Below are 44,388 nucleotides of genomic sequence, written 5' to 3' on the forward strand. Positions count from 1 at the left end.
TATGGGACTTTTTGTCTGCATTCAAAAAGCTCTATAATCTCTATGGTGGTTTTACCCACTACAGAAATTATAGAGCCCTTTTTTGCTATCCGAGGGTCAAGAAAGGGGTAAGGTTGATAAACTCATAAAACGTCAGGTATCTAACACTTTTCAATAAGTCTTCTGAATAAAAAATCCCCTCAACCCTAATGTGATTGAGGGGATTTAGGCTTAGAATAATCCTTTAATCTTGTCTAAAGCACCACTAATCATTTCATTCCCAGAAACAAGAGCTTTTGCTTGGTCGAAGTACTCGCCTAAATTATCTTTATTGTCCTCGACAAATGTTTTGGCAGCTTCGAAATCTTTTTTCTCGATCATTTCTTTCACTTGGTTAAATAATTCCAATGGATTCATGTCTGTTCTCCTCTAAAAGTTTTCTTATAAATCCTATTTAATCATGCTTGTAGAAAACTAGCAAGAAATATGTCTGAGGGGATTATCTAAGGAATTAGCATTTCATCTAAGTGTTGGTAAACTAAAAAAGCAGTCCTAATTGGACTGCCTTAAGGGCCTATTCTTGTACAGTGGATGAGCTTTGTTCGGAAGAACTAGAACTTGAACCAGAATTTTCGGGTTCAGTTGGGTGAAGTTCTTTGTAAGACGGTGTCTTGAATAGGTCAGCTGTTGAGTGATTGCCTTTTTGTTTGTAAAGGCTAGTTGATTTATCTTTCAGCTTTTTATTTCTCTCTTTTAATTGTTCCATTTGTTTGGTATAAGAGATGGTGCTTGGGTCAGTGTGTTTCAAGCCATTTGGTGTGTAGAAACGAAGGAGATCACCGGTCTGGACAGCATCACTCATAGAAAGCTGAGTTGCCACTGCCTTACGAATGGCTTCGTTGTTTTTCCTTGTCGTCTCATCAGGATTGGTGATTTCCTCACCTGTTTGAGTGTTATAAAGTCTACCAGAATAGCTAGTGTATAGAGGAGTCACATACTGTCCAGATGTTCTAAATGCGACGGTTTGCTTATTATCAGGTGATAAAAGGTCTTGCCCCATCTGAATGTATGAGCTAGTGTCGACACCGAGAATATGAAGAAGTGTTGGCAGGGCATCCACTTCGCCACCAAAGGTGTTAGAGATGCCACCACCGGTATATCCAGGAATATGGATCATATAAGGGACACGTTGAAGCATGGCTTTGTCATAGTTAGACCATGTTTCAGAATTTTTTCCAAGAAGATCAGCCAGATTACTGCTTCGTGTATCAGAGATACCGTAATGGTCACCGTACATCACAATAATGGAGTTATCATAAAGACCAGTAGCCTTGAGGTAATCGAAGAAGTCCTTGATAGCTGAGTCAAGGTAGTTAGCTGTTGCAAAATATCCGTTAACGGTTTCATCTTTTGTTTCAGCAAGTGGGAAACCTTGTTCCTTTTCATCGCCTGACAACGAAGTGTATGGGTAATGGTTAGATACGGTTAGGTATTTAACGTAGAAAGGTTGTTGCATTTGTTCCAAGTATTTGATAGAACCTGGGAACATATACTTATCATTTAGGCCATATTGGAAGGAGTTTTCCTCGGTTTTCTCAGTGAAGGCTGAGGAATCAAAGAAATAGTTATAACCCCACTGTTTGTAGGTGTTATTTCGATTCCAGAAGGATCCAGTGTTTCCGTGGAATACAGCGGATGTATAGCCACCTGTTTGAGCAAGAATAGACGGAGCAGCATAGGCTGTGTTTGTACCACCATAGTTGACCATGTATGACCCTGTACTAAGTCCAAAAAGAGACGTTTCCATCAAGGTCTCGGCATCAGAGGTTTTCCCTGACTTGACTTGGTGGAAGAAGTTTGAAAAGGCAAGGGTCTCGTTTGAATGGTAAATGGAATTGAGGAATGGGGTTACTTCATAAGACTTACCGTCGACTTGAAGTTTGTAATCAATCAGGAACTGTTGGAAGCTTTCCAAGTGAATGACGATGACATTTTTCCCCTTGGCAATTCCGAAATACTTAGGATCTGGTGCAGCGTAGTGTTCTTTGACATAGGCTTGAACCTTTTTCATATCCTCCGCTGTTGCAGAAGAACGAGCTTGCGAAGCCTGATAAGTCAAGTTACCAGAATAAGCAGTAAAGAAGGGAATCCCCATAGCACGAACAATATAGTTGTTTGAGAAACCACGTGTTAGCAACTCACCTCGGTTAACTTCTGCTAAGAAAAGGTTAACCGATAGAAGGAGTGTCGCCAGTGCTGTAACAGCAAAACTAGCTCGTTTATTAAAGGGTTTACTGTCTGTTTGGAGTTTCTTTCTAAAGCCAGCATAAATGAAGAAAGGAATATCAATTAAGTAAAAGATATAACTTGGTTCAAAAAGGTTCTTGGCTGAGTCTCCAAGTCCTGCTGCTGAGCTGGAGCTCGCTAGTATGGTATTTACCGTGATGAAGTCCGTAAACTCTCCAAAGTAGACCACATTGGCAATGAGCAGAAGGTTAAGGATGACATAAATAGCAATCGTGATGCTATAAAAGAATCGTCGTTTCTTGAAGTAAAGCCCCAATCCTAGAAGCATTAACCCTAGCGGAATGGGATTAATCAGCGAAAGCATAACCTGATACTTGCTTTCCAACTCAAGATTAATATTGACGTAATAAGCGAATATGGTTTTTAGCCAGTAGAAAAAGAGCAACAAGAGGACGAATCCAAGTCTTGATGACACTCCTTTCCAAAAGGCGTCAATTAATTTTTTCAAAGCAATACTTCCTTTGATTCTATATTATCCTAATCATTATACCAAATAACAAAATGACTCTCAAAAATTTACTGCCATCTGGTGTGATATTCCTTGACATATAATTGCTAAAATCTAGTCATGAAACAGAAATATGAGGATTTTTTTGGTATAATAGTAACATGAGTATATTGACGGTAAGTCCCATTGCGGAGAAAAAAATCAAACAAGGAAAGCAATTGCTTTTAGCTGAAGATTTTCCAAATGTAAGTGAAAACAATCAGTTGATTTATCTTTATAACCAGTCTAAGACTTTTTTAGGAACGGGCTATTTGTCTAGCCAAAATAAAGGTATAGGTTGGTTTCTCTCTAATAAAAAGCAAAAATTGACTCTGGCTTATTTTCAGAGGCTTTTTGAACAGGCTAAGCTTAAACGCCAGACTTACTATGACAATGAGTTGACGACAGCTTTTCGTCTCTTTAATCAAGATGGAGATGACTTTGGTGGCCTCACCATTGATTTATATGGAGATTATGCCCTCTTTTCATGGTACAATGCCTTTGTTTATTCCTTGAAGGATGTTATTGTAGAGGCTTTTCAAACGGTCTTTCCTGAGGTTTTGGGAGGCTATGAAAAAATCCGTTTTAAGGGTCTTGATTTTGAATCGGACCATCTTTTTGGAAAAGAGGCGACTGATACTTTTACCATTTTGGAAAATGGAGTAACTTATGAAGTTTTCCTCAACGATGGGTTGATGACAGGGATTTTTCTTGATCAGCATGAAGTTCGTGATGGTTTAGTTAATGGTTTGGCTCTTGGCAAATCTGTCTTAAATATGTTTTCTTATACGGCAGCTTTTTCAGTTGCTGCTGCTATGGGAGGTGCAATTGAGACCACTTCAGTCGATTTGGCTAAGCGGTCACGTGAATTGTCCACAGCACATTTTAAGGCTAATGGTTTTAGTATGGATAATCATCGCCTCGTCGTAATGGATGTTTTTGATTATTTCAAATATGCCAAGAAAAAAGGCTTGACCTACGATCTTATCGTTATTGATCCACCAAGTTTTGCTCGTAACAAGAAACGCACCTTCTCAGCGAGTAAGGATTATCATAAGTTGATTGCGCAGAGTCTTGATATCCTGACAGAGCGTGGAACAATCATCGCAAGTACTAATGCAGCTAATATGACTGTGCAACAGTTTAAAAAGCAACTGCGTAAGGGTCTGGGTGATGTTTCAGCGGATTTTGTTAACCTGCAACAATTGCCAGCGGATTTCACCGTCAATCCTAATGATCCAGCATCAAACTATTTGAAAGTATATACAATAAGGGTAAATAAATGAAAATTGTAGTTCCAATTATGCCTACTAGCTTAGAGGAGGCACAAGCGCTTGAATTGTCTCGTTTTGCTGGGGCAGATATTATTGAATGGCGTGCAGATTTTTTGGATAAGGATAGTATTTTAACGGTTGCACCGGCTATTTTCGAGAAATTTGCCGGTTTTGAGATTATCTTTACCATTCGTACAACACGTGAGGGCGGAAAGATCGAGTTGACCGATGCAGAGTATGTGGCGCTTATCAATGATGTGTCTGCTATCTATTCACCAGACTATATTGATTTTGAGTACTTTACTCACAAGGAAGTCTTTGATCAGATGCTCGGGTATTCAAATTTGGTGTTGTCTTATCATAATTTCAACGAGACCCCAGAAAATCTTATGGAGCTCCTGTCTGAAATGACGAATTTGACGCCACGAGTCGTTAAGGTGGCTGTTATGCCACAACATGAGCAAGATGTTCTTGACCTTCTAAATTTCACACGTGGTTTTAAGGCTTACAATCCTAATCAGGAGTTTGCTACCATGTCAATGGGTAAACTTGGTCGTTTGTCTCGCTTGGCAGGTGATTTGGTAGGCTCATCATGGACCTTTGCTAGTCTTGATAATGCCAGTGCACCGGGCCAAGTTAGTTTGGCAGATATGCGAAAGGTTAGGGAGGTTTTGAATGCAGATTGATGGATATACACGCTTAGCTGCTGTCGTTGCCAATCCAATCAAACATTCCATTTCTCCTTTTATTCATAATTTAGCTTTTGAAAAGACACAAGTGAATGGTGTCTATCTTGCTTGGGAAATTCCAGAGTCAGATCTGGCTGAGACTGTTGAAAATATTAGACGTTATGATATGTTCGGTATCAATCTGTCTATGCCTTATAAGCAGAAGGTCATTCCTTTTTTGGATGAGCTTAGTCCTGCAGCACAATTGATTGGTGCGGTTAATACGGTTGTTAATCGTGATGGCCATTTGATTGGTCATAATACAGATGGTTTTGGTTTTTTTGCCAGCCTCAAGAATTTCAGTCCTAAAGGTGCTCATCTAATGATTTTGGGTGCTGGGGGTGCCGCTAAGGCTATTGTGACGCAAGCTGTTCTTGACGGTGCCAAAAAGGTCAGTATCTATGTTCGTCCCCAGTCATTGGATAAGGCAAAAAACAGTTTTAAGACCTTGATGGACCAAACGGATGGTCACTTGGAATTTCATGCTTTAAGTGATGTTGACTATTTCCAAGAAGAACTAGGCCAGGCCGATTTATTGGTGAATGCGACAAGTGTAGGTATGGATGGAAAATCCTTGCCAATCGCCAAAGATACTATATTTCCTAAGGGGCTTTTGATTGCGGATATTATTTATCAGCCTTTTGAAACGCCTTTCTTCGCCTTGGCTAGACAACAGGGGCTAGAAGCCGTAAATGGTTTGGGAATGTTACTGCATCAAGCAGCAGGTGCCTTTAAACTATGGACGGGTAAGGACATGCCGACAGACGCTATTTGGCAGGAATTAGAAAAGATATACAATAGCTAGGAGGGGACAACGATGAAACTAGAGGTAAATTTAACACATAACCCTTATGACATTATCATTGAAAAGGGAGCTCTTAAGATGGTAGGTCAATGGGTTAAGTCACTTTGGGAACCACAAAAGATTGCGCTTATTACAGATAACCATGTGGGTGGTTTATACGCTGAAAGAGTTAAGCTTAGCTTGGAGCATGAGGGCTTTGAGGTTGTCGTTTTTGATTTCCTAGAAGGTGAAGCAAGTAAAAATCTTAGGACTGCTAACAAGGCTTATGAATTTTTGATTAAGAATGGCATGACACGTAGTGATGGGATTGTCGCTCTTGGTGGTGGCGTTGTTGGCGACCTAGCAGGCTTTGTCGCTTCAACTTACATGCGTGGGATTCACTTTGTTCAGGTCCCAACTAGTCTAACTGCCCAGGTGGATTCATCTATTGGTGGTAAGACAGGTGTGAACACGCCTTTCGCTAAGAATATTGTGGGAACCTTTGCTCAACCTGATGGGGTCTTGATTGATCCTAATGTCCTTGATACACTTGGTAAACGTGAATTGATTGAAGGTATGGGTGAGGTTGTCAAATACGGTTTGATTGACGATTCTGAACTTTGGAACCTCCTTGAGAGCATTGATGGTTCAGTTCACAGTATTTTAGAAAACTCAGAAACTATCATTTACCGTTCATGTAATGTGAAGCGTAAAATTGTCGTTGAAGACGAGTTCGAAGGTGGGGTTCGTATGTACCTCAACTTTGGTCATACGATTGGGCACGCTGTTGAACAAACCGCTGGTTACGGTAAGGTCATGCACGGTGAAGCGGTGGCTATCGGAATGGTTCAGATTTCACGTGTGGCTGAGGAAAAAGGACTAATGCCTCAGGGTATCACTCGTCAAATTGCCGAGATGTGCGCCAAATTTGGTTTGCCAGTAGATTATGAGCCATGGCGTGTTGAGGAGCTCTATACTGCTCTCACACATGATAAAAAGGCTCGTGGTAATAGCATTAAGACTGTTATCGTTCCAGAAATCGGTAAGGCAGCTATCAATCAGATTCCTTTGGTTGAAATGAAAGAATACTTGGAGAAATAAATGAGATATTTAACAGCAGGTGAGTCTCACGGACCACGTCTAACAGCAATTATCGAAGGTGTTCCAGCTGGTCTTCCCTTGACGGCTGAAGATATCAATGGTGATTTGAAACGCCGCCAAGGTGGTTATGGTCGTGGTGGCCGTATGAAAATTGAGTCTGATAAGGTTGAAATCACTTCTGGTGTTCGTCATGGGAAAACTACAGGGGCTCCAATTACCCTCCATGTCATCAATAAGGACCATCAAAAATGGTTGGATATCATGGCAGTGGAAGACATTGAGGACCGTTTGAAAACCAAACGTAAAATCACTCACCCACGTCCTGGGCATGCTGACTTGGTTGGTGGTATGAAATACCGTTTCGATGATTTACGTAATTCTTTGGAGCGTTCTAGTGCGCGTGAAACGACTATGCGTGTGGCGGTTGGTGCTGTCGCTAAACGTATCTTGGCTGAGCTTGATATTGAAATTGCCAACCATGTGGTGGTCTTTGGTGGTAAGGAAATTGATGTGCCTGAGAATTTGACGGTCGCTCAAATCAAGGAGTTGGCTCAACAGTCAGAAATTTCAGTTGTTAACCAAGAGCGTGAGCAAGAAATTAAAGATTACATTGACCAAATCAAAAAAGAAGGTGATACCATTGGTGGTGTCGTTGAAACGGTCGTTGGGGGTGTCCCTGTGGGTCTTGGCTCTTATGTGCAATGGGATACAAAACTTGATGCCAAGATTGCCCAAGCAGTTGTTTCCATCAATGCCTTCAAGGGTGTCGAGTTTGGTCTTGGTTTCAAGGATGGCTACCTCAAGGGCTCTCAAGTCATGGATGAGATTCTCTGGAATGAAGAAGACGGCTATACGCGTCGCACCAACAACCTTGGTGGGTTTGAAGGTGGTATGACCAATGGCCAACCAATTGTAGTCCGTGGGGTTATGAAGCCAATTCCAACCCTCTACAAGCCATTGATGTCTGTGGATATCGAAACTCACGAGCCATATAAGGCAACTGTTGAACGTTCAGATCCTACGGCCTTACCGGCAGCGGGTGTCGTTATGGAATCGGTGGTTGCTACAGTCGTAGCCAATGAAATCTTGGAAAAATTCTCTTCTGATAATTTGGAAGAATTGAAAGAAGCGGTGGCACGTCACCGTGATTATGTGAAAAACTTTTAAGCAGCATCAATGAAAAGATGGGAGTAGTAATGAGTAAGAAAACGATTTATATCGCAGGCTTGGGTCTGATTGGAGGTTCTTTGGGTCTCGGAATTAAAAGAGATCATCCTGATTATGAGATTCTTGGATATAATCGCTCTGACTATTCTCGAAATATTGCGCTGGAGCGTGGGATTGTTGACCGAGCAACAAATGATTTCAAGGAGTTTGCTCCGTTGGCGGATGTGATTATCTTGGCTGTGCCTATCAAGCAAACAGTGTCCTACTTGAAAGAGTTAGCCAACTTGAACTTGAAAGATAATGTCATCATCACAGACGCCGGTTCAACCAAGCTTGATATTGTTGAGGCAGCTGAGCATTTCCTAGCAGGAAAAAATGTTCAATTTGTAGGTTCCCATCCTATGGCTGGTTCTCACAAATCAGGTGCCATTGCAGCCGATGTGACCCTTTTTGAGAATGCTTATTACATTTTCACACCGACACGTTTAACTAAAGAGACAACCATTCCTGAACTGAAGGACATTTTGTCTGGGCTGAAGTCACGTTATGTTGAGATTGATGCAGCTGAACACGATCGTGTAACCAGTCAAATCAGTCATTTTCCACATCTCTTAGCCTCAGGTCTCATGGAACAGGCGGCTGATTATGCTCAGGGTCACGAGATGACCAATCACTTTGCGGCAGGGGGCTTCCGAGATATGACTCGTATTGCTGAGAGTGAACCTGGTATGTGGGCTTCTATTCTCATGACTAATGGGCCTGCCGTTTTGGATCGTATTGAAGATTTCAAAAAGCGTTTGGACCATGTGGCTGATTTGATTAAGGCTGAGGATGAGAATGCTATATGGGAGTTCTTTGACAACGGTCGCAAGAAACGCAAAGAGATGGAAATCCACAAAAAGGGTGGCGTGGAAAGTGCCTTCGATATTTTTGTGGATGTGCCTGACCGTGAGGACGTTATCCTCAGCATTATGGAATTGTTGCGAGGAACGTCTTTGGTTAACCTACGTATCAATGAAGAAAATCGTGAAGATATTCACGGTATCCTTCAAATTACTTTTAAAAATGAAAAAGATCGCACGCATGCTAAGACTGTTATTGAAGCCAATACAGACTATCATGTGGTGATCGCCTAGGAGAATACAATGACAAATATTTATGATTTAGCAAATGAGTTGGAACGTGGCATTCGTGCCCTTCCTGAGTACAAAACTTTGGTAGAGAAAAAAGAAGCTATTGCAGCTGATGCTGAAGCTAGTGCGCTTTTCAAAGAGTTCACTGACTTCCAAGAGGATTTCTATGCCAAAATGCAAGCTGGCAAAATGCCAACGGCTGAAGAACAAGCATCTGTTCAAGAACTCGGACGAAAAGTGGAAGCTAACGCCCTTTTGAAAGAATACTTGGCTGCACAACAAGGTTTGTCAGTTTATTTGAATGATATTGAAGGTATCATCTTCAAACCTTTGCAAGAATTGAATAGTTAATAAGAGAAGCTTTGTCGATTGACAGGGCTCTTTCTGCATTAAAGGAGGTAAATTATGGCTCGTAAAATTGGAATTATTGGAATGGGAAATGTTGGTGCTGCAGTAGCTCATGGGGCAATCGCTCAAGGATTGGCCGATAGTTATGTCTTTATTGATATCAATGATAAAAAGGCTGAAGCAGATGCTCAGGATTTTAAGGATGCTATGGCCAATCTGCCTAGCTATGCTAAGATTGTGGTCAACGATTATGCAGCCCTTGAAGATGCTGATGTGATTATTTCATCGCTTGGTAATATTCAATTGCAGCATAATGCTGGTGAAGATCGTTTTGCTGAATTTCCATTTACCCGAGAAGCAGTCTATCACGTTTCTCAAGAACTCAAAAAGTTGGATTTTAAAGGTGTCCTTGTGGTTATTTCAAATCCTGTTGATGCCGTATCAGCTCTTTACCAAAAATTCACTGGTTGGCCAAAGGAACGTGTCATTGGAACAGGAACGTTGCTTGATACGTCCCGTATGAAGGCAGCAGTGGCAGATGATCTTAATGTTAATCCTAAATCAGTTTCAGGCTATAATCTTGGAGAACACGGTAATTCTCAGTTCACAGCCTGGAGTCAGGTTAAGGTGAAAGGCCAAGATATTACAGCTTTAACAAGCCAAGAAGAACGTCAAGCACTCTTTATGGCTTCCATGAAGGGTGGCCACAAGGTCTTTTATGGTAAGGGCTATACCTCTTATGGAATTGCCAGTGCAGCTCTTCGATTGGCGGCAATTGTCCTCTCAGATGGTTTAGAAGAAGTAGCAGTCTCTAGCTATCAGGAAGCTTACCAGACCTATCTTGGCTATCCTGTTATCCTAGGCCGTCAAGGGGTAGCAGCTCCTGTTCACTTGTCTTTGACAGCAGAGGAAAATCACCTTTTGGAAGAATCAGCTACTTTGATAAGGAATCGTGTTGAAGAGTCTTTTGCCTACCTAAATAATAAGTATTCTAATACAAACGAGTGAATATTTTGACAATTCAGTCTATGGCTAGGCCTTCAAATATGGTATAATGGAGTAACTATAAAAATTTTTAGGAGTAACCTATGAAACTAGAAACCAAGGCCCAAGGTCTTCATGGTAGCTTGCGCATCCCTGGTGACAAGTCAATCAGTCACCGTTCGATTATGTTCGGAAGTCTTGCCAAAGGTGTGACTACTGTTCGTGATATTTTACGAGGTGAAGACGTCCTCTCAACCATGCAGGTCTTTCGTGATTTGGGTGTGACTATTGAAGATGACGGTGATGTGGTACGCATTCACGGTGTTGGTTTTGACGGTCTCAAGGCTCCACAAAATAAATTGGATATGGGGAACTCTGGGACATCGATTCGTTTGATTTCAGGTGTGCTTGCCGGTCAAGATTTTGAGGTAGAGATGTTTGGAGATGATTCTCTTTCAAAACGTCCTATGGACCGTGTCACTATTCCTTTACGTCAGATGGGAGTAGAAGTATCAGGTCAAACGGATCGTGATCTGCCACCATTGAAAATGCACGGCAGCAAGTCCCTTAACCCCATTCATTACCAATTGCCAGTGGCCTCTGCTCAGGTTAAGTCTGCCCTTATTTTTGCAGCCCTTCAAGCTGATGGTGAATCTGTCATTATTGAAAAGGAAAAAACACGTAATCATACAGAAGATATGATTCAGCAGTTTGGTGGTCAGCTTCAGGTAGATGGTAAGGAGATCCGTATCTCTGGTGGCCAAAGCTTTACTGCTCAAGAAGTTGTGGTTCCAGGGGACATTTCTTCAGCGGCCTTTTGGTTGGTAGCTGGACTCGTGGTGCCTAACTCTAAGATTGTCTTGGAAAATGTCGGCATCAATGAAACTCGTACTGGTATTATCGATGTTATCAAAGATATGGGTGGTAAGATAACCCTTTCAGATATTGACCAGGTTGCTAAATCTGCGACCATTACTGTTGAAACTTCCGAACTTAAAGGAACTGAGATTGGCGGGGATATTATTCCACGTTTGATTGACGAACTTCCTATTATCACACTCTTGGCGACACAAGCCCAAGGCAAGACAGTGATTCGTGATGCTGAAGAACTCAAGGTCAAAGAAACAGACCGTATTCAGGTGGTAGCTGATGCCTTGAATGCTATGGGTGCTGATATTGTTCCAACTGAAGATGGGATGATTATTTCTGGTAAGACAGCTCTTCATGGGGCAGAGATCAATACATTTGGTGACCACCGTATCGGTATGATGACAGCCATTGCGGCTCTCTTGGTACAAGATGGTGAAGTTGATTTGCAACGTGCAGAAGCTATCAATACTAGCTACCCGAGCTTCTTTAGTGATTTGGAAGGATTGATTCATGGCTAAGGTTCTATTGGGCTTTATGGGGGTTGGAAAGAGTTCTGTCGCTCCTTACTTGGATGGCCGTTTTGTAGATATGGATCAGGTCATCGAAGAAAAAATCGGCATGTCCATTGCTGATTTTTTCGCCAAAGAAGGTGAGGCAGCCTTTCGTCAGATTGAGTCTGAGACTTTGGAAGAACTTCTCCAAGAGGGAGATGATGTCATCATCTCTACTGGAGGTGGTGTCGTTGTAACGGAGCATAATCGTCAGCTCTTGATGAAGAATCGGAAACATAACGTTTGGCTCCATGCTTCTTTCGATGTGGTTTATGATCGCATTGAAAAGGATACCAAAAATCAACGCCCCCTCTTTCTCAATCATTCAAAAGAGGATTTTAAGGCTATTTACGACGGTCGAATGGCACTCTATCAAGATTTAGCAGATTTGGTTGTCACAGTTGATAACCGAACGCCAGAAGAAGTAGCAAGGTTTATCAAATGTATGTAGGTTATTTGGGCCCAAGTGGGTCGTTTACACATAATGCAGCCTTAAAGGCTTTTCCTGAGGCAGAATTGGTTTCATTAGGCACCATTACTGAGGTTATCAAGTCTTATGAAGAGGGACGTGTGGATTACGCGGTCATTCCGGTGGAAAATTCCATTGAGGGCTCTGTTCATGAGAGTTTAGACTATCTTTTCCATCAGGCCGATATTCGTGCTGTGGCAGAGATTGTTCAGCCCATCAAGCAGCAGTTGATGGCGACTAAGCATCATGAGAAGATTGAGAAAATCTTTTCACACCCTCAGGCAATTGCTCAAGGGAAGAAGTACATTAAACAGCACTTTCCCAAGGCTAAGATTGAAACAACAGCCAGTACAGCCTTTGCCGCTCGCTTTGTCGCTGAAAATCCTGATCAACCTTATGCAGCCATCGCACCTAGTGCTGCTGCTGAGGAATATGGTCTTGAAATTTTAGCCAAGGATATCCAAGAAATTGAGAAGAATTATACCCGTTTTTGGGTGCTTGGAAACTCTGTTCCTGAGATTCCTCTTCATCAGATTGATTGTAAATTAACGCTGGCCTTGACCTTGCCTGACAATATGCCGGGTGCGCTTTATAAAGCCCTGTCTACCTTTGCTTGGCGAGGCATTGACTTGACTAAGATTGAAAGTCGTCCTTTGAAGACTGTGCTTGGCGAATATTTCTTTATCATTGATTGTGATTATACAAAGAAGAAGTTGGCTCAGTTTGCTCTTGAAGAGTTAACTGCAGTTGGAATTGGATATAAAATCTTGGGTGCTTACCAGGTATATGAAATTTAAAGGGAAATCTTATGACCAAATCTAACAATGGGCCGTTTACGCATCATGAACGGTTACGTTACAGCTATCTTTTAAAAAATCTTGCTTACCTCAATGGGCAGCAGGCTTCGGAATTCAATTATCTGCAAAGTAAGTTGGATGCTTATGAAGCGGAGCGTTCCTATGGAAGGTATCAGGAGCAAAGAGAGGATGACTATCAAGCCGCTTGGCGACAGCCTTATGACAATCGTCGGGAAAGCTATCGGGAGCCTGATTATGAGAATGTTCATCAGCTGACAGACGAAGGACTCCCCATTTATCGAGAGGAGGCCCCTCAAAGCAGACCTGAGCGAAAAAAAGTTCCTAAAAAAGGACGTCCTATCTCAAAAACTGCTTCTAAACCAAGCCCTCAACCAGCTAAGAAGAAGCGACCAAAGAAAAAGCGAAGACTCAAGAAAGTCGTTAAGCTAGTGCTTAGTTGCTTAAGTCTTGGTGTTGTCTTTTTGGTGCTGGCTATGGCCTATCAATTTTACAAGGGGACAGACCTATCTGCGGCCGGAAATAACGGTAAATCCTACCAGCCTGCCTTAGTTGAGACCTTTAACGGCAAGGATACTAGAGATGGGGTTAATATCCTTATCCTTGGTTCGGACCAACGTGTGAGTCAGGAATCTACAGATGCTAGAACGGACTCCATCATGGTCATCAATGTGGGCAATAAGGAAGGTAAAATCAAGATGGTCAGCTTTATGCGTGATACCTTGGTTAATATTAAAGGCGCTTCAGAATCAGAGTATTCTCAAGACTTGAAACTCAATTCAGCCTTCAATATTGGTGAGCAAAATAACCATCAAGGGGCAGAACTCATACGTGAGACGCTCAAGCGGAATTTTGACATAGATATTAAGTATTACGCTATGGTTGACTTTGAGACCTTTGCGACGGGGATTGATACCTTATTTCCGAATGGTGTGGAAATCAATGCCAAATTCTCCACTGTTGATGGTAAAAAAGTGTCCTCAGTCAAAGTTCCAGATGATTTGAGAATGGACAAGAATGGTCATGTGCCAAATCAAACCATCAAAATTGGTGAACAAAATATGGATGGGCGCACCCTTCTGAACTATGCCCGTTTTCGTAAGGATGATGAAGGGGATTATGGCCGTACCAAGCGTCAACAACAAGTCATTCAAGCTATGATGAAGCAAGTTAAAAATCCGCTTAGTCTTTTCAAGGGACCTGAGGCTTTAGGGAAGGTTTACTCTCTGACCTCAACCAATATGAGCATGACAGAAATGTTGGATTTGGGTCTTTCAAATGCCGGTAGTTTCAAAAATGGTATCAGTTCTCAAACCATTCCATCAGATGGTGATTGGGTAGATAACTATGACCTCTACGGCGGTCAAGGTATTGAAATTGATTTTGACAGTTACCAGGCTAAGTTAAAGAAATTAGGATTTAGATAAGAAAAAAACAAGCTTGTTCAGTGTGAACAGGCTTGTTTTTAGTGTGCGTCCGCTATAAGAGCATGATACAAAAGCTTCAGAAAATGATAGAGCAAATATACCATAATGGCAAGAACTGGTAAGAGCTCGGCTAGATAAATCAGATGGGTCATCGGATTCATGAGCTTAAGGCTAGTGGTAGCTGCCTTGAAAGCATTGGCGCTGTTAACCAAGGGGAAGCTAAAAGCTGCAAAGAGTGGGATAAAACCTTTTTTGACAAGCTTGGCAAAGAGTCCCAAGGCGAAGAAAAAGAAAACTTGGGAGAAGACAAGCAGGCCGACTAAGAGGATAGTTTCAGGTCTTTGACCACTCTTAATTGAGCTCGTAATGAGAAGGGCCAGAGGTGCTGCTAAAATGGCAAGTATAGGCTGATATAGTTTAGGAATGGCTATCTGTTTCATTCTCCATAAAATAAGTGGAAAGAGGACCAGAGTCGTCAGTCCCGTTAGCCCTAGTATAAGCCCCTTGATACTGTTCGGAATAGCATCTGGGACGGTTACAAGACTAATCGCAGGGCCTACATAAACCACGAACCAGCTTGGATAGACTTGATCTAAGGCTAGAGGGCGGAGAAAACGCAGACTGAAAAAGATGATATAGGCAATATATAGTCCAAGGAGCCCAATCCAAGCCACACTTAAGCCAAGTTGATCCAGCGGAAGACGACTGACAAAGAGAAAGGCAGCCATAAAGAAGCTAGGGAAGGCCGAAGCTATGACTGGATTGTGCAAATCTTCTTGAGTTTGTCTATAGCCGATGATTAGGCGTCCTAGCACTAGGAAAAAGCCAAAAACGGCTACAAGCCAAATACCCTGAGCAATCAGGGTAAGTTGACTTATTTGATTGGATAAACTAAAGAGGGCAAGTACCAGACTAGATAGGGCCAAGGGAATTTTATTGAGAAATACCTTCATTGGTCCACAGTCTTTCTAGCTAGCTGCAAGAATGTGACGAAGCTGTACCGCACTCGGAGATACAATTGGAAGGAAGACGCCTTCATTCCAACGACGGATAAAGCTTGACTCAGATTCTTTCAAATAGCCACGACCACCACTAGCCTGAAGTTCGAGGAGTAGGCTGCTGGCTACGACATCGACAATATCGATACGCAATTGGAAAAGTTCACGTGGTCTTTCGATAAAGTAGTTAGCATCATTAAGCCCTTTAAAGAGTTGGTCTTGAATAGCTAGAAGGTTGTCACGTGTAGCTTCAAATTCGCCACGGAGAACACTGCGGTTACTGTTTAGACTAGCTTCAACCTCGTCAAGAGAACGTTGGGCCAAACCAAAGGCGAGACCGAATTGGAAGCCAAGGAAGTTTGGACGTGTTTTGGCAATGTAGTCAGTACCATTTTTTGAAAGGACCCAATTAGGATCGAGTTTAACATGATCGAAAGTAAGAGAAGCAGTGTTAGCCCCTTGAAGGGAAACAAATTCCAAATCTTCAGAACGGCTCAGACCTTCAGCTTCAGATGGAATAGTAATAATCCAAGGTTGGCTACCGTCCTTAAAGTCAGCTGCAAAGAGAGCAGCGAATTTATCTGAACGAAGATTAGTCACCCAAGGTAAACGACCATCGAGGTAATAGTCATCACCTTCTTGACTGAGGGTCACATTCAATTCTTCAATATCAGACAAGAATTTGACAGCATTTGACAAGCCAGTTCCACCAGCACGCTCACCGGTATACAATTCTTTCAACCAGGTTTCACGAGGGTAAGCATTGTCACTAGCCAAGATATAGTCGATGAAGGTACGGTGCCCCCAAGAAATGAAAGAAGCTGTCAAAGAATGTTGTGCCAATTCATTAAGCACATCAACAACTTGAGTAGGTCCACCACCTAGGCCATCAAACTCAGCAGGTACGCCGATTTTAAAGACATCGTTTTCAGCGATTTTTTCAAGAAGCTGGTCCGCAATTGGTCCAGACTCTTGGTCGATATGGTCAGCGTTGGTGTCCAACCAAGTAATGAATTCTTTTGAAAAATGTGACATAGGCTTAGATCCTCCTCTAGTTTATCTTTATCAGTTTATCTTTGCATTAAGCGAATTCTTGAAGTTCAGGGTTAATCGGTGTTTGTGCGAGATTGTTAGCGTAGTTACACAAGCTAGCAAGGCTGACACCCAAGATAACGTCAAGGGCATTTTGTGCAGTGTAGCCAGCTTCCAAGAAGTCATTGTAGGCTTCGTCACCAACAGCACCTTTGGTATTAATCACGGCAATAGTGAATTTAGCAAGGGTATCAAGTTTTGGATCGTCTTCGATTGGTGTTCGGTTACGAAGGGCTTCCAAAAGTTGAGGCGTCATTTGGATTTGCTTGATTGAAAAGGCTGTGTGACCTGCCACACAGAAAGCACATCCGTTAGTAACAGCGGCTGTAATTTGAACAACCTCACGTTCAGTTGGTGTCAATGAATTGCGACGGTTGATTTCACCGACAGTACGGTAAGTTTCAAGCGCAGTTGGCGCATTAGCAAGGAGACCAATCAAGTTTGGAATGAATCCCCCATTAGCATCTTTGACTGTTTGAAGGACGTCTTTAACTTCTTCTGGTGCAGTTTCGATTGTATGAATGGTAATATCTGGCATGATTATTCTCCTTATATAGAAACGACAGCCAGCCCAGTGGCTGAGTCGTGTATTTTTTTGTCATGTATCTATGATAGCACTGTTTGACTTTTCTGAAAAATCTATATTATTTATAGCCAGCCATAAATTTAATTTATATGTGCTATAATGGAGGGTAGCAAGTGGCTTTTTAGGCAACTCTAAAGCCCTATAAGAGTAAAGAAAGTTGAATTATGTTAAATAAAAACGCTATTGTAGAAGTTGAAATTGTCGATTTGACACATGAAGGAGCAGGCGTTGCCAAGGTGGACGGCTTTGTCTTTTTCGTAGATAATGCCCTCCCAGGTGAAGTCATCAAGATGCGCGTGCTTAAGCTCAAGAAAAATATCGGCTTTGGTAAGGTTGAGGAGTATGTGACCCTTTCACCAAATCGTAATCAGGATATTGATGCGACCTACCTCCGTTCAGGGATTGCTGATTTTGGGCATATGAATTACGAGGAGCAGCTTAAGTTCAAGCGTAAACAAGTTGTGGACAACCTCTATAAGACAGCAGGTATCTCAGATGTAGAGGTCGCTGAAACATTGGGGATGGAGACGCCTTACGCCTACCGTAATAAGGCGCAAGTGCCCGTTCGCCGTGTTAAAGGTCAGCTTGAAACAGGTTTCTACCGCAAGAATTCTCACGACTTGATTCCAATTGAAGATTTCCTCATCCAAGACAAGGAAATTGATAAACTCATTGTCTTTGTCCGTGATCTTCTTCGCCGCTATGACCTCAAACCTTATGATGAGAAGGAGCAGACAGGGTTAATTCGTCATTTGGTGGTTCGTCGTGGCCACTATTCAGGTCAGATGATGCTGGTCTTTGTAACGACTAGACCAAAAATTTTCCGTATTGACCAAGTCATTGCTAAGATTACGGAAGCCTTCCCAAATGTTGTTTCTATCATCCAAAACATCAACGATAAGAACACTAACGCCATCTTTGGCAAGGAGTTCCGCACCCTTTATGGTCAAGACACCATCACAGACAGTATGTTGGGTAATGACTATGAGATTTCTGCCCAGTCTTTCTATCAGGTTAACACCGAAATGGCTGAGAAACTCTATCAAACAGCCATTGACTTCTCAGACCTAAACAGCGACAGCATTGTTATTGATGCCTATTCAGGAATCGGGACAATCGGTTTGTCGTTCGCCAAACAGGTCAAGGAAGTCTATGGCGTTGAAGTCATCGAAACAGCCGTCGAAGATGCTAAGAAAAATGCAGAACGCAACGGCATTACTAACGCCCACTATGTGGCGGACTCAGCCGAAAATGCCATGGCCAAGTGGAGCAAGGATGGCATCAAACCAGACGTTATCATTGTGGACCCACCACGCAAGGGCTTGACAGAAAGCTTTATTAAAGCCAGTGTTGCCATGCAACCTGAAAAGATTACCTACGTCTCATGTAACCCAGCAACAATGGCGCGTGATATCAAACGCTATCAAGAGTTGGGTTATGAATTGAAGAAAGTCCAGCCGGTTGATCTTTTTCCACAGACGCATCATGTTGAGGCGGTATCACTACTTGTACGAGCTGAGACTTCAGCGAAGTAGAAGTAGATGCTCCGCCCATGCGACAAGGTGAGATTGAAGGTCGAGAAGGTGCCCTGGGGCATAGCTGTCGTAGAGTAAGGAGTTTACGACGAAACGATACGGTAACAGCGAACCGCCGAGTGTGTAAGTCTATTGGTAAAACGCAGTTAAACATCTCGCTTTTATATTTCAAGGCGAGATGCTTCAAAGCTCCACTGGAGCTTTGAACTCCCGCAAACGCACCACGTGGAGTGTGTAGCTTTGCTCGTAAAAGCCTAGAACCTTTGAACGAAAGGGATAATGAAAAGCCTTGATTGCAAGGCTTTTTGCTTTATGGTGGGGAAGTATTAGAGTAAGTAATTTTTGGAGTGAGTGGAAGTGATAGTTAGGAATTCTCAAATTCTATTTCCATTTACACTGTGGGTACGTTTTTATTTCCATTGACAAGGAGTTTGAGGGAATAGAAACGTACCCACCTATATGAAAAAATCACGAAAGGTTTGATCTATGGAAATCAGTAGAAATTAGGTGATACAATAACACGTTATAAAAACCTTGAAATCAGTATGTTTCAAGGTTTTAAGTACTCTTACGGATAGCATTGGGAACATCTAACTTTCTTGAGGAGTAAAGTTTGTTTCTCAATATAGTAATCGTTAAATTGTGTCGAAGCGTTATATGATATGATAATTCCAAATAGTCCTTTGGGCTTTTTATGGCATTGTGATATTCTCTAAGAACACGAGATTGCTTCAATAATTTACAAAGTTATGGGGATTTCTCATAGCTTTTTTACTTTCTTCCTTGACAATTGAGCGAGTGTTCAACTATAATGATAATAGTTGAGTGGTTGTTCAACTGAATCATCGATTATTGAGGTATGAGATGTAATTTTTCTTCTCTATCACCAGTAATGCAAGCTTTATTAGCTGGCTTATTCAACTGGTTTTGTACCCTTATCGGTGCTAGTTTGGTCTTTTTTGTCAAAACCATTCATCAAAAATTCATGGATATGATGATGGGCTTGGCAGCGGGCATTATGACGGCAGCGGCAGTCTGGCCTTTGCTTGTCCCTTCTTTTGACTATAGCCAGTCAATAGCTACGAACAGATTTTACTGGTTGACGACGGCTGTTGGTTCTATTGTCGGGGGCTTATTTATCCGCTTTATTAATTATTTGGTTCCCGACCTACATTTGAATCATCAGATGAGTGATAAGGAAGGGATTTTGAATCCCAAAAGACCCTTATCAAAGACCATGCTGCTTTATCTGGCGGTAGTGTTTCATAATATACCAGAGGGCTTAGCAGTTGGTGTGGCATTTGCTAGTGTGGCAAATCTCGCAACTAGACTTTCCTTTACGTGAATGAGTGCCCTTGGATTGGCCTTGGGAATTGGCATCCAAAATATTCGAGAAGGCTCTGCCTTGTCCTTGCCACTACGGGTAGAAGGGCGAAGTAGGAAATCAGCTTTCTACTATGGCGCCATGTCAGCGATTGTTGAGTCGATTGCAGCTGTTTTAGGGGCCTATGCTGTTATGTCTATGACCCAGCTACTACCTTATGCTCTCTTATTTGCGGCGGGAGCCATGATTTATGTTGCAGTGGAAGAACTTGTGCCAGGTGCTCAAGAGCACAAGAATACCGATATTGCGACAAGTGGGGTTATGGCCGGATTTCTAATCATGATGTTACTTGATACAACTTTAGTATAGGAGGAATAGAAAATATGTCACAGTGTTTAACAGCTTGTAATCCAGATTTAATTCAAGGGGTCCATGAGACGGAGTTTGATACCGTTACATTGCTAAATATGTCCAATTTTTTTAAGGCGATTTCTGACCCAACTCGTTTGCGGATTTTACAAGCAGTACGGCAAAATCCAATTTGTGTCGGAGACTTAGCGATTGCGTTACAGATGACCAAGTCTGCTATTTCTCACCAACTACGCTATCTGCGGGACTGCCAATTGGTCAAGGGGGAGAAAAAAGGAAGGATGACCTATTATGAACTTGCGGACGATCATGTCGCAGCAGTCTTGTCTTTGACACTGAAACATTTGAAAGAGGAAAAACATGAAGAAAGAGTATGAACTTCGAGGAATTGACTGTGGCAATTGTGCTGCTAAGATTGAACGTGCTGTCAATCAATTGGAGCAGGTAGAATCTGCCACTGTCAATCTGATAGCTCAAAAGCTGATTTTGGAAACAAAAAGCGAAGATGGGATAGATAAGGAAATTATTGACTTGGTGGATGCTATTGAACCTGGAATCGAAGTTATCAGTGAGAAAAAGGAAGAGGCACTTCCAGAAAAACGAGATTGGGCGAAAGAGCTGCTACTTGCTGTTATGATTCTATTTGCCTTCGGCTTTTTCCTGCCAGAGGAGTATTTCTGGATTCGTCTGGTCTATTATCTGACCCTATATATCATTATCGGCCATAAGGTTCTTATCAAGATGGTTCAAAATATTCAACGTGGTAATCTTTTTGATGAAAACTTTTTGATGAGTATCGCGACCTTAGGAGCCTTTCTCTTGGGAGAATTTCCAGAGGCAGTAGCCGTCATGCTTTTTTATCAGATTGGGGAGTATTTCCAAGATAAGGCCACCTCTCAATCTCGTCAGTCCATTGCACGATTGATGGATATTCGGTCGGATAAGGCTTGGAGACTAGAGGGGGGAGAAACCGTTCAAGTAGACCCTGAAACAGTAAGGGTTGCGGACCATATTTTAGTTAAGCCTGGGGAGAAGGTGCCCCTAGATGGTCTGGTCAGAGAAGGTCGTTCTATTCTGGATACGTCAGCCTTGACAGGAGAATCACTGCCTAGGGAAATTGGCGTTGGTGAGGACATTACAAGTGGTGTGATCAATTTGACTAGTCCATTGGTAATTGAAGTGAGTAAGACTTTTTCGCAATCAACGGTCAACAAAATTTTGGAATTAGTTGAAAATGCAAGCAATAAAAAAGCGGAGACGGAACGGATGATCACACGTTTTTCGCGTGTGTATACACCAGTGGTTGTCGGAATCGCTTTTCTGCTTGCAAGCCTGCCTCCCTTGCTTGGTTTAGGGGAGTGGTCGACTTGGCTTTATCGGGCACTTACCTTTTTAGTCATTTCTTGCCCTTGTGCTCTTGCGGTTTCGGTACCAATGAGTTTCTTTGGCGGGCTAGGGGGAGCATCTAAATTAGGTGTCTTAGTGAAAGGTGGGAATTATTTAGAGGCTCTTGCCAAGTTGGATACGGTCGTATTTGATAAGACGGGGACAATTACAAAAGGTATCTTTGCGGTGGATACCGTTGTCAACGCAGAAGGTGTCGAGGATGATATTCTGTACCTCGCTGCCCATCTGGAAAGCTATTCCAATCATCCAATCGCAAACTCTATTCGAACAGCCTATGGACAGGAAGTGGACGAGAATAGGGTGAGTCAGATTACCGAGCTACCAGGGCAGGGCATGTCCGGTAGGGTAGATGGCAGACAGCTCTATCTTGGGAATGCTAGATTAATGGAAGTTCAAGGGATTGCTTATCCAGCTATTGGCAGCACAGGAACAGTTCTCTATTTGGCAGAGGACAGTCATTTTCTAGGCTATTTCCTTATCACAGACCAAGTGAAGGAGACGAGCATCGAGGCCTTGAAGGATTTACAGGCAGTCGGAATTAAAAAGACGGTTCTCCTTTCAGGCGATCGTCAGGCAGTGGTTGATGAATTTGCACAGCAATTTGCCTTTAATGATGCATTTGGAGATTGCTTGCCTCAGGATAAGGTGAGTACATTTGAGGAAATTCTGACTCAGTCTCAGCAGGCTGTTGCCTTTGTTGGAGATGGGGTGAATGATGCACCGGTTCTTGCTAGGGCAGATGTTGGTATTGCTATGGGAGGGCTAGGTTCGGACGCAGCCATTGAATCAGCAGATGTTGTACTGATGGATGATGACCTTGGAAAACTTCCTCAAGTCATTCGACTGGCAAAAAAGACAGTCAGAATAGCCCAACAAAACATGACCTTGGCTATTGTAGTTAAACTAATTTTCTTGGTTCTAAGTGGATTGGGAATTTCTAATATGTGGGAGGCCATCTTTGCAGATGTTGGTGTAACGCTACTAGCAGTATGGAATGCATTGAGGGTCTTGAGGATAGATACCTCCACTTTGTCAAAGTAAGTGAACTGATGTTAGTATGATTTTATGGACACGTTTTGGTAGAATAGTATCTAACCAAAGGAGATGTCCAAATGAGCCAAAAATATACCAAAGAGTTCAAGGAAACTAGTGTTCAATTACATGAAGCAGGACACGTGGAGTGTGTAGCTTTGCTTCTACGAGCTGATTAAACAAGGATTTAGCAAGTGAAAGTCCTAAAGTAAGGAGTCTAAACATGAAATTCCATGAATTTGGGGATAAGAATTTGCCTTCTATCTTACTGATACATGGTGGTGGCAGTTCTTGGTGGAATTATCTTCGTCAAGCACGAATCTTGTCAGAAGAATACCGTGTTATTCTACCCACTTTGAATGGCCACGGCGAGGAATATCAACTTGATTATGTTTCTACTGAAGATTCTGCTTTGGAGATTCTAGACTATATCAAAGCAAACTGTGGTGGGAAATTGTTAGCAATCGGTGGTGTTTCACTTGGTGGTCAAATTGCCATGGAGCTTTTGTCTTTAGACAGTGAAATTGCTGAGAAGGCCATCATAGACGGAAGCCTCTGTATTCCTCAACCAAGGTTAGCTAAAATCAGCATCTTTCTAGTGTCTCTATTTGGTAAATTGATGTTCAATAAATTCTCTTGTAAACTTCAGTTAAGCATGATGAACAAACTCTATCCTAAACTGGCTTATCCAGAGGAAATAAAAGCTTATTATTTGGAGGATCTGCCAAGGACGCCTGTCAAAACAATGGTGACCATTTACAAAGACTATATGGGGCGTTACAAACTGAAAGATAGGATTTCTGCTAGCAAAGCTCAGGTTTTGTATATCTATGGTGAAAAAGAATTAAACTGTGTGAAAGCATCGGCGAAATTATTTCAGCAGCTACATCCAAATACGATTTTGTATGAAGCAAAGGGCTATCATCATGGCTATTTATCAGCTTATCTGCCTCAAGATTGGGTTGATTTGGTTGAGCCTTTTTTAAAGAAGAAATAAGGAAAAATAAAGATGAATAGAATAGTAGACGATCAGATAACGCTTATTCCTTATTATAGAAATGATGACATCTCCCTTCTTTGGTATCAAGATAGTGAGGTTTGCAAACAAGTAGATAATACTGATCAGATTTACAATCTAACAAAACTTCATAAAATGTATGATTACCTAACTTCACATGGTTCTTGCTATTATATCCAATATGAAGGAGTGTTAGTTGGAGATGTGACACTCCTAGATAACTCGGAACTTTCTATAGTTATCAGCAAAGAGTATCAGAATTTACATATCGGAAGACGATGTGTTTCTGAAATGATACATCTGGCGAAAGAACAAAATAAGGTAAAGGTCTCTGCACAAATATATCCTTTTAATACTCAAAGTCAAAGAATGTTTTTGGCTTTGGGATTTCAGAAAGTAGATGAAGAGCGGTATGAATATAAGTTGATATAGAACAGTTGTATATTTCCATATATATTAAGAATGTAATCTGCTGTTTATAAAATAATGTTCATGAAAAAAGAGATAAAGGGTACCTACTGATCCATGGACAAGAGTTTTGTTCAGAAATCTAAAAATGAAGAGAACACCAACAGATGATTTTTTGTTGGTGTTCTCTTTATGTGATTTTACAATTATTCTTTTTTGTTTACAACAAGTTAAACAGACAGTTTGTAGGAGGAATTCAAACTCAAAATTTTGTACAAGTTAATGAAAGCTTTTCCCCATTATAATCTGTCCACGCCATTATCAGTTTTTTGAGTTATCTCATCACGAATAAAAGAAAGATTAAAGTTGTACATGAGTAAAACTCTAATGCTTAGCCCTAGCTACTTTCTAAATGAAAATAGAATAAGCTTTTACTAAATCATTTATTCATTTGCCACACACAAATAACACCCCACAAGTTATAACTTGTGGGGCATTTTCTTATATTAGTTCTTCACTTACAAAATAAGGTCTGTTTTTTCAACTTTGTAAAGGGCTATTCCCATGATTAGGGTCAAGACGAGAAGAATTAAAACAGCAGGGGTCCAAGAGTTAAAGAGTTGTTGGCTTGAACCAAACAAGACTGGACCAAGGGCTGCAAAGATATAGCCTCCGGTTTGGGCTAACCCAGATAGTTGGGCTGTTTTTTCAGGGGAGCTGGCCTTCATTGAAAAGACTACCATCATGTAAGGGAATAGGACACTAGCAGAACTTCCGATTAAGAGGTTAAGGACTAACCAATACACAAAGCTGTCTGTATTGAATAGAAGCATGGCAACTCCGATGAGTCCTGCTAGGACGGTAGCCACTAGCATCACATGGCGATTACGATCAGAAAGTTTAGTGATTAGGCTAGGAACGATCATAGAGAATGGAATACTCGTCAGTGTGAAAACGGAAGCTAGAATTCCGGTATTGGCCTCGCCGACACCGGCTTGAGTGGCCATGGTTGGAAGCCAAGTGATAGTGGTATAGAAGAAGAGTGATTGTAATCCACCGAAAATCATGATGGCCCAGATCTTGCCACTCTTATACCAGCTGCATGAATTTTCGCTGGTAGAAGTTTCTTGTTCTAAGTAATGATTGTAACGGACATTAGGAAGCCAAACTACAAGAGCCAGGGCACAGACTGCTGTCAATATCCAGACCAAGCCTTGCCATGAGGTTGCCTTAGTGATTGGAACGGCAACTGATGAAGCTATGGCTGTGGACAAGCCCATGGCTGTAATGTAGAGTGTGGTCAAGAATCCTAACTGATTTGGCTCATTAGCCTGAATTAGGCTTGGGAGAAGGACGTTGATAAAGGCAATCCCAGCTCCGACTAAAAGTGTTCCCACATAAAGGAGGGGAAGGTTGACAGTACGCAAGGCAGAACCAAGTGTCATGACAATCAGAACTGCGAGAAAGAGTCGCTCAATTCCAAAGCGTTTGGCCCAGCTAGCTGCAAAAGGTGAGAAGATCGCAAAGGTTAAGAGTGGCAGACTTGTCAAGAGACCGAGAAAACTGACTTCAACGCCTAGACCAGAAGCAATGTCTGATAAGACAGTGGACATGGTTGTGAACGGGGCCCGCAAAACGATCCCTAGAAGAAGGATTCCAGGGATTAGAAAATGTGACTGTTTCTGTTTCATAAAGCATCTCCGTGTTTAATGTTAATAAGGATATCTAAATTTATAAGAAATATGACACGAATGCGTCCCTTCCATCTTAGCATAAATGATGGGGATAATGAAAGCGATTACGTTGGGTTGTCAAGAAAGAATTTTTAGTTTTAAAATCCTATTCTACTGATTATCTGATAACATCATTTGATTTTTAAAAGACCGAACATGTAGTCCAGCCTCTTTTCAATGTCTTCCTAAATTTCATACCCCATGAGGAGTCCGCCTTCTTCGGCATAAAAACTGCAGAGTCCAGAAGTCGGAAGGACTTCGATGCTTGCTTGGGAAAATTTTTCACGAACCAATTCAGAGAATTGCTCGATAAATTTTTCATTGTTGCGGTGGGCAATCGTAATGTGGCCTCCAGCATAACCAGCCTTGAGGAGTTCATCAAAAGCAGCTTTGATGGCTTTCTTTTGACCTCTGGCTTTTTGAAGCAACTCAAGAGTACCTGTCTTACTAGCTTCACCGACCATACGGATATTGAGGAGTCCAACAACGGTGCCAACTAGTTTACTTAGACGACCATTCTTCACCAAATTATCAACTTTTGCTAAAACAAAGAGCAACTTAGTCTTGGCTTGATAAGCTGTGATGCCATCAACGACTTGGTCAAAATCAAGGCCTTCAGCGACTAAGTGATTGAGTTTACGAACGATAAGGTCGACCTCGCCACCAGCTGACAGGCTATCAATCACGTGAATCTTAGTATCAGGATGCTCTTCCAGATAAATTTTCTTAGCGATTTCAGCACTATTGTAGCTACCAGAAAGGGTTCCAGTGATTGTCACGACGACGATATTGTCCGCTCCTTCAAAGGATTTCATATAATCATCAGGACTCGGACAGGCAGACTTAGAATCAGTCGTAGTCGCATACATCTCCTCCATCATTTGATCAATATTGAGTTGAGCATCATCTCTGTAGATGGTTTCGCCCACTTGGATAGTCAAAGGAACTCTGACAAACTCCGTGTCTGATGCGAGATTGTCCAAAGAACGGTAGTCACAGCCTGAATCCGCAATAATTTTCCATTTCATAGGTTACACCTCATATCTGCATAATGTACATTGACAAGTTATTTGTCTTCTTTTACAATTTTATCATGAAGTGCATTGCTATCAAAGCAGATCTCATCAGGTGTGACAGATAGAAAGTGAATGTTATGGCAGAAAGAAAAATCTCAGAGAAATCCTTGGAAAATCTCAAACGATTTAACCAAGAAAACAAAGCAATTACACGAGAATCCATCGAAATTTCTCTCCTGCAATTGTTGGAGAAAAAAGACTTGAAAAAGATTACCATATCGGAACTGGTTGAGCGTGCGGGTGTATCTCGTGCTGCCTTTTATCGCAATTATGGTTCTAAGGAAGAGATTTTGAAATCTATTTTTGAGTCTAGCATTGCAAAGATTACTAAGTCCTTGGACGGCTATAATCTCAAGACGGATCTTTACCAAGTCTGGGTTTATCTCCTTAAGGAAGTCAAAAAAGAAGCCAAAGTCATCAGTCTTGCCATTGATTACAATTTTGAGCAGGTATTGACCAAGGCGGTTTATGATTTTTTAGAAAAACGAAATGGGAGCTCATCAAACGGTGCTGGCAGTTACCTCAATTCCTTCTGGAGCTCAGCTATTGTCTCAGTGATTTCCAAATGGGTCAAGGATGGCATGAAGACCCCAGCTGAAAAGATTGCCAAGCTCGGCCTGCCCCTTTTTCCACAAAAGAAGAAGTAGTAATCGCTGAGAGGTAGTTTTTAATAAACTCCCCCTCTCCATAACTAGCTCAAATGAATAGATAGAACTGTACACAGATTATTCAAAGGACAAGGAATATGATTGAAGAACGAATTCTTGCTGCTAAGCAGTATGTTAAAACCTTATTTGCTGATCGATCGGATGGTCATGATGTGGCGCATACCCTTCGCGTCTATACCAATGCTATGAGAATTGCACAAGCAGAAGGTCTATGTGATCTAGAGATAGTGGGCTTGTCAGCTCTTCTTCACGATGCTGATGATTATAAATTGTTTCATACAGAGAATAATGCGAATGCTCGCATGTTTCTAGAAGAGATTGGTGCTCCTAAAAAGCAACTCGACCAGATTTGTCGGGTTATCAATGCTGTTTCTTTCAGCAATAATCGCGGTAAACAACCAGAAACGTTAGAAGGCAAGATTGTCCAGGATGCAGACCGCCTGGATGCGATAGGAGCTGTAGGAATTGCGCGAACTTTTTCCTATGGTGGCCACAAAGGGAGACCCCTTACTGATACCGTCCAACATTTCCACGACAAGTTGCTCCTCTTAAAAGATGAAATGAACACGGAGACTGCCAAACAAATGGCAGAAAGTCGCCATCAATTTTTAATCACCTTTCTAAAAGAACTAGAGAAGGAATTGGACTGAGTGAAATATTGAAATTAACTTTTATAAAAGACTTATTTGAAAGGAAGATATGTTAAATCAACTAATAAAGAAACCTATTTTAAGTTGTTCAATTATATTTGTTATCTGCTCAGTAGCAAGGCTAATTGAATACTTCTATATTAGGACGGATGAAACCTTCTTATCTGAGATGGGCAATTCCCTTTTGGCTCGGTTCCTTTTGATTTTTATGCAATGGGAGGCACTTTGATTTTCTAGGCAATCTTTGGTAAGCTATTGCTATAGCAATAAAAAAATTGGGGGATGTATGTTAGATAATTTGTTAAAAAAGAATTCGATTTTGGGTGTCATTATTTATCCGTTAATCGGGTTAGTTGCTATTTGGCTTGGTTATAGTTACTCACAGAGCCTTTCGCAATTGGAAAAAACGGGCGGTCAGCTCAAGATTAATACTTTTGTTTACGTTATTTATCAATTAGGCGGGACTAAACTTGTCATGGGTGCCTTTATTCTTTTAGCCTTTTTCTTTTTCTATTTAGGCTATACTTATCTTAGAAAACTTGGAATTAGTCAGAAATAAGGATCAAGTTTATACACTAACTGCAGCGACTTGCTTGCAGTTTTTTTCTTTTCCACCAAGTCAACACGAATCCCTAATTTATGCTACAATGGAACTATTACGCTTCAAAAAGGAGATGCAATGAAAGCAGAAGAATGGTTAACCTATTTTATGAAGATTTATGGACGTCGCCCAAAGCTGACAGAGGTTGACGAGGCGATACAAAATGGTAGTCTCTTGGCCAATCGAGCAGAAGTTGAAGCCTTGTTGCCAGCATCTAAAAAGGGCTTTTGGGAAAGCTTAAGTCAATTTGTGGTGACTCATAAGGTCGCAGCGTCAGTCCTTGCAATTTCTTGTATGACGCTTCTAGGTGGTGGAGCCATCTTTGCCTGGCATTCTCACAACTCACAAACTCAAAAGACACCATCCCTCGCAGTAGCTTCATCTAACAGCCAGACGTCTTCTTCAGACAAGTCTAAACAATCAAGTTCTAAAGCTTCTGAGTCATCTTCAAGCTCTAGTTCTCAAAGTAAGAGTTCCTCATCGGAGGCTAAAACACCAGCTATGGATGTGGAGGCTATTCGAAAGGGAGATTTTTCGAGCATCGAAGGAGATTGGGTTTCTGACAGTGGTCATGTTGTGACGATTACAAAGTCTGGCCTCACAAAGTCTGAGGAGACGGGCAGCACTGATGGTAAGACTGTGATTAAGGATTTCAACGGTCAACCTATGTTCTATTTTGCGGACAATGGTCCAGGGCACGGAGTTAGTCCCTTTGTTCCAGTGCCAGCTAACCAAGCAGCACCGTCTCCGGACAATTCTGTCAAAGACACAGATCGTTTGGTTCAAATTCCAGAATTTTCAGGACCAGGAGTCGTTTACACATCTTATTACAGAGTTGGGAGTAAGAGTCAAACCAGCCAAACCCAAACGACTGCTCTTTGGAATAGTGACAAGGCCGCCAAGCTGGCTAGTTACATGGTAGAGTTTGGTCACAAGATGAATCAAGAAAGTTATAAAAGACTAACCCCTAACGGAAGTGACGATTTCTATGGTGCCATGTCTTTTGCCAAAAATAACCGCATCACTGTAGGTGAAAAGACCGAACAAAATGCCCCTATGACCAACCAACAAAAGGTAGACGTTGCTTTTTCAGACGATGGTACAGGAACAGCCGACTATCTCATCGTGGACAGTTACGGTTATTCAGGTTCTGCCATGATTCTTTATCATTTCACCATCCATAATGGTCAACCGGTGGTCCTAGTTTCTCTGCAAAATCAAGGCAATCCTGAAAACATGTATTACATGTATCCAACCAATAATAAGGACATTCAAGAAGCCTTCGCCAATATTGTGAATGGCAAGTAAAGGTTTGTCGGAAAGTCTCAAGCAAAAGTCTTTGTCTTCAATCTAAAGTCTTGGCGACAAGGCTTTTTTCTTGTGGAAAAGCATCTTGAGAAGGAGTAGTTCACAAAATCTGGTATAATGAAGCCAAGGAGGCGCCTATGAAACATCTAAAAAAACAGACGCTAATTCTTTTATCTATAGCTAGCCTATTCCTTGTCGGTTTAGCAGTTTTTGCACATCTCCACAAAAAGGAGGAAAAACCAATCTACTCCAACCTTAATAGCAAGGCCAGTCTTAATGAGGTACGTTCCATTCTCTCGAAACATTTGAACGAGGAGAGTGTGGATAACTTTATCAATCTCGTCACTGATTACAATGACACCGTGGGTTCTGTTGGTCTTTCTGGGAGTTTTGCGCCATTTACCAAAACAGACTATGATGTGGAAAAAATCAGTAGCCTGTGGGCAGCCAAGCATGGTGACTTTATCGGCACTAACTGTCGTATCAACACCTACACGCTACTGAAAGGCAAAATCAAGATTCCTCAAGTCAAAAGTGATACTGAGCTCCTTTTCCAAGACAAGGACGCCATTGACAAGGGCAAGCTCTTTGATACCAAGGACCAGGCAAACTTTGACATTCTTTTTTCAAGGGTCAAGACTGAAGCTACCCAAGATGTCAAGGTTCACGCCAAGCATATGGAGGATTACTACAAACAGTTCACCTTTGATGACAGGGCACGCATGCTGTCGGTTGTTGTCCACGATAATTTGGATGGCGATTCCCTTTTTGTCGGTCACGTCGGAGTCTTGGTGCCTACGACGGATGGCTACCTATTTGTTGAAAAGTTGACCTTTGAAGAGCCCTACCAAGCCATTAAATTTTCTAGTAAGAAGGATTGCTACAAGTATCTGACAACCAAGTACAAGGACTATACCGGACCAGGTCTAGCCAAACCCTTTATCATGGATAATGACAAATGGGTAGATATGGACTAGGTTAACATTACGCACCAAATTTGGTGCGTTTTTATGTTATAATAATATTAAAGTAAAGGAGGACAATGATGATTGGAGAAAATATTAAAGCTGTACGAAAGTCCAAACAGTTGACACAGCCTGAGTTAGCTAACTTACTTGGTATTTCACGCAATAGTCTTAGTCGGTATGAAAATGGAACAAGTGCTATTTCAACAGAATTGTTGGACCGTATTTGTCAGACATTGAATGTTTCTTATGTTGATCTTGTAGGAGAAGAGAAGATGCTCACATCGGTTGAAGACTACCAGTTGACCATGAAGATTGAAGTGTTGAAAGAACGTGGAGCCGGTATTTTATCACAGCTTTATCGCTATCAAGATAATCAAGGAATTGCCTTTGATGATGAAACGAATCCATGGATTCTTATGAGTGACGATTTATCTGACTTGATTAATACTAAGATTTACTTAATTGAAAGTTTTGACGAAGTTGAACGTTATAGTGGTTATATGGACGGTATCGAACGTATGTTAAGGCTAGCGAGTCAACAGGTGGTAGCCTAATGACATTAGCCAACTACAGAGACGTAGACTTTCAAGGAGCTTTAAAAAGGACAATGCGTTCATTGACACGTGGAAAAACCAACTCGAAGCATCCAAAAGCCTTTTTGTTAGGTGGTCAAAGTGGTGCCGGAAAGACAACCATTCATCGTGTTAAACAAAGAGAATTTAAAGGCAACATCATCATCATTGATGGAGACAGCTTTCGCTCTTTGCATCCTAACTATCTTGAGTTGCAGGAAAAGTACGGCAAGGAAAGTGTTAACTACACGAAGGCTTTTGCTGGAAAGTTAGTTGAAGCTTTGATAGAAGAACTGAGCAAATTGGGGTACCACCTTCTGATTGAGGGTACATTGAGAACTGTAGATATTCCTAAAAAAACAGCCCAATTGTTGAGTTCTAGGGGATACCAAGTAGCACTTGCCTTGATAGCAACAAAGCCTGAACTCTCTTATCTTAGTACTAAGATTCGTTATGAAGAACTTTATGCTTTGGAACCAAGTCAAGCGAGAGCGACACCTAAGGCGCATCATGATGCGATTGTAGACCGTTTAGTGGAAAATCTTCAAGAGCTGGAAACTAGTGGTATTTTTGAGTACATCCAGATTTACCAACGAGATAGAAGATGTATTTATAATTCCTTGGAGGATGAGGGAACAGCATCGTCAGTTCTTCGCGAAAAATTATTTGGTGAGTGGTCACCTATTGAGAAGTCTATGCTTATCCAGGAAAAAGAAAGACTGAAAGAACTCGTTGAAAAAAATTCTAAAAAATGAGTTAGCATTATTTATTTCCTACCTCCTATTAACAACCTGAACTGCCAAGAAAAAGAAATAGGAATCAAGATATGAATAGAAAACAAGCCTTGTCGTTTTATCTGGCGGGCACCTTTGGACAAATCTTATTAGTCAGTCTCCTTGTTTGGTTACTAAGAGCGTGGGGACTTAGGGTTGATTATGGGACTCCAATTGGCATCTTTACCCTGATGTTAGGTGGCTTGTCCTCAGCCATTTGGGGAGGCTATGTTAGCATTCGCTATCATCATTCTAGTTTTAAACAGCTTGTCAGAGATTTTTTTCAAGTCAAACAAGCTCCTCTTAACTATCTCTTAGTCCTCATTTTTATAGGCTTGGATTTCTTACCATTGGTTTTGAGTGGGAAAATGATTATTCCAACTTGGTATCTCCCCATAATTTTATTTGTAAAAGCCCTCGTCTTTGGTGGTATCGAAGAAATCGGTTGGCGTTATTTTTTCCAGCCTACTTTGCAAGAAAAGTTAACCTATATAGTATCGACGCTGTGTACATTTGTAACCTGGTCACTGTGGCATTTGCTCTATTTTTACATTGATGGATCTCTCGCAATGGTTAAATTGCTACCATTTTTGCTTGGCTTATTCAGCAATTGTTTCATCTTATCCGCTATTTATACAAAGACCAGAAGTCTTTGGCTGTGTGTCATGACACATGCTTTAATCAATTCCTTGTCGCAACTGTCATCAGCTGAGAGCGTATGGCTATCCCTTGTGCTTAAGGTGTTGATAATTCTTCTTGCCATGAAAATAGCTAGTAGCAGTATGGAGAAAGCTAAATCCTAAGCTGGCTTTATTTCTATTGCTTTGGTTATTTATAAGGCCTGAGAGTAGTTTAATGACTGCTCTTTTTTTCTTTGTAAGACTTAAATGACCTTGCCCATCTTTTTAAGACATGTTATACTAGAAATGTATTGTCAAAATTTTCTGACATTACAAGTGGAAAGGAGGTGCTAATGCCTTTTAAAAAAACAAAATACCTTGTTTTTTCCCGTTACCTAAGCTTGCTCTGTTTGCTTCTATTTTTAGTAGTAGCGTCAGTTTTTGTAGCAGTGTCTTTAGGAACGGTCACTATAGATTTAGGTGATACCTATGGTATCATCCTCAGTAAATTGGGGCTTCCCATTGCCAGTCAAAGCATAGCTAAACCACTTGAAGCCATTGTTTGGAATATGCGAGTGCCGAGGGTTCTCCTAGGGCTAATGGTCGGTGCAGGCCTTTCTATGTCAGGGAGTGTTATGCAGTCAACCGTCAATAATCCTATTGCTGAGCCCTATATATTAGGAATCTCGGCAGGAGCAACTTTTGGAGCAACCTTGGCCATCATTTTAGGCCTTAAAGCTGTGGTAGGTTTGGGTGCCTTTGTGGGGGCTATCCTAGCGACGGTTCTTGTTTTAATCATTGCCTCTATGCAAGGGAGAGTGACCACCTCTGGCCTGATTTTATCTGGAACGGTTGTTAATGCCCTCTTTATTGCCTTTGCCAATTTTATCATCTCTATTGGAGCGACAGCAGATAGTGTCATGACTATTAAGTTTTGGACTATGGGTTCATTGACAGGAACATCTTGGTCAGATTTGCTGCTTCCAGCGGTAGTGGTTGGTTTGGCCTTTCTCTTTTTCTCAACACAGTATCGTGTTTTTAATGCCATGATGATGGGCGATGAAGCAGCTTTGACTTTAGGGATTCCCCTTAAACTCTATTGGTATCTTTATATTGCTATCGTTGCAGTCATAACAGCCGTCTTGGTTGCTAGCTGTGGAATTATCGGCTTTGTCGGCTTGATTACCCCTCATATTGCCAGAAGTTTAGTCGGGACTAACTATCGTAAGCTTTTTCCAGTGGCAACTCTCCTAGGTTCCTTGTTTGTGGTTTGGGCAGACGTTTTAGCTAGAATCCTCGTTAAAAATGCAGAGCTACCTATCGGTATCTTTACAGCCTTAGTTGGTGCACCTTTCTTTATTTATATTGTGACTAGAAATCGTAGAAAGGTGGTTTAGACTTATGGATGTAAGGTGTAAGGATATTCATTATTCGATTGGAGAGAAAAAAATCCTAAATGGAGTATCCCTAAAGGTCGAGGGCGGACAATTCCAGACCATACTAGGACCAAATGGGAGTGGGAAATCAACCTTGCTCAAAACCATTTATCGCCAGTTGAAACCAGATAGCGGTCAGATTTTACTTGATGGAAAAAGCCTAGATCAGGTAAGCCTAAAGGAAACTGCAAAAGAAATGGCCGTTGTGACACAGTTTAACACCCTTCAATTTGATTGCACGGTGGAAGAAATTGTCATGCTTGGCCGAACGCCCCATCTTTCCTTTCTACAAAAAGAATCAGAGCGGGACCACTTGCTTATCCAGGATGCCCTAGACAAGGTTGGCATGTCTGAAAAGAAGGCACGCTATTATTCGTCCTTATCAGGTGGCGAAAAACAAAGAGTTATCCTAGCGCGTGCTTTGGCTCAGGAACCCAAACTCCTTTTATTGGATGAGCCTACCAACCATTTGGATATTAAGTATCAGTTGGAGATGTTGGCCTTGGTCAAGGAACTCGGCATTAATGTTCTAGCAGTTCTCCACGATATTCAATTGGCCTGTCGTTTTTCAGATTATATTTACTTAATGAAAGGAGGTGAGATTGTTGCCCAAGGTGTCCCAAGGGATGCCGTAACCCCACAATCCTTGCAGGCGGTTTATGATGTTCAGAGTCGTATTACCTGGACGGATGATCAGCAGGCAATGATTCAGTATTTATAAGCCTAGGAAAGGAAGGCCTTATGAACAAGAAAACTTTTGGTATCGCATTAATCGCTGCAGCAGTCCTCACATTGACAGCATGCAGTTCTACATATAAAAACAGCACATCATCGTCATCAGCAGCAAAAGAAACGGTGAAAAAGACCAACTCAGAAACCCAGTATCCTTTGACCGTCAAAACTTATGACGATAAAGGAACTGAGTTAGATCAAGTCTTCAAAAAGGCACCAGAAAAGGTTATCACAAACAACCTTTCATCAACGGAAATCTTGATTGAGCTTGGTTTAAAAGACAAGATTGTCGGTATGCTTAACCCTGACAATGAAGTAACAGATAAATATAAGGATGACCTAGCTTCAATCCCACATATCGGTGATAAGAAGACCATTTCTCAAGAAGCCATTTTGGCTTATGGACCGGACGCTCTTATTGGTCGTAACATGATGTTCTCAGACAAATCAATGGGAACCATCAGTACGTGGAACAGCAATGATATTCCTGTTTATACGCAAAAAGCCTCTGTTTCAACAACCAAACAAGATTTGAATAATATCATCGAAGATGTAAAAAATATCGGTGACATTTTCAATGTTCAAGACAAGGCAGATAAGTATGCGGGACAACTCCAAAAACGTATTGATGCCGTTAAAAAGAAAAACAAGTCTTATGACAAAGACTTGAAGAAGGCTCTGATCATGTGTGCCTACAACGATGAAACCTTTGGAACCTACAAATCAGCCCTTCAAGAAAGTATGCTCAATCAGCTTGGTTATACCAATGTTGCGACAGGAACATCAGATTTGACTTTGGAAAATCTTGTGTCAATGGAACCAGAATTGATTATCTATGTAACCAGTGACCGTAATAAGGCCATAGACAAGGATGCTAAAGACAAGATGGAAAAGAACGCTGTTCTTGAAAATGTTCCAGCCGTTAAAAATAAGAAAATCATGACTATTTCTTATGATGAGCTTATGGATTACGGTCCATCTGTGATTGATTCTCTTGAGAAGGTTAATGACTTTGTTAATAAATAAAGACTTTGTCTGCCATGGCATTCGAGTGACGATTGCCCTTCCTGAGTCTTACGATGCTACTAAGACTTATCCAGCTGTTTTTTTGAACGATGGACAACTGGATTATCTGGGAAAACTAGTGGATTCTGTTATCCTGATAGGCCTTGAACCCAAGCATCGCTTGGATGATTTTACACCTTGGTATGCTCAGGCTTTGAGACCTGGAAGTCCTGATTTTGGTGGTAAGCTAGCCAGCTATCATGACCAACTATTTGGCCATATTTTAAATAGCATCCAAGAGGAGTTTAGACTGGATGACAGTCGAATGGCTTACGGGGGCTACTCGCTGGGTGGTTTGGCTGCTATTTCCAGTCTTTATAGCAGTGATAAGATGCCTTTTATCTTTTCCATTTGTGGATCCTTTTGGTATCCAGATTTTGTAGCCTACTGCCAAGCCCACCAGCTTATTAATAAGACTTGCTCGGTCTATTTACATAACGGTTTGACCGAAGGGGCTAATCATAAGAATAGACTGGCCAAGGCTCCTAGTTATGCCAAAGAAGTGCATGAACTTATCAAAAAACAGTGCTTGTCTACTTATTCAGCATTTGACCCCTACGGTCATCATGACCATCTCCAAGAAAGATATGATGCTTTTTCGGACTGGTTGATTGAAGAGTGGAAACTCTGAAATACTGCTATTGGTGAGTAGGAAAGAGATAAGAAAAGTAGTGAAGAAGATTCCAACGATGGCATCTCTTCACTACTTTTTGTTATGCTCGAAAACTACCATCACAGTTGATGATTCCGAAAAGTTTTTAGACATGAATCAAAAAACGCCTTAACTCCGTATATTAAAAGTAATTTACTTACCTTTGACTTATATCCTAACTTCAAAAGCGTAAAGCTTACACAAAGAGAAGACTAACTTAGCCTTCTCTTTTCGTGTTGCTAAGGGGAGAGCTTTTCTTAAGTCAAGTGGGAATTTGTCTATCAATTTCCTAATGTCTTTTAATAACAATGTACAAAACCCATTTGTGATTTTGCCTTTCTTCAATCTTTGAAAAACCAATACTTATTAATAAATGACTCAATTCAGAACTTGTTCCATAATCTGTCATATGATACTTAATTTTTTCTTTTTCGGATGCAATAATCAGAGTAGAATGATTGGACATGACTCGATAGATTTCCTGAAAGCTTTGTTTTAAATCTTTCCAGAAAATATGGGTCTGAATGGCAAAGACAAGATCAAAATAATGATTTTGGTAGGGAAGGTTTTCGACATTTCCAACCATCAGCTGGACACTATCGTTTTCTATTGACTTTAAAAGCATCCGTTTAGCAGTTTGATAAGACTCCTTGGAAATATCAATGCCATAAATGTCAAGATTTTTATTTAAAGCAAGTAGGTTTTTGATAGTGCTACCACCGCCATAACCGATTTCTAAAATCCGACTATTATCTGAAATGGTAGTCTGTTTGATTGCCCAAAGACTGAATTTCTTAAAATAGGACGACCAGATGTTGGTAATCACTCGCCCGACAAGACCACTAGGATTTTTAGACTGTTTTATAAGATATTGAATGAGCATGTTCCCTCCCTTTTTTGCAAATAAAGTTTGAAATATAGATAATTAAATTTCAAACTTTATTATAGAGAAAGGTAGTCAGAATAGCAAGAAAAAATGAAATATATAGTTACATATTTCAAACTTATGCTACAATTGGTACTAACTGAGGTGTTTACATGAATCAATATCAAAAGACGACTGAGAAAAAGAAGCAAGCGATTATTCAAGCAGCTTTGCATCTATTCAAAGAAAAAGGTTTTAAGGAAACGAGTATAAAATCTATTGCAGAGGTAGCAGAAGTATCACCTGTTTCTATCTACAATTATTTTGGGAGCAAAGATAATTTGGTGGCTCTCTGTGTTAATGACTTGTTTGAAGAAATAACCCAGCAAGCCGAGGATATTTTAAAAAGTAATCTAGCTTTTAATACAAAATTAGACCAGGCTTTAGACCTATGTCAGGAGAAAATGAGTCAGCAAATCTCGGACTATTTTCAAGATAAAACGGTGAGAGATCCCGCTTTCTCAAGTCTCCTAACGAAAGCAATCACTGCAAAAAAACGTGACATCTATCGTGCTTATATTCATCTCGGAAAAGCAGAGGGCCTTATTGCTGAAGACCTATCGACAGAGCTTATCTTAAATGTTATGGATGCTCTCAATAGTGTGGGAAATCAGTTAGCCCATAGTGATAATTTAGAAACAGATGTTAAGCAAATCCATCAGATCTTTTTGTACGGTATTTTAGGAAAAAAGAAATAATGATTTTCCTAATTCTATTATTGTTCACAGCTAGCAACATCCCATCCCAATCAGTTGTATATTCTCATGCATGGGTGTAAAATCTACATATAAAGATAAAGAGGAGTAGGTTATGGACTTAAAAGATTTTACAGAACAAGAACAAAAGCAAATCGAGAAAGGCTTGAGCACAGCTGAGATTTCTAACAAGGAAGCTGCTAAGAAGTTGCTTGACTTGGTACCGCAAGAATGGCTTAAACGCATTCCTTTCTTTGTCAGAGGGCATGCGACGACTAAGACAGTTGAGCGTGTAGCCAAGCAATATCCTGAACTTTATGCTGTGGCTAAGCGCCAAGGGGACCTTCCTGAAAAAGAGAGAGAAGAGTTACGTAGGATTATGACAGACATCTTTGAAGAAAAGATGAACAAACACAAAATTAAATAAGATTTTTGAAGACAATGTGTTTATTTCTACAATTACGAATCAACTTTCCATAAAAAAGAGATACTGTCAATTTTACCATCCCGTTACGGAGAAAAATGAGCAAATTTATTTCAAAACAATCAGTCGCTATCTGGTATGCACTGACCGCCCTCTTTGCTACATATATAGTAGGGCAAGTTATCCTATGGTGTTTCCCAGACAGGAGTAGTCTGGGTGCCTCACTACTGTTTATCCTAATGAACTGTGTTCCCCTGATTATGGCGGCTGTCTTTTCTCTTGTGTTGAGTGAAGTCAAATCCTTGGGTGAATTCTTCAAAAAGGTATTTCTTCAAAAAGAAAGTCTCCTGTCCTGGATTCTAGCTCTCTTCATTCCAGTCATCTACTATGGAATCTCATTCTTTCTCAGGAATGTTAGCTTTACTGGGAACACCCTCTTGACCTTCTTACTATATTTTCCCTGGACATTTTTATATGGGGGGCTGGAAGAAGTAGGTTGGCGTTGGTTTTTACAAGAACATCTTTACTTTAGTAAGCACTTTATAACTAAAATGATGGTTCTTTCCATTGTCTGGTTCCTCTGGCATATCCCTATCTATCAACTCCCTTGGATTACAGCAGGTTCCTCCAACTATCTTATTTTTTACCTGATGATTTTAGGAAATACTTTTCTATTTGGAGCTCTCAAGGAGTACTCGAAAGGAGCTGTTCCTTGTATCCTCGCTCATATGCTGATCGATAGTCTAGCTGTTCTCATGCTGGTTCAGAGCTCTCTTACTCAGATTATCCTTCTGGTTATTTTCGAAATCCTACTAGCCTCTTGGCTGGTGGCGGTACGAAAATCATAGAAATAGAGTTGAACCTCCCACTGAATTTCGGTGGGAGCTTTTCTTTCCTATCTGTTGATATAATGACACAGTTTCATTTTTAGGAGGTGACTCGTTTGGCCAAGGATACATTTCATCATCAAAAGGCTGAAAAAGAGAGAGAAGAGTTACGTAAGATTATGACAGCTATTTTTGAAGAAAAGATGAATAAACACAAAATTAAGTAAAGATAAGAAAGAGGTATAAGTCTGTAAACTTATACCTCTTTCTTATCTTTACTTCCTATTTGACTTGGATAGACTAATGGCAACCATTGTCGAACACAGGAAAAATGCAGCTAGCAAACCTTTTGTAGTGGTAGTCATAAAAGGTTTATCGAAGATATAATAATTATATAAAGACAAACCGAGTCCAATAAGAGTTACAATAATTGATATAACAAATAGCGTCAACCATAATCGTCTTTGAGTCATCATCAATCTCCTGTTTGTATCCGTTTTCTTTCTGTCTATAGTATAACATAAAAAAACCTTAGCTAAATCTCAGAGAGTGGTTTGGCTAAGGTATCTGATATTATTTTGTCAAGACAATGGTATCATTTGGATCACGGTCATCATCTTCAATAGTCAGTTTATTACCGTCGAGTTTATAGTATTTGAGATCATCCCCAATCGTTAGACTTTGATTGTCAGGGTTAACTGTTACAGACTTGCTTTCCTTCTCGCCATCTGCTTCGCCCTCTTCCCAAGTTCCAGTATTTCCAGAGATGGTAAGAGTAATACTATTATCTTCATCGGTCCCTTTGTAGGTGCCATCTAGCCCTTCAGTCTGTTTAGAAGCTTCAGAACTTTGTGAAGATGAAGATACACTTGAACTTTGTTGGGTGCTAGCAGAGCTATTAGATGTTTGAGTTTTCTGGTTTGAGCAGGCTACTAAAAGACCAAGAACTGCCATAGAGGTAAGAGAAAGTGTGAGTTTTTTGGACAATGTCATAGGCTTGTCTCCTTTCTTTGATAACTCAAGTATAGCAAACGTTTTCAAACGAACCAAGTAAAATCTCCTTTCTGAAAATGTTTGGACTATTTTTGAAAGTTAAACCGATACTGACTTGGAGGATGGTCTATGCTCCCCATTTAAACTATGCTATACTGTTAAGAAAGCAATAAAGGAAGGCTCCTAATGACAACAATTAATCCACGTCGCCAGTGCGAGCGACTTTGGGCAGCAAATAAATATCTGGTGCTCAGCCATTCCAACAAGATTTACCTAGAAATCCGTAACTATCTAAAGCAAGATGAGGTTCGTTTGGATCAGGTTCAGGCCTACATTGATCAAGCCCTAGCCCTTCCTGAAAATCCAGGTCAGGTCGTTAATGCCTTCCAACATATCTGGGGCTATTTTAAGAAAAAAGCAACTGCCAGTGAGAAGGAGATGTTTATGGCCCAATTGGATAGCTATGCGGCAGGTCGTATTCCCCAGATTCATTTGGTGACATCCGTCAGAGAGCTCCTCACCAAGTACCCTAATCGCTATCTTGAGGAGTCAACTCTGATTAATGGAGGTAGCAAATGAGACTATGGCATCAAGTCTTGATTTCAAAACTACCCCGTCAGCAATTATTAGGACAACACCGAGAATGTTGTGCCCTTCGTGGCAAGGGATGGCAACGTAAACACGCTACGGTCAATTATGTTTTTGACTATTCCCCCTACCGCTTGTTTAAATACCATGAGCTCATTATGCAAGAAATGACAGAACGGGGCTATCGTGTCAGCCCCGAATGGTTTGAAAAAGAGTATCGAGGAAAGCAACTGCCAGCCTACGACAGGCTTGAAGAGGAAGAATTACCGACTATTATTTATCCAGAGCATAATGCTATCTATTTACAGGAATGTCTGGATAATCTGAAGCAAAAAGGCATCATTATTTAAAGGAGAAAAAAGATGGATTTATTTTATTGGTTAACGGTTCTTAGGAAGAAATCAGAAGGTCTAGTCATGCGTATTTCGACAGCAGATGAGGTGAACTACGAGACGATTTCAGACCCAAGTGAAAGTGACATCTGGGATGCTCTTGTGAAACTTCCTGTATCCTATGATAGTCTTTATTTTACCTATGGTGATAAAGAGTCCCAACTTTTTATATTTGTAGAGTACGAGAATGACAAATATCGCTTAGAACACGACACAGCAGACTTAGATACTGGTATGACTAATGTGGCTCGTGTTTCTCAGGACCTGGCTAGAGATATACTCTACCATTTTGCTAGAGAGCATACCGTCGAGATTGATGAGCATTGGGAGCAAGAGAAGGTAAGGTAGTCTGATGGCATCCCTTACTCTAGAAAGCAGACGCAGACGACGAAAAGCCTTGTGGCTAATCATTGAAATCATTTGCCTCGTTCATGTTGCAATCATTGTCCCTCGTGACCGGGTATTTACTCCCGAAAAATGGGCCCATACCTCAGATTCCATGCGTCACAAGTTGATGTGGAGTTTTCAACGCCAGTATCAGCTTGAAGGAATGGTGCGAAAAGAAGTGGAGAAGCTTTTGGGCCAGGGGGATGATGTTCAAGGAAGTGTTGAGTACAAGCTGGCCGACGATTGGATTGGTGGCTGGAGCGTTTACCATATTGAGTATAAGCAGGACCGTGTGATTCGTGCCAAAGAAACCTGGCAAGACTGGTAAGAAATGGCTTTCTTATTTTCTTAAAAATAGTATAATCAAGGCGTCAAGGTAATCGTTTTCAAAAGGTCAAAACTGTCTTTTGACTCGAAAAGGAGGACAAACTCATGAACTTGTTTATGTCTAAACTGGTGAACGGTATTTTGGAACTGATCATCGTCTCTTTCATTCCTTTTATGACTTGGTTGATTTGGAGGAGGAAAAAGGTCGGCTTCTTTGACTGGATTGGTTTAAAGAAGGTTCAGACAAAAAATATCAGTCAGCTACTCCAAATTATCTTGGGTATGGCCTTAGTTTTCCTTCTTTTTTCGGTAGTGCTTTTCAGTTGGTTTGACCCTAGCAAAACAGCTACAGCAGATTTTTCTGGAAAGGGAATCGGAGCTCTCCCTGCCATCCTAGCCTACGCTATCTTAGGGACTGCTTTGCCAGAAGAAATATTCTTTAGAGGTTTTCTCTTGAAAAGGTTGCAAGGTAAACTGGGATTTCTAGGAGCAAATCTCATCCAGTCATTATTATTTGGTCTGATTCATGCGCTTATGTTTATCCAACTAATAGGCTTTCTAAAAGCTGTTATGATTTTTGCTTTTATCAGTCTCATAGCTTACGTCTTTGGTGCTATCAATGAGAAAAAAGCAGGTGGCTCTATTCTTCCAAGTGTCTTTATCCACGCTTTTGCAAATACTGCTGCAGGTCTCTGCTTAGCGATATCACTCATTTAGAGGAGTAGGAATGAGCCTATGAGAGCAGATGATTATCTGATACTGCTCATCACTTTTATTTCTTTTAAACTGTGAACTAGCTTGAGCATTAAGAAAATATGAGAGAATTTCCAGTTCTTACTCGCTTTTTTCCCCTGATTACAGTACAATAGACCTCAAAAGTGAAAATTTGAAACGAGGTATTCCCTATGTGGAAATGGTTTAAACGACTCATTGTCCTCGTCATTGTGCTCTTTATTGCAATGGCGGCCCTTCTCATTCCGGACAAGATTGACAGTCAAGACCAATTAAAAAATGTATCAACACAAACGACTTTAGCTGACCTAGCTAAAGCAGGTATTGGAGGGGCGTCCCTATCATCAGGCGGTCTTTCTACCGAAATTAATCTCGATAGTAACCAACTGCGTCAGGTGCTTAAAGCAAGCCTTTCGGATTCTAAGGACGAGACACTACAAAATAGCACCGTAGCTCTGGGAGATTCCTATCTGACAGTCAAGGTACCGGTTTCCATTGGCCCAGTAGAATCAACATTTAGCCTTGATTTTACAGTTAGTACGAACAAGGAAGTCATCCTACTAGACTTGGCAGGTGCTCACCTAGGTCGCCTTCCAGTCCCTAAATCACTGGTTTTACCTTACCTCAAGAAGAGCATCGCTCAATCTAATAGTGGTATTCGCATGGTTAACGATCAGATTCAGCTTAAACTCCCTGACATCGGCTACGAGATTGACCAAGCCTCAGTTGCTAACGGTAAGATGAAAGTCAAACTCAACATTCCAATTTCCTTGCCAACCAGTTGGTAATTTACAATCATTTGTTCAAAAATAAAATCCAAGACCAAGTCCAGGCTGACTTGGTTTTTTGCATGCGCAAATATGTTAAAGGGAGTAGTACTTGTATTCTCCCTAGGTTTCGGAAGGAGATGAATTTTTGTACTCTCAAGATTTAAGTAACTGTACAGTTTGATTCAACTTAAAAAGCCAGTTCAACTGATATAGTCCTACTTAAGTAGACAGTAAAAATACATAAAGTACTGTTTACGAAAGTAGGATTTTTATTATGTCTA

48 protein-coding genes and 1 pseudogene are annotated in these 44,388 nt (G+C 41.0%); 39 read left to right on the forward strand and 10 right to left on the reverse strand.

Annotation, left to right across the window (positions count from 1 at the left end; genetic code table 11):
* Positions 1-210 precede the first annotated feature (210 nt).
* Together QRD39_RS09090 and QRD39_RS09095 are read right to left on the reverse strand one after the other, a co-directional pair.
* Complete coding sequence (locus QRD39_RS09090) at positions 211-396, reverse strand: hypothetical protein (protein ID WP_008534122.1); 186 nt, start codon at positions 394-396, stop codon at positions 211-213.
* Positions 397-553: 157 nt separating this feature from the next.
* Positions 554-2,734, reverse strand: coding sequence for an LTA synthase family protein (locus tag QRD39_RS09095; RefSeq protein WP_285956288.1), 2,181 nt, complete (start codon positions 2,732-2,734; stop codon positions 554-556).
* A gap of 161 nt (positions 2,735-2,895) precedes the next feature.
* On the opposite strand from QRD39_RS09095, the gene QRD39_RS09100 reads away from it, so the two are divergent.
* The 12 genes from QRD39_RS09100 to QRD39_RS09155 all read left to right on the forward strand — a co-directional run bounded on the left by QRD39_RS09100 (position 2,896) and on the right by QRD39_RS09155 (position 14,424).
* The gene (locus QRD39_RS09100; RefSeq protein WP_037608756.1) at positions 2,896-4,059 is read left to right on the forward strand and encodes a class I SAM-dependent rRNA methyltransferase; all 1,164 of its coding nucleotides are present in this window, start codon (positions 2,896-2,898) and stop codon (positions 4,057-4,059) included.
* Positions 4,056-4,733: a type I 3-dehydroquinate dehydratase gene (gene aroD / locus QRD39_RS09105; RefSeq protein WP_285956289.1), complete on the forward strand. Its 678-nt coding sequence runs from the start codon at positions 4,056-4,058 to the stop codon at positions 4,731-4,733. Before QRD39_RS09100 ends, aroD begins: the two co-directional genes overlap by 4 nt.
* Positions 4,723-5,580 (forward strand): shikimate dehydrogenase, encoded by an 858-nt coding sequence (locus QRD39_RS09110; RefSeq protein WP_285956290.1) that lies wholly within the window; start codon positions 4,723-4,725, stop codon positions 5,578-5,580. The genes aroD and QRD39_RS09110 overlap by 11 nt, the downstream gene beginning before the upstream one ends.
* Positions 5,581-5,592: 12 nt before the next feature.
* Complete coding sequence (gene aroB, locus QRD39_RS09115; protein WP_285956291.1) at positions 5,593-6,660, forward strand: 3-dehydroquinate synthase; 1,068 nt, start codon at positions 5,593-5,595, stop codon at positions 6,658-6,660.
* The gene (gene aroC / locus QRD39_RS09120; protein ID WP_143567891.1) at positions 6,661-7,827 is read left to right on the forward strand and encodes a chorismate synthase; all 1,167 of its coding nucleotides are present in this window, start codon (positions 6,661-6,663) and stop codon (positions 7,825-7,827) included. It begins immediately after the preceding gene.
* A 29-nt stretch (positions 7,828-7,856) separates the two neighbouring features.
* Complete coding sequence (locus QRD39_RS09125; protein ID WP_008534131.1) at positions 7,857-8,963, forward strand: prephenate dehydrogenase; 1,107 nt, start codon at positions 7,857-7,859, stop codon at positions 8,961-8,963.
* Positions 8,964-8,972: 9 nt separating this feature from the next.
* Entirely contained in the window at positions 8,973-9,311 is a 339-nt protein-coding gene (locus QRD39_RS09130; protein WP_285956292.1) for a YlbF/YmcA family competence regulator, read from the forward strand.
* A 54-nt stretch (positions 9,312-9,365) separates the two neighbouring features.
* Positions 9,366-10,316, forward strand: coding sequence for an L-lactate dehydrogenase (locus QRD39_RS09135; protein ID WP_285956293.1), 951 nt, complete (start codon positions 9,366-9,368; stop codon positions 10,314-10,316).
* Between the two features lie 80 nt (positions 10,317-10,396).
* The gene (aroA, locus tag QRD39_RS09140) at positions 10,397-11,680 is read left to right on the forward strand and encodes a 3-phosphoshikimate 1-carboxyvinyltransferase (protein WP_285956294.1); all 1,284 of its coding nucleotides are present in this window, start codon (positions 10,397-10,399) and stop codon (positions 11,678-11,680) included.
* Positions 11,673-12,164, forward strand: a complete 492-nt coding sequence (locus QRD39_RS09145; protein ID WP_285956295.1) for a shikimate kinase — start codon at positions 11,673-11,675, stop codon at positions 12,162-12,164. Before aroA ends, QRD39_RS09145 begins: the two co-directional genes overlap by 8 nt.
* Positions 12,155-12,979, forward strand: a complete 825-nt coding sequence (gene pheA / locus QRD39_RS09150; protein ID WP_285956296.1) for a prephenate dehydratase — start codon at positions 12,155-12,157, stop codon at positions 12,977-12,979. Before QRD39_RS09145 ends, pheA begins: the two co-directional genes overlap by 10 nt.
* 11 nt (positions 12,980-12,990) lie before the next feature.
* Positions 12,991-14,424 carry an LCP family protein gene (locus tag QRD39_RS09155; protein ID WP_285956297.1) on the forward strand — a complete coding sequence of 478 codons (1,434 nt, stop codon included), beginning with the start codon at positions 12,991-12,993 and terminating at the stop codon, positions 14,422-14,424.
* A gap of 38 nt (positions 14,425-14,462) precedes the next feature.
* On the opposite strand, the gene QRD39_RS09160 is transcribed toward QRD39_RS09155, so the two are convergent.
* The 3 genes from QRD39_RS09160 to QRD39_RS09170 are packed head-to-tail and all read right to left on the reverse strand — an operon-like array spanning position 14,463 to position 17,052.
* The gene (locus QRD39_RS09160) at positions 14,463-15,377 is read right to left on the reverse strand and encodes a TDT family transporter (RefSeq protein WP_285956298.1); all 915 of its coding nucleotides are present in this window, start codon (positions 15,375-15,377) and stop codon (positions 14,463-14,465) included.
* Positions 15,378-15,392: 15 nt separating this feature from the next.
* A complete protein-coding gene (locus QRD39_RS09165) occupies positions 15,393-16,457 on the reverse strand; it encodes an acyl-CoA dehydrogenase family protein (protein ID WP_285956299.1) in 1,065 nt (354 codons plus the stop codon).
* A gap of 46 nt (positions 16,458-16,503) precedes the next feature.
* A complete protein-coding gene (locus QRD39_RS09170) occupies positions 16,504-17,052 on the reverse strand; it encodes a carboxymuconolactone decarboxylase family protein (protein ID WP_002888987.1) in 549 nt (182 codons plus the stop codon).
* Between the two features lie 212 nt (positions 17,053-17,264).
* Between QRD39_RS09170 and rlmD the strand changes: the two genes are divergently transcribed.
* From rlmD to QRD39_RS09200, 6 genes and pseudogenes are all read left to right on the forward strand, one after another.
* Entirely contained in the window at positions 17,265-18,635 is a 1,371-nt protein-coding gene (rlmD, locus tag QRD39_RS09175; protein ID WP_285956300.1) for a 23S rRNA (uracil(1939)-C(5))-methyltransferase RlmD, read from the forward strand.
* Between the two features lie 859 nt (positions 18,636-19,494).
* Positions 19,495-20,328: pseudogene (locus QRD39_RS09180) on the forward strand (ZIP family metal transporter).
* Between the two features lie 14 nt (positions 20,329-20,342).
* A complete protein-coding gene (locus tag QRD39_RS09185) occupies positions 20,343-20,705 on the forward strand; it encodes an ArsR/SmtB family transcription factor (protein ID WP_002890511.1) in 363 nt (120 codons plus the stop codon).
* Positions 20,689-22,776, forward strand: a complete 2,088-nt coding sequence (locus QRD39_RS09190) for a heavy metal translocating P-type ATPase (protein ID WP_285956301.1) — start codon at positions 20,689-20,691, stop codon at positions 22,774-22,776. Before QRD39_RS09185 ends, QRD39_RS09190 begins: the two co-directional genes overlap by 17 nt.
* A gap of 214 nt (positions 22,777-22,990) precedes the next feature.
* A complete protein-coding gene (locus tag QRD39_RS09195; protein ID WP_002890514.1) occupies positions 22,991-23,764 on the forward strand; it encodes an alpha/beta fold hydrolase in 774 nt (257 codons plus the stop codon).
* A 12-nt stretch (positions 23,765-23,776) separates the two neighbouring features.
* Positions 23,777-24,217 carry a GNAT family N-acetyltransferase gene (locus QRD39_RS09200; RefSeq protein WP_285956302.1) on the forward strand — a complete coding sequence of 147 codons (441 nt, stop codon included), beginning with the start codon at positions 23,777-23,779 and terminating at the stop codon, positions 24,215-24,217.
* Positions 24,218-24,711: 494 nt separating this feature from the next.
* Here QRD39_RS09200 and QRD39_RS09205 read toward each other — a convergent pair whose 3' ends face one another.
* Positions 24,712-25,884: an MFS transporter gene (locus QRD39_RS09205; protein ID WP_285956303.1), complete on the reverse strand. Its 1,173-nt coding sequence runs from the start codon at positions 25,882-25,884 to the stop codon at positions 24,712-24,714.
* 227 nt (positions 25,885-26,111) lie between these two features.
* Positions 26,112-26,954: a DegV family protein gene (locus QRD39_RS09210; RefSeq protein WP_285956304.1), complete on the reverse strand. Its 843-nt coding sequence runs from the start codon at positions 26,952-26,954 to the stop codon at positions 26,112-26,114.
* A gap of 125 nt (positions 26,955-27,079) precedes the next feature.
* Here QRD39_RS09210 and QRD39_RS09215 point away from each other — a divergent pair, with 125 nt between their 5' ends.
* The 12 genes from QRD39_RS09215 (at position 27,080) to QRD39_RS09270 (ending at position 37,026) form a co-directional block, all read left to right on the forward strand.
* A complete protein-coding gene (locus QRD39_RS09215; RefSeq protein ID WP_285956305.1) occupies positions 27,080-27,649 on the forward strand; it encodes a TetR/AcrR family transcriptional regulator in 570 nt (189 codons plus the stop codon).
* Between the two features lie 98 nt (positions 27,650-27,747).
* On the forward strand, positions 27,748-28,320 hold the full coding sequence (locus QRD39_RS09220; RefSeq protein WP_285956306.1) for an HD domain-containing protein: 573 nt from the start codon (positions 27,748-27,750) through the stop codon (positions 28,318-28,320).
* Positions 28,321-28,606: 286 nt separating this feature from the next.
* The gene (locus QRD39_RS09225; protein WP_285956307.1) at positions 28,607-28,879 is read left to right on the forward strand and encodes a hypothetical protein; all 273 of its coding nucleotides are present in this window, start codon (positions 28,607-28,609) and stop codon (positions 28,877-28,879) included.
* A 120-nt stretch (positions 28,880-28,999) separates the two neighbouring features.
* Positions 29,000-30,229, forward strand: a complete 1,230-nt coding sequence (locus QRD39_RS09230; protein ID WP_285956308.1) for a DUF4767 domain-containing protein — start codon at positions 29,000-29,002, stop codon at positions 30,227-30,229.
* A 137-nt stretch (positions 30,230-30,366) separates the two neighbouring features.
* The gene (locus tag QRD39_RS09235; protein ID WP_285956309.1) at positions 30,367-31,206 is read left to right on the forward strand and encodes a DUF4300 family protein; all 840 of its coding nucleotides are present in this window, start codon (positions 30,367-30,369) and stop codon (positions 31,204-31,206) included.
* Positions 31,207-31,274: 68 nt separating this feature from the next.
* Complete coding sequence (gene pezA / locus QRD39_RS09240; RefSeq protein WP_285956328.1) at positions 31,275-31,751, forward strand: type II toxin-antitoxin system antitoxin PezA; 477 nt, start codon at positions 31,275-31,277, stop codon at positions 31,749-31,751.
* Positions 31,751-32,524: a zeta toxin family protein gene (locus tag QRD39_RS09245; protein ID WP_285956310.1), complete on the forward strand. Its 774-nt coding sequence runs from the start codon at positions 31,751-31,753 to the stop codon at positions 32,522-32,524. The genes pezA and QRD39_RS09245 overlap by 1 nt, the downstream gene beginning before the upstream one ends.
* A 71-nt stretch (positions 32,525-32,595) precedes the next feature.
* Positions 32,596-33,345, forward strand: coding sequence for a CPBP family intramembrane glutamic endopeptidase (locus QRD39_RS09250; RefSeq protein ID WP_285956311.1), 750 nt, complete (start codon positions 32,596-32,598; stop codon positions 33,343-33,345).
* A 170-nt stretch (positions 33,346-33,515) separates the two neighbouring features.
* Positions 33,516-34,559, forward strand: coding sequence for a FecCD family ABC transporter permease (locus QRD39_RS09255; RefSeq protein ID WP_285956312.1), 1,044 nt, complete (start codon positions 33,516-33,518; stop codon positions 34,557-34,559).
* A 4-nt stretch (positions 34,560-34,563) separates the two neighbouring features.
* Positions 34,564-35,319 carry an ABC transporter ATP-binding protein gene (locus QRD39_RS09260; protein WP_285956313.1) on the forward strand — a complete coding sequence of 252 codons (756 nt, stop codon included), beginning with the start codon at positions 34,564-34,566 and terminating at the stop codon, positions 35,317-35,319.
* 20 nt (positions 35,320-35,339) lie between these two features.
* Positions 35,340-36,356 (forward strand): ABC transporter substrate-binding protein, encoded by a 1,017-nt coding sequence (locus QRD39_RS09265; protein ID WP_285956314.1) that lies wholly within the window; start codon positions 35,340-35,342, stop codon positions 36,354-36,356.
* Entirely contained in the window at positions 36,337-37,026 is a 690-nt protein-coding gene (locus QRD39_RS09270; RefSeq protein WP_285956315.1) for an alpha/beta hydrolase-fold protein, read from the forward strand. Before QRD39_RS09265 ends, QRD39_RS09270 begins: the two co-directional genes overlap by 20 nt.
* Before the next feature lie 310 nt (positions 37,027-37,336).
* Here QRD39_RS09270 and QRD39_RS09275 read toward each other — a convergent pair whose 3' ends face one another.
* Entirely contained in the window at positions 37,337-37,930 is a 594-nt protein-coding gene (locus tag QRD39_RS09275; RefSeq protein WP_285956316.1) for a class I SAM-dependent methyltransferase, read from the reverse strand.
* A gap of 155 nt (positions 37,931-38,085) precedes the next feature.
* On the opposite strand from QRD39_RS09275, the gene QRD39_RS09280 reads away from it, so the two are divergent.
* From QRD39_RS09280 to QRD39_RS09290, 3 genes are all read left to right on the forward strand, one after another.
* Positions 38,086-38,670: a TetR/AcrR family transcriptional regulator gene (locus QRD39_RS09280; protein WP_285956317.1), complete on the forward strand. Its 585-nt coding sequence runs from the start codon at positions 38,086-38,088 to the stop codon at positions 38,668-38,670.
* A gap of 112 nt (positions 38,671-38,782) precedes the next feature.
* Positions 38,783-39,094 (forward strand): hypothetical protein, encoded by a 312-nt coding sequence (locus QRD39_RS09285; RefSeq protein ID WP_285956318.1) that lies wholly within the window; start codon positions 38,783-38,785, stop codon positions 39,092-39,094.
* Between the two features lie 95 nt (positions 39,095-39,189).
* Positions 39,190-39,939: a CPBP family glutamic-type intramembrane protease gene (locus QRD39_RS09290; protein ID WP_285956319.1), complete on the forward strand. Its 750-nt coding sequence runs from the start codon at positions 39,190-39,192 to the stop codon at positions 39,937-39,939.
* A 254-nt stretch (positions 39,940-40,193) separates the two neighbouring features.
* Here QRD39_RS09290 and QRD39_RS09295 read toward each other — a convergent pair whose 3' ends face one another.
* Both QRD39_RS09295 and QRD39_RS09300 read right to left on the reverse strand, forming a co-directional pair.
* Positions 40,194-40,391, reverse strand: coding sequence for a bacteriocin immunity protein (locus QRD39_RS09295; RefSeq protein WP_285956320.1), 198 nt, complete (start codon positions 40,389-40,391; stop codon positions 40,194-40,196).
* 100 nt (positions 40,392-40,491) lie between these two features.
* Complete coding sequence (locus QRD39_RS09300; RefSeq protein ID WP_285956321.1) at positions 40,492-40,911, reverse strand: SP_0198 family lipoprotein; 420 nt, start codon at positions 40,909-40,911, stop codon at positions 40,492-40,494.
* A gap of 186 nt (positions 40,912-41,097) precedes the next feature.
* On the opposite strand from QRD39_RS09300, the gene QRD39_RS09305 reads away from it, so the two are divergent.
* From QRD39_RS09305 to QRD39_RS09330, 6 genes are all read left to right on the forward strand, one after another.
* Entirely contained in the window at positions 41,098-41,490 is a 393-nt protein-coding gene (locus QRD39_RS09305; protein ID WP_285956322.1) for a YbgA family protein, read from the forward strand.
* Positions 41,487-41,849, forward strand: coding sequence for a TIGR02328 family protein (locus tag QRD39_RS09310; RefSeq protein WP_285956323.1), 363 nt, complete (start codon positions 41,487-41,489; stop codon positions 41,847-41,849). Before QRD39_RS09305 ends, QRD39_RS09310 begins: the two co-directional genes overlap by 4 nt.
* A gap of 12 nt (positions 41,850-41,861) precedes the next feature.
* Entirely contained in the window at positions 41,862-42,239 is a 378-nt protein-coding gene (locus tag QRD39_RS09315; protein ID WP_285956324.1) for a hypothetical protein, read from the forward strand.
* Positions 42,240-42,243: 4 nt separating this feature from the next.
* Positions 42,244-42,606, forward strand: coding sequence for a hypothetical protein (locus tag QRD39_RS09320; RefSeq protein ID WP_285956325.1), 363 nt, complete (start codon positions 42,244-42,246; stop codon positions 42,604-42,606).
* A 104-nt stretch (positions 42,607-42,710) separates the two neighbouring features.
* Complete coding sequence (locus QRD39_RS09325) at positions 42,711-43,322, forward strand: CPBP family intramembrane glutamic endopeptidase (protein WP_285956326.1); 612 nt, start codon at positions 42,711-42,713, stop codon at positions 43,320-43,322.
* A gap of 188 nt (positions 43,323-43,510) precedes the next feature.
* Complete coding sequence (locus QRD39_RS09330; RefSeq protein ID WP_285956327.1) at positions 43,511-44,125, forward strand: DUF2140 domain-containing protein; 615 nt, start codon at positions 43,511-43,513, stop codon at positions 44,123-44,125.
* Positions 44,126-44,388: the final 263 nt, after the last annotated feature.

This window comes from Streptococcus raffinosi (assembly GCF_030284685.1).
GTDB lineage: Bacteria > Bacillota > Bacilli > Lactobacillales > Streptococcaceae > Streptococcus > Streptococcus raffinosi.

Coding starts and splice junctions, on each gene's coding strand:
- QRD39_RS09090 (WP_008534122.1), bottom strand. CDS start 396: ATGAATCCATTGGAATTATTTAACCAAGTGAAAGAAATGATCGAGAAA.
- QRD39_RS09100 (WP_037608756.1), top strand. CDS start 2,896: ATGAGTATATTGACGGTAAGTCCCATTGCGGAGAAAAAAATCAAACAA.
- aroD (WP_285956289.1), top strand. CDS start 4,056: ATGAAAATTGTAGTTCCAATTATGCCTACTAGCTTAGAGGAGGCACAA.
- QRD39_RS09110 (WP_285956290.1), top strand. CDS start 4,723: ATGCAGATTGATGGATATACACGCTTAGCTGCTGTCGTTGCCAATCCA.
- aroB (WP_285956291.1), top strand. CDS start 5,593: ATGAAACTAGAGGTAAATTTAACACATAACCCTTATGACATTATCATT.
- aroC (WP_143567891.1), top strand. CDS start 6,661: ATGAGATATTTAACAGCAGGTGAGTCTCACGGACCACGTCTAACAGCA.
- QRD39_RS09125 (WP_008534131.1), top strand. CDS start 7,857: ATGAGTAAGAAAACGATTTATATCGCAGGCTTGGGTCTGATTGGAGGT.
- QRD39_RS09130 (WP_285956292.1), top strand. CDS start 8,973: ATGACAAATATTTATGATTTAGCAAATGAGTTGGAACGTGGCATTCGT.
- QRD39_RS09135 (WP_285956293.1), top strand. CDS start 9,366: ATGGCTCGTAAAATTGGAATTATTGGAATGGGAAATGTTGGTGCTGCA.
- aroA (WP_285956294.1), top strand. CDS start 10,397: ATGAAACTAGAAACCAAGGCCCAAGGTCTTCATGGTAGCTTGCGCATC.
- QRD39_RS09145 (WP_285956295.1), top strand. CDS start 11,673: ATGGCTAAGGTTCTATTGGGCTTTATGGGGGTTGGAAAGAGTTCTGTC.
- pheA (WP_285956296.1), top strand. CDS start 12,155: ATGTATGTAGGTTATTTGGGCCCAAGTGGGTCGTTTACACATAATGCA.
- QRD39_RS09155 (WP_285956297.1), top strand. CDS start 12,991: ATGACCAAATCTAACAATGGGCCGTTTACGCATCATGAACGGTTACGT.
- QRD39_RS09160 (WP_285956298.1), bottom strand. CDS start 15,377: ATGAAGGTATTTCTCAATAAAATTCCCTTGGCCCTATCTAGTCTGGTA.
- QRD39_RS09165 (WP_285956299.1), bottom strand. CDS start 16,457: ATGTCACATTTTTCAAAAGAATTCATTACTTGGTTGGACACCAACGCT.
- QRD39_RS09170 (WP_002888987.1), bottom strand. CDS start 17,052: ATGCCAGATATTACCATTCATACAATCGAAACTGCACCAGAAGAAGTT.
- rlmD (WP_285956300.1), top strand. CDS start 17,265: ATGTTAAATAAAAACGCTATTGTAGAAGTTGAAATTGTCGATTTGACA.
- QRD39_RS09185 (WP_002890511.1), top strand. CDS start 20,343: ATGTCACAGTGTTTAACAGCTTGTAATCCAGATTTAATTCAAGGGGTC.
- QRD39_RS09190 (WP_285956301.1), top strand. CDS start 20,689: ATGAAGAAAGAGTATGAACTTCGAGGAATTGACTGTGGCAATTGTGCT.
- QRD39_RS09195 (WP_002890514.1), top strand. CDS start 22,991: ATGAAATTCCATGAATTTGGGGATAAGAATTTGCCTTCTATCTTACTG.
- QRD39_RS09200 (WP_285956302.1), top strand. CDS start 23,777: ATGAATAGAATAGTAGACGATCAGATAACGCTTATTCCTTATTATAGA.
- QRD39_RS09205 (WP_285956303.1), bottom strand. CDS start 25,884: ATGAAACAGAAACAGTCACATTTTCTAATCCCTGGAATCCTTCTTCTA.
- QRD39_RS09210 (WP_285956304.1), bottom strand. CDS start 26,954: ATGAAATGGAAAATTATTGCGGATTCAGGCTGTGACTACCGTTCTTTG.
- QRD39_RS09215 (WP_285956305.1), top strand. CDS start 27,080: ATGGCAGAAAGAAAAATCTCAGAGAAATCCTTGGAAAATCTCAAACGA.
- QRD39_RS09220 (WP_285956306.1), top strand. CDS start 27,748: ATGATTGAAGAACGAATTCTTGCTGCTAAGCAGTATGTTAAAACCTTA.
- QRD39_RS09225 (WP_285956307.1), top strand. CDS start 28,607: ATGTTAGATAATTTGTTAAAAAAGAATTCGATTTTGGGTGTCATTATT.
- QRD39_RS09230 (WP_285956308.1), top strand. CDS start 29,000: ATGAAAGCAGAAGAATGGTTAACCTATTTTATGAAGATTTATGGACGT.
- QRD39_RS09235 (WP_285956309.1), top strand. CDS start 30,367: ATGAAACATCTAAAAAAACAGACGCTAATTCTTTTATCTATAGCTAGC.
- pezA (WP_285956328.1), top strand. CDS start 31,275: ATGATTGGAGAAAATATTAAAGCTGTACGAAAGTCCAAACAGTTGACA.
- QRD39_RS09245 (WP_285956310.1), top strand. CDS start 31,751: ATGACATTAGCCAACTACAGAGACGTAGACTTTCAAGGAGCTTTAAAA.
- QRD39_RS09250 (WP_285956311.1), top strand. CDS start 32,596: ATGAATAGAAAACAAGCCTTGTCGTTTTATCTGGCGGGCACCTTTGGA.
- QRD39_RS09255 (WP_285956312.1), top strand. CDS start 33,516: ATGCCTTTTAAAAAAACAAAATACCTTGTTTTTTCCCGTTACCTAAGC.
- QRD39_RS09260 (WP_285956313.1), top strand. CDS start 34,564: ATGGATGTAAGGTGTAAGGATATTCATTATTCGATTGGAGAGAAAAAA.
- QRD39_RS09265 (WP_285956314.1), top strand. CDS start 35,340: ATGAACAAGAAAACTTTTGGTATCGCATTAATCGCTGCAGCAGTCCTC.
- QRD39_RS09270 (WP_285956315.1), top strand. CDS start 36,337: ATGACTTTGTTAATAAATAAAGACTTTGTCTGCCATGGCATTCGAGTG.
- QRD39_RS09275 (WP_285956316.1), bottom strand. CDS start 37,930: ATGCTCATTCAATATCTTATAAAACAGTCTAAAAATCCTAGTGGTCTT.
- QRD39_RS09280 (WP_285956317.1), top strand. CDS start 38,086: ATGAATCAATATCAAAAGACGACTGAGAAAAAGAAGCAAGCGATTATT.
- QRD39_RS09285 (WP_285956318.1), top strand. CDS start 38,783: ATGGACTTAAAAGATTTTACAGAACAAGAACAAAAGCAAATCGAGAAA.
- QRD39_RS09290 (WP_285956319.1), top strand. CDS start 39,190: ATGAGCAAATTTATTTCAAAACAATCAGTCGCTATCTGGTATGCACTG.
- QRD39_RS09295 (WP_285956320.1), bottom strand. CDS start 40,391: ATGACTCAAAGACGATTATGGTTGACGCTATTTGTTATATCAATTATT.
- QRD39_RS09300 (WP_285956321.1), bottom strand. CDS start 40,911: ATGACATTGTCCAAAAAACTCACACTTTCTCTTACCTCTATGGCAGTT.
- QRD39_RS09305 (WP_285956322.1), top strand. CDS start 41,098: ATGACAACAATTAATCCACGTCGCCAGTGCGAGCGACTTTGGGCAGCA.
- QRD39_RS09310 (WP_285956323.1), top strand. CDS start 41,487: ATGAGACTATGGCATCAAGTCTTGATTTCAAAACTACCCCGTCAGCAA.
- QRD39_RS09315 (WP_285956324.1), top strand. CDS start 41,862: ATGGATTTATTTTATTGGTTAACGGTTCTTAGGAAGAAATCAGAAGGT.
- QRD39_RS09320 (WP_285956325.1), top strand. CDS start 42,244: ATGGCATCCCTTACTCTAGAAAGCAGACGCAGACGACGAAAAGCCTTG.
- QRD39_RS09325 (WP_285956326.1), top strand. CDS start 42,711: ATGAACTTGTTTATGTCTAAACTGGTGAACGGTATTTTGGAACTGATC.
- QRD39_RS09330 (WP_285956327.1), top strand. CDS start 43,511: ATGTGGAAATGGTTTAAACGACTCATTGTCCTCGTCATTGTGCTCTTT.